At 61.1% G+C, this 55,099-nt stretch carries 55 protein-coding genes and 11 pseudogenes (1 of these 66 cut by a window edge); 43 read left to right on the top strand and 23 right to left on the bottom strand.

Translation table 11 applies throughout. The features are described from left to right. The 5 genes from ku to BSG20_RS25430 form a co-directional block, all read left to right on the top strand. Positions 1 to 760: the 3' portion of a non-homologous end joining protein Ku gene (gene ku / locus BSG20_RS25450; protein ID WP_072379759.1), read on the top strand. 53 nt of this gene lie to the left of the window's left edge; the window shows 760 of its 813 coding nt (coding positions 54-813); its start codon lies off the left edge, out of view; it ends in the stop codon at positions 758 to 760. Continuing rightward, positions 757 to 1,788, top strand: a complete 1,032-nt coding sequence (gene ligD / locus BSG20_RS25445) for a non-homologous end-joining DNA ligase (RefSeq protein WP_072379757.1) — start codon at positions 757 to 759, stop codon at positions 1,786 to 1,788. Before ku ends, ligD (BSG20_RS25445) begins: the two co-directional genes overlap by 4 nt. Before the next feature lie 171 nt (positions 1,789 to 1,959). Next, complete coding sequence (locus BSG20_RS25440) at positions 1,960 to 2,433, top strand: Hsp20 family protein (protein WP_072379755.1); 474 nt, start codon at positions 1,960 to 1,962, stop codon at positions 2,431 to 2,433. A gap of 76 nt (positions 2,434 to 2,509) precedes the next feature. Further along, positions 2,510 to 2,809, top strand: a complete 300-nt coding sequence (locus BSG20_RS25435) for a DUF982 domain-containing protein (RefSeq protein ID WP_072379753.1) — start codon at positions 2,510 to 2,512, stop codon at positions 2,807 to 2,809. Between the two features lie 9 nt (positions 2,810 to 2,818). Next, complete coding sequence (locus tag BSG20_RS25430; protein WP_072379751.1) at positions 2,819 to 3,079, top strand: hypothetical protein; 261 nt, start codon at positions 2,819 to 2,821, stop codon at positions 3,077 to 3,079. Between the two features lie 12 nt (positions 3,080 to 3,091). On the opposite strand, the pseudogene ligD (BSG20_RS25425) reads toward BSG20_RS25430, so the two are convergent. Continuing rightward, a pseudogene (gene ligD / locus BSG20_RS25425) lies at positions 3,092 to 3,591 on the bottom strand (non-homologous end-joining DNA ligase LigD); the annotation flags it as partial. A gap of 98 nt (positions 3,592 to 3,689) precedes the next feature. Between ligD (BSG20_RS25425) and BSG20_RS25420 the strand changes: the two are divergent. Further along, the gene (locus BSG20_RS25420) at positions 3,690 to 4,031 is read left to right on the top strand and encodes a tRNA-binding protein (RefSeq protein WP_072379749.1); all 342 of its coding nucleotides are present in this window, start codon (positions 3,690 to 3,692) and stop codon (positions 4,029 to 4,031) included. 71 nt (positions 4,032 to 4,102) lie between these two features. On the opposite strand, the gene BSG20_RS25415 is transcribed toward BSG20_RS25420, so the two are convergent. Next, positions 4,103 to 5,002 (bottom strand): LysR family transcriptional regulator, encoded by a 900-nt coding sequence (locus tag BSG20_RS25415; RefSeq protein ID WP_072379747.1) that lies wholly within the window; start codon positions 5,000 to 5,002, stop codon positions 4,103 to 4,105. 144 nt (positions 5,003 to 5,146) lie between these two features. On the opposite strand from BSG20_RS25415, the pseudogene BSG20_RS25410 reads away from it, so the two are divergent. Next, a pseudogene (locus BSG20_RS25410) lies at positions 5,147 to 5,341 on the top strand (SDR family oxidoreductase); the annotation flags it as partial. Here the strand turns inward: BSG20_RS25410 and BSG20_RS25405 are convergent. The 3 genes from BSG20_RS25405 to BSG20_RS25395 form a co-directional block, all read right to left on the bottom strand. Beyond that, on the bottom strand, positions 5,263 to 5,865 hold the full coding sequence (locus BSG20_RS25405; RefSeq protein WP_083539993.1) for an NAD(P)H-binding protein: 603 nt from the start codon (positions 5,863 to 5,865) through the stop codon (positions 5,263 to 5,265). The pseudogene BSG20_RS25410 and the gene BSG20_RS25405 sit on opposite strands and share 79 nt — an antisense overlap. A gap of 22 nt (positions 5,866 to 5,887) precedes the next feature. Then, on the bottom strand, positions 5,888 to 6,022 hold the full coding sequence (locus BSG20_RS38475) for a VOC family protein (protein WP_280142212.1): 135 nt from the start codon (positions 6,020 to 6,022) through the stop codon (positions 5,888 to 5,890). A 445-nt stretch (positions 6,023 to 6,467) separates the two neighbouring features. After that, positions 6,468 to 6,794 (bottom strand): winged helix-turn-helix transcriptional regulator, encoded by a 327-nt coding sequence (locus tag BSG20_RS25395; protein ID WP_072379743.1) that lies wholly within the window; start codon positions 6,792 to 6,794, stop codon positions 6,468 to 6,470. Positions 6,795 to 6,920: 126 nt separating this feature from the next. Between BSG20_RS25395 and BSG20_RS25390 the strand changes: the two genes are divergently transcribed. After that, a complete protein-coding gene (locus BSG20_RS25390) occupies positions 6,921 to 7,910 on the top strand; it encodes an NADPH:quinone reductase (RefSeq protein ID WP_072379798.1) in 990 nt (329 codons plus the stop codon). Between the two features lie 152 nt (positions 7,911 to 8,062). Then, positions 8,063 to 9,919, top strand: a pseudogene (locus BSG20_RS25385) (helix-hairpin-helix domain-containing protein); the annotation flags it as partial. 7 nt (positions 9,920 to 9,926) lie between these two features. On the opposite strand, the gene BSG20_RS25380 reads toward BSG20_RS25385, so the two are convergent. Further along, a complete protein-coding gene (locus BSG20_RS25380) occupies positions 9,927 to 10,304 on the bottom strand; it encodes a helix-turn-helix domain-containing protein (RefSeq protein ID WP_244541426.1) in 378 nt (125 codons plus the stop codon). Between the two features lie 196 nt (positions 10,305 to 10,500). Here BSG20_RS25380 and BSG20_RS25375 point away from each other — a divergent pair, with 196 nt between their 5' ends. Next, positions 10,501 to 10,785, top strand: a complete 285-nt coding sequence (locus BSG20_RS25375) for an integration host factor subunit beta (protein WP_072379739.1) — start codon at positions 10,501 to 10,503, stop codon at positions 10,783 to 10,785. A 13-nt stretch (positions 10,786 to 10,798) separates the two neighbouring features. Here BSG20_RS25375 and BSG20_RS25370 read toward each other — a convergent pair whose 3' ends face one another. Next, positions 10,799 to 11,104 (bottom strand): hypothetical protein, encoded by a 306-nt coding sequence (locus tag BSG20_RS25370; protein WP_244541420.1) that lies wholly within the window; start codon positions 11,102 to 11,104, stop codon positions 10,799 to 10,801. Between the two features lie 555 nt (positions 11,105 to 11,659). Between BSG20_RS25370 and BSG20_RS38470 the strand changes: the two genes are divergently transcribed. The 7 genes and pseudogenes from BSG20_RS38470 (at position 11,660) to BSG20_RS37740 (ending at position 18,115) form a co-directional block, all read left to right on the top strand. Further along, positions 11,660 to 11,788: a hypothetical protein gene (locus BSG20_RS38470; RefSeq protein WP_280142211.1), complete on the top strand. Its 129-nt coding sequence runs from the start codon at positions 11,660 to 11,662 to the stop codon at positions 11,786 to 11,788. A 100-nt stretch (positions 11,789 to 11,888) separates the two neighbouring features. Next, positions 11,889 to 14,018 (top strand): annotated as a pseudogene (locus BSG20_RS25365) (ParB/RepB/Spo0J family partition protein). Positions 14,019 to 14,087: 69 nt separating this feature from the next. Next, the gene (locus tag BSG20_RS25360; protein WP_072379736.1) at positions 14,088 to 14,744 is read left to right on the top strand and encodes a hypothetical protein; all 657 of its coding nucleotides are present in this window, start codon (positions 14,088 to 14,090) and stop codon (positions 14,742 to 14,744) included. 201 nt (positions 14,745 to 14,945) lie between these two features. Then, the gene (locus BSG20_RS25355) at positions 14,946 to 15,365 is read left to right on the top strand and encodes an antirestriction protein (protein WP_072379734.1); all 420 of its coding nucleotides are present in this window, start codon (positions 14,946 to 14,948) and stop codon (positions 15,363 to 15,365) included. A 154-nt stretch (positions 15,366 to 15,519) separates the two neighbouring features. Further along, a complete protein-coding gene (locus BSG20_RS25350; RefSeq protein ID WP_072379732.1) occupies positions 15,520 to 16,710 on the top strand; it encodes a DUF932 domain-containing protein in 1,191 nt (396 codons plus the stop codon). An 80-nt stretch (positions 16,711 to 16,790) separates the two neighbouring features. Beyond that, a complete protein-coding gene (locus BSG20_RS25345) occupies positions 16,791 to 17,792 on the top strand; it encodes a hypothetical protein (RefSeq protein ID WP_072379730.1) in 1,002 nt (333 codons plus the stop codon). A gap of 176 nt (positions 17,793 to 17,968) precedes the next feature. After that, positions 17,969 to 18,115 carry a hypothetical protein gene (locus BSG20_RS37740; protein WP_244541419.1) on the top strand — a complete coding sequence of 49 codons (147 nt, stop codon included), beginning with the start codon at positions 17,969 to 17,971 and terminating at the stop codon, positions 18,113 to 18,115. A gap of 251 nt (positions 18,116 to 18,366) precedes the next feature. Here the strand turns inward: BSG20_RS37740 and BSG20_RS25335 are convergent, their stop codons facing one another. After that, positions 18,367 to 19,557, bottom strand: coding sequence for a DUF1173 domain-containing protein (locus tag BSG20_RS25335; protein WP_072379728.1), 1,191 nt, complete (start codon positions 19,555 to 19,557; stop codon positions 18,367 to 18,369). A 242-nt stretch (positions 19,558 to 19,799) separates the two neighbouring features. Here BSG20_RS25335 and BSG20_RS25330 point away from each other — a divergent pair, with 242 nt between their 5' ends. From BSG20_RS25330 to BSG20_RS25300, 6 genes and pseudogenes are all read left to right on the top strand, one after another. Then, positions 19,800 to 20,207 carry a hypothetical protein gene (locus BSG20_RS25330; protein WP_072379726.1) on the top strand — a complete coding sequence of 136 codons (408 nt, stop codon included), beginning with the start codon at positions 19,800 to 19,802 and terminating at the stop codon, positions 20,205 to 20,207. 100 nt (positions 20,208 to 20,307) lie between these two features. Continuing rightward, positions 20,308 to 20,631 carry a hypothetical protein gene (locus BSG20_RS25325; protein WP_072379724.1) on the top strand — a complete coding sequence of 108 codons (324 nt, stop codon included), beginning with the start codon at positions 20,308 to 20,310 and terminating at the stop codon, positions 20,629 to 20,631. Positions 20,632 to 20,752: 121 nt separating this feature from the next. After that, on the top strand, positions 20,753 to 21,133 hold the full coding sequence (locus BSG20_RS25320; RefSeq protein ID WP_072379723.1) for a hypothetical protein: 381 nt from the start codon (positions 20,753 to 20,755) through the stop codon (positions 21,131 to 21,133). Between the two features lie 104 nt (positions 21,134 to 21,237). Further along, positions 21,238 to 23,331: pseudogene (locus BSG20_RS25315) on the top strand (strawberry notch C-terminal domain-containing protein); the annotation flags it as partial. Positions 23,332 to 23,336: 5 nt separating this feature from the next. After that, the gene (locus BSG20_RS25310; RefSeq protein ID WP_072379721.1) at positions 23,337 to 24,389 is read left to right on the top strand and encodes a DUF7146 domain-containing protein; all 1,053 of its coding nucleotides are present in this window, start codon (positions 23,337 to 23,339) and stop codon (positions 24,387 to 24,389) included. Positions 24,390 to 24,705: 316 nt separating this feature from the next. Further along, positions 24,706 to 25,647: a DUF2493 domain-containing protein gene (locus BSG20_RS25300; RefSeq protein WP_072379719.1), complete on the top strand. Its 942-nt coding sequence runs from the start codon at positions 24,706 to 24,708 to the stop codon at positions 25,645 to 25,647. Between the two features lie 36 nt (positions 25,648 to 25,683). Here the strand turns inward: BSG20_RS25300 and BSG20_RS25295 are convergent, their stop codons facing one another. The 3 genes from BSG20_RS25295 to parS all read right to left on the bottom strand — a co-directional run bounded on the left by BSG20_RS25295 (position 25,684) and on the right by parS (position 27,069). After that, on the bottom strand, positions 25,684 to 25,962 hold the full coding sequence (locus BSG20_RS25295; protein WP_072379717.1) for an HU family DNA-binding protein: 279 nt from the start codon (positions 25,960 to 25,962) through the stop codon (positions 25,684 to 25,686). 115 nt (positions 25,963 to 26,077) lie between these two features. Continuing rightward, a complete protein-coding gene (locus tag BSG20_RS25290; RefSeq protein ID WP_072379715.1) occupies positions 26,078 to 26,587 on the bottom strand; it encodes an RES family NAD+ phosphorylase in 510 nt (169 codons plus the stop codon). Then, positions 26,584 to 27,069 (bottom strand): type II RES/Xre toxin-antitoxin system antitoxin, encoded by a 486-nt coding sequence (gene parS / locus BSG20_RS25285; protein ID WP_072379713.1) that lies wholly within the window; start codon positions 27,067 to 27,069, stop codon positions 26,584 to 26,586. The genes BSG20_RS25290 and parS overlap by 4 nt, the downstream gene beginning before the upstream one ends. Before the next feature lie 328 nt (positions 27,070 to 27,397). Here parS and BSG20_RS25280 point away from each other — a divergent pair, with 328 nt between their 5' ends. The 4 genes and pseudogenes from BSG20_RS25280 to BSG20_RS36630 all read left to right on the top strand — a co-directional run bounded on the left by BSG20_RS25280 (position 27,398) and on the right by BSG20_RS36630 (position 29,502). Further along, positions 27,398 to 27,664 carry a type II toxin-antitoxin system Phd/YefM family antitoxin gene (locus BSG20_RS25280; RefSeq protein ID WP_072379711.1) on the top strand — a complete coding sequence of 89 codons (267 nt, stop codon included), beginning with the start codon at positions 27,398 to 27,400 and terminating at the stop codon, positions 27,662 to 27,664. Further along, positions 27,661 to 28,058: pseudogene (locus tag BSG20_RS25275) on the top strand (type II toxin-antitoxin system VapC family toxin). The gene BSG20_RS25280 and the pseudogene BSG20_RS25275 overlap by 4 nt, the downstream one beginning before the upstream one ends. 607 nt (positions 28,059 to 28,665) lie before the next feature. Beyond that, positions 28,666 to 28,989, top strand: a complete 324-nt coding sequence (locus tag BSG20_RS25265) for a DUF736 domain-containing protein (protein WP_072379708.1) — start codon at positions 28,666 to 28,668, stop codon at positions 28,987 to 28,989. A 345-nt stretch (positions 28,990 to 29,334) separates the two neighbouring features. Continuing rightward, positions 29,335 to 29,502: a hypothetical protein gene (locus BSG20_RS36630; protein WP_167371602.1), complete on the top strand. Its 168-nt coding sequence runs from the start codon at positions 29,335 to 29,337 to the stop codon at positions 29,500 to 29,502. A 92-nt stretch (positions 29,503 to 29,594) separates the two neighbouring features. On the opposite strand, the gene BSG20_RS25260 is transcribed toward BSG20_RS36630, so the two are convergent. Beyond that, positions 29,595 to 29,936, bottom strand: a complete 342-nt coding sequence (locus BSG20_RS25260; RefSeq protein WP_072379706.1) for a WGR domain-containing protein — start codon at positions 29,934 to 29,936, stop codon at positions 29,595 to 29,597. A gap of 367 nt (positions 29,937 to 30,303) precedes the next feature. Here BSG20_RS25260 and BSG20_RS25255 point away from each other — a divergent pair, with 367 nt between their 5' ends. Then, a complete protein-coding gene (locus BSG20_RS25255; RefSeq protein WP_093041448.1) occupies positions 30,304 to 30,702 on the top strand; it encodes a hypothetical protein in 399 nt (132 codons plus the stop codon). A gap of 12 nt (positions 30,703 to 30,714) precedes the next feature. Here the strand turns inward: BSG20_RS25255 and traG are convergent, their stop codons facing one another. Genes traG through BSG20_RS25240 form a run of 3 tightly spaced genes read right to left on the bottom strand, consistent with a single transcriptional unit; the run spans position 30,715 to position 33,132 of the window. Further along, positions 30,715 to 32,637, bottom strand: coding sequence for a Ti-type conjugative transfer system protein TraG (gene traG / locus BSG20_RS25250; protein WP_072379704.1), 1,923 nt, complete (start codon positions 32,635 to 32,637; stop codon positions 30,715 to 30,717). Beyond that, entirely contained in the window at positions 32,634 to 32,855 is a 222-nt protein-coding gene (locus BSG20_RS25245; RefSeq protein ID WP_072379702.1) for a conjugal transfer protein TraD, read from the bottom strand. Before BSG20_RS25245 ends, traG begins: the two co-directional genes overlap by 4 nt. Further along, complete coding sequence (locus BSG20_RS25240; protein WP_072379700.1) at positions 32,845 to 33,132, bottom strand: TraC family protein; 288 nt, start codon at positions 33,130 to 33,132, stop codon at positions 32,845 to 32,847. Before BSG20_RS25240 ends, BSG20_RS25245 begins: the two co-directional genes overlap by 11 nt. A gap of 221 nt (positions 33,133 to 33,353) precedes the next feature. On the opposite strand from BSG20_RS25240, the gene traA reads away from it, so the two are divergent. The 3 genes from traA to BSG20_RS25225 are packed head-to-tail and all read left to right on the top strand — an operon-like array spanning position 33,354 to position 40,740. Beyond that, positions 33,354 to 37,973, top strand: a complete 4,620-nt coding sequence (gene traA, locus BSG20_RS25235; protein ID WP_072379699.1) for a Ti-type conjugative transfer relaxase TraA — start codon at positions 33,354 to 33,356, stop codon at positions 37,971 to 37,973. A gap of 26 nt (positions 37,974 to 37,999) precedes the next feature. After that, entirely contained in the window at positions 38,000 to 38,269 is a 270-nt protein-coding gene (locus tag BSG20_RS25230) for a hypothetical protein (protein ID WP_072379697.1), read from the top strand. A gap of 2 nt (positions 38,270 to 38,271) precedes the next feature. Next, complete coding sequence (locus tag BSG20_RS25225) at positions 38,272 to 40,740, top strand: zeta toxin family protein (RefSeq protein ID WP_072379696.1); 2,469 nt, start codon at positions 38,272 to 38,274, stop codon at positions 40,738 to 40,740. Positions 40,741 to 40,778: 38 nt separating this feature from the next. Here the strand turns inward: BSG20_RS25225 and rctB are convergent, their stop codons facing one another. The 6 genes and pseudogenes from rctB to BSG20_RS25195 all read right to left on the bottom strand — a co-directional run. Then, entirely contained in the window at positions 40,779 to 41,126 is a 348-nt protein-coding gene (gene rctB / locus BSG20_RS38920; RefSeq protein ID WP_072379694.1) for an SMa0974 family conjugal transfer regulator, read from the bottom strand. A gap of 21 nt (positions 41,127 to 41,147) precedes the next feature. Further along, positions 41,148 to 41,809 (bottom strand): annotated as a pseudogene (locus BSG20_RS25215) (acyl-homoserine-lactone synthase). 66 nt (positions 41,810 to 41,875) lie between these two features. Further along, positions 41,876 to 42,625 (bottom strand): helix-turn-helix transcriptional regulator, encoded by a 750-nt coding sequence (locus BSG20_RS25210; RefSeq protein ID WP_072379692.1) that lies wholly within the window; start codon positions 42,623 to 42,625, stop codon positions 41,876 to 41,878. A 270-nt stretch (positions 42,626 to 42,895) separates the two neighbouring features. Then, a complete protein-coding gene (locus BSG20_RS25205; RefSeq protein ID WP_072379690.1) occupies positions 42,896 to 44,506 on the bottom strand; it encodes an MFS transporter in 1,611 nt (536 codons plus the stop codon). Positions 44,507 to 44,533: 27 nt separating this feature from the next. Then, positions 44,534 to 45,054: pseudogene (locus BSG20_RS25200) on the bottom strand (UPF0262 family protein). Between the two features lie 378 nt (positions 45,055 to 45,432). Further along, positions 45,433 to 46,092: pseudogene (locus BSG20_RS25195) on the bottom strand (MFS transporter); the annotation flags it as partial. A gap of 215 nt (positions 46,093 to 46,307) precedes the next feature. Here BSG20_RS25195 and BSG20_RS25190 point away from each other — a divergent pair. The 11 genes and pseudogenes from BSG20_RS25190 to repC all read left to right on the top strand — a co-directional run bounded on the left by BSG20_RS25190 (position 46,308) and on the right by repC (position 54,167). Continuing rightward, positions 46,308 to 46,550, top strand: a complete 243-nt coding sequence (locus BSG20_RS25190) for a single-stranded DNA-binding protein (protein ID WP_072379688.1) — start codon at positions 46,308 to 46,310, stop codon at positions 46,548 to 46,550. 516 nt (positions 46,551 to 47,066) lie between these two features. Next, on the top strand, positions 47,067 to 47,285 hold the full coding sequence (locus BSG20_RS25185) for a hypothetical protein (RefSeq protein WP_244541418.1): 219 nt from the start codon (positions 47,067 to 47,069) through the stop codon (positions 47,283 to 47,285). Positions 47,286 to 47,578: 293 nt separating this feature from the next. After that, positions 47,579 to 47,818, top strand: a complete 240-nt coding sequence (locus tag BSG20_RS37735; protein ID WP_072379686.1) for a ParB/Srx family N-terminal domain-containing protein — start codon at positions 47,579 to 47,581, stop codon at positions 47,816 to 47,818. 99 nt (positions 47,819 to 47,917) lie between these two features. Next, entirely contained in the window at positions 47,918 to 49,315 is a 1,398-nt protein-coding gene (locus BSG20_RS25175) for a ParB/RepB/Spo0J family partition protein (RefSeq protein ID WP_072379684.1), read from the top strand. Further along, entirely contained in the window at positions 49,312 to 49,635 is a 324-nt protein-coding gene (locus BSG20_RS25170) for a hypothetical protein (RefSeq protein WP_072379682.1), read from the top strand. Before BSG20_RS25175 ends, BSG20_RS25170 begins: the two co-directional genes overlap by 4 nt. A 142-nt stretch (positions 49,636 to 49,777) precedes the next feature. Further along, entirely contained in the window at positions 49,778 to 49,909 is a 132-nt protein-coding gene (locus tag BSG20_RS38465; RefSeq protein ID WP_280142210.1) for a hypothetical protein, read from the top strand. Next, positions 49,870 to 50,076 (top strand): hypothetical protein, encoded by a 207-nt coding sequence (locus BSG20_RS25165; protein WP_072379680.1) that lies wholly within the window; start codon positions 49,870 to 49,872, stop codon positions 50,074 to 50,076. Before BSG20_RS38465 ends, BSG20_RS25165 begins: the two co-directional genes overlap by 40 nt. Beyond that, complete coding sequence (locus tag BSG20_RS25160) at positions 50,051 to 50,758, top strand: N-6 DNA methylase (protein WP_143147530.1); 708 nt, start codon at positions 50,051 to 50,053, stop codon at positions 50,756 to 50,758. The genes BSG20_RS25165 and BSG20_RS25160 overlap by 26 nt, the downstream gene beginning before the upstream one ends. Before the next feature lie 98 nt (positions 50,759 to 50,856). Continuing rightward, entirely contained in the window at positions 50,857 to 52,071 is a 1,215-nt protein-coding gene (gene repA / locus BSG20_RS25155) for a plasmid partitioning protein RepA (protein ID WP_042778500.1), read from the top strand. After that, a complete protein-coding gene (gene repB, locus BSG20_RS25150; RefSeq protein ID WP_244541416.1) occupies positions 52,053 to 53,075 on the top strand; it encodes a plasmid partitioning protein RepB in 1,023 nt (340 codons plus the stop codon). Before repA ends, repB begins: the two co-directional genes overlap by 19 nt. Before the next feature lie 194 nt (positions 53,076 to 53,269). Continuing rightward, a pseudogene (gene repC, locus BSG20_RS25145) lies at positions 53,270 to 54,167 on the top strand (plasmid replication protein RepC). Positions 54,168 to 54,187: 20 nt separating this feature from the next. Here repC and BSG20_RS25140 read toward each other — a convergent pair. After that, on the bottom strand, positions 54,188 to 54,562 hold the full coding sequence (locus BSG20_RS25140; protein ID WP_072379674.1) for a hypothetical protein: 375 nt from the start codon (positions 54,560 to 54,562) through the stop codon (positions 54,188 to 54,190). Beyond that, positions 54,559 to 54,840, bottom strand: a complete 282-nt coding sequence (locus BSG20_RS25135) for a hypothetical protein (RefSeq protein WP_143147529.1) — start codon at positions 54,838 to 54,840, stop codon at positions 54,559 to 54,561. Before BSG20_RS25135 ends, BSG20_RS25140 begins: the two co-directional genes overlap by 4 nt. A gap of 16 nt (positions 54,841 to 54,856) precedes the next feature. On the opposite strand from BSG20_RS25135, the pseudogene BSG20_RS37045 reads away from it, so the two are divergent. Further along, positions 54,857 to 55,099: pseudogene (locus tag BSG20_RS37045) on the top strand (IS110 family transposase); the annotation flags it as partial.

Genomic DNA, 55,099 nt, shown 5'->3' with positions numbered 1-55,099 from the left:
CCCGGTGCAGATGATGCCCGCGACTTCCGAAAACGAAAAAGTTCGCTTCCACACGCTCAATCGCGAGACCCAGAACCGGGTCGTCAGTCATTATGTGGACTCCGTGACGGGGAAAGAGGTCAGGGAGGAGGACGAGGTCAAAGGCTATCAGCGCGGCGAGGACGAATACATCATCCTGGAAGACGAGGAGCTCGAAAATGTCGCGCTCGACAGCACCAAGACCATCGACATCTCTACCTTTACCCCGCGCGATACGATCGAGTGGATCTGGCTGGATACGCCCTATTATCTGTCGCCGAACGATCCGGTCGGCCAGGAGGCGTTCTCGGTCATACGCGACGCGATGGAATCCCAGGATATGGTCGGTATTTCGCGGCTGGTCATCACGCGGCGCGAGCGCGCCGTCATGTTGGAGCCACGCGGCAAGGGTATCGTTCTCTGGACTTTGCGCTATGGTGACGAGGTGCGTGATGAAGAGACCTATTTCGAGGGCATCGGTGATGAGACAGCGGATTCCGACATGATGCCGCTGATCGGTCAACTGATCAAAAAGCAGACCCAGCACTGGAACCCGAAAATGGTCATCGATCCAGTCCAGGACCGGCTTCTCGATATCATCGCGGAAAAGAAGAAGGCGCTGAAGAAGCCATCGAAGACCAGGGCCAAGGCGCCGGCATCAGCGCCCCTACCGAGCAACGTCATCAACATTATGGACGCTTTGAAGAAGTCCGTCGCGGCAGAAACCCGGACCGGAAAATGAGCAAACGCGTCAAACCTTTGCTGCAAGACGATGCGTTCATCGCCAAATCCAAGCCCAGGCGCAAGCGCGATCCCGCCCAACCCAACCTCCCGTTCGACCCTATGCCCGATCGCGTCGAACCGTGCCTGGCGTTGCTCAAGACCGCACCACCGTCCGGACCAGACTGGGCCTATGAAATCAAATGGGACGGCTACCGCCTCGCCATCCACATCGAGCCGAAGGGCGTGCGGATCATCACCCGTGGCGGCCATGACTGGACACACCGTTTCCCGGCCATTGCCGCGGCGGCCAAGGAACTCGGGGTTGGGACAGCGATTCTCGACGGGGAGGCTGTCGTCCTCAGCGCTGAGGGCCGATCCGACTTCGGAGCGCTGCAGCGGTCGCTCGGCGGACGCGGCGGTAAACGATCCTCGACGGAATCCATTCTGTTTGCCTTCGACCTTCTGTATTTCGATGGGCACGATCTCACGAAGACCGAGCTTTCAGTCCGGCGGCATCTTCTCGAAGATTTGTTGGAAGGCGCCGTGGGCGCCATCCAGCTCTCGGAGGAAGTCCAGGGAGACGGAACAGGGTTGTTGGCCAACGCTTGCTCTCTTGGAATGGAAGGTATTATCGCCAAGCACCGCGACAGCCCTTACCGCTCGGGCCGGAGGGGAGATTGGCTGAAGATCAAATGCGTCCAGAGTGAAAGCTTCATGATTGTCGGTTACGAGCAGTCAGCCGCGGCGCGCGGTGGCATCGGCAGTCTTCTGCTTGCAGGCCGGCGAGGCCATGATTGGGTCTATGTCGGCGCCATGGGCACGGGCTTCAAGGAAAAGGATGCCGCATATCTGAAGAAGACGCTCGACATGCTGAAAACCAGGACGCCGGTCGTCCCGCTGAAAGGTAAGAACTACGTCTTTGCGCAGCCGACGTTGATCGCCGAGATCGAATTCCGCGGCTGGACCGACGACAGCAATCTGCGCCATGCCTCTTACAAAGGCTTGCGCGAAGTTCAGGATAACGCCGCGGTTTACGAGCTCGATTGAGTGGTGCCGGCAGAGGAAAAAGGGCCCGAATTTTTTCGGGCTGCGCTCTTGAATCCGAAATTCTCAAAAACCAAATCGATTGACGTCAGCCGCTGATAACAGGGCTGGCCTTGCTGGAGGCACCGTCTTCGGCGCTTCCGTACCCCATGTTGCTTCAAGGAGGATATGGCTATGGCAACATCTTACGACTACGCACCTCTCTTCCGGTCCAGCGTCGGGTTCGACCGGGTCTTCAATCTTCTCGAGAACGCCCAGCGCGCCCGCTCGATCAGCGACTGGCCGCCCTATGACATCGTCAAGACCGATGATGACAGCTATCGGATTTCGATTGCGGTGGCAGGCTTTGCCCAGGACGATCTCGACATCACGTTCCAATCCAATCTTCTGACCGTGACCGGCAAGAAGCAGGAAGTGGCCGCGGATGGCTACCTGCATCGCGGCATTGCCGGCCGGCCGTTCGAACACCGGTTCGAGCTTGCCGACCATGTCAGGGTGAACGGGGCGGATCTGAGCAACGGTCTCCTGTCGATCGATCTCGTTCGCGAGATCCCCGAGGCACTGAAGCCGCGCAAAATCTCGATCCAGAGCGAGCCCGCTTTGACGTCGGTTGATCGAGTGCAGATCGAGGCGCAGAAGGCGGCCTAATCTACATTGTCCGCTCAACAACAAGGGCGCCGTGGCGACGGCGCCCATCAACATCCGGGTTGGGAAGGAGAGAGCGATGAAACCCGATATGTTCAGACAGCCTGTTTCCATTCTTGTCGGCCTCGGCTTTCCGGCAGAGGTTTGCAGCGTGATGGACGCTTACCGACATCTCGTCGAATGGCCGGCTTCAATGCGAGACACCGCACACACGGTCGCGCTCAAGGCATGCAGTGCGGCGTTGCGCGGTGAGATCGAAGCAGAGACCGCGCGGGGACTGTTTGCCGCCTTCGCCGACAAACATGATCTGCTTGCACCGGACACCAACACCATCGCCGCGTCTCGCCTGCGAAGCGACAGGGATCCGCACGTTCGTTGAGGTAGACCGATGATGGACATCATGCTGCAGCAGGCGGTCGACAATGTGATGCTGGTTCAGGGCATGCAGCTTCGGCGACCAATCGATGTTGTGAGCGCTCCTGCTCTTTCCATCGACGACAAGCGGGCGATCCTCGCGGCCTGGGCGTCGGACTTTTACGCTGTCGATTCAAAACCGGCCCTCCGTCAGGTGCCGGGAACACCAGAGCCAGTTTCTATCGATGAAGTGCAGTCTGCCCTGAAAGAACTCGATCGGCGCTATGGTATCTGACGGATCGTGCGTTCAGGCGGCCTGCTTCATTGCCTTGGCAAGCCGCTTGATCGCCTGTTCGAGCGGTCGCTGCCCGTCGCAATAGTCCTGCCAGGCGCTTGTCTTTTCCAGAAGCGCCGGCACGGTTCGGATCGTAAACCGCTTGGGATCGAGATCCGTCTCACCTGGCTCCAGGTCAGCGGCATCGACACCGTGGCGCCGGGACGGGCGCGCGGCGACAGCGGCGCCACCGCCGTCGCCATTCGGTCATTGCGCAGATAATCGAGGAAGATGCGGCCATTGCGCTGGTTCTTCGCCATCTTGATCAGATAGCGCTCCGGATTCGCGCGCGCCATCTGTAGGCAGACATCATGGGCAAAGCCTTTTGCCTCCGGCCAAGCCAGTTTCTTACCCTTCGCCACCGCAAGCGGCGTGACCACATGCAGCCCTTTGCCGCCGGTCGTCTTGCAGAAGCTGACGAGCCCGAGTTCCTCCAGCCGGTCGCGCATCTCGCGGGCGGCTTCGACGACGCTGGTGGAGGTGAGTGTCCTGTCGTGCATCGCGGCACATCGCAGGCATGCGCCCGCCGTGCACGCCACCTGACCAAATAGCGACTTACGGAGTATCCATTATGGCCGACACGATCACGTTCAACGACTTCACCGCCGTCGACATCCGGGCTGGCACGATCATCGACGTCGCCGAATTCCCCCAAGCGCGCAAGCCGGCCTGGAAACTCACGATCGATCTCGGCCCCGAGCTGGGGACGAAACGATCGAGTGCGCAGGTCACCGAGTTGTATGCGCGCGATGCCCTGATCGGTCGCCAGGTGGCGTGCGTGGTAAATCTGGGGCCGAGGCGGATCGGGCCGTTCCTGTCCGAAGTGCTTACACTTGGATTTCCAGACGAAGCGGGCAACGTGGTGTTGGTTACCCCGGAGAGATCTGTGCCGAATGGCGGGCGCCTGTTCTGATCTCGCCGTCTCGATCGACGTTGGCTCCCCCGAAGGAAGTTACGAGGTGCCCTCGTCAGCCCGACACTTCCCTACAGAATCTCCCGTTTCAGGAGTTGCTCAAGCCAATCCGCAAAAACCTGGAGCCTGCGAGAAAGATGCTGACGATGAGGATAGAGCAGCGTCATCGGCATCGGCGCGGCGCGATGTTCGGGCATCACCTCGACGAGTTCCCCCGCATCTAGGTGGCGCGTAACGTCGTAGGCCGGGATCTGGATGAGGCCGAGGCCGGCTAGGCAGCAGGCAATATAGGCTTCGGCGCTGTTGACGCTGACGCGGCCACGAACCGGCATCATCCGCACCTCGCCATCGTCAACCCACTCCCAATCCTCAACGCGGCCGGTCGACGGCGAGGCATAGTTGACGGCGAGATGCGCGCCGAGATCGTCCGGCGCGCCTGGTGTGCCGTATTGGTCGAGATAGCCCGGGCTGGCGACATTGATCAGCGGGAGGTCGCCGATCTTGCGGGCTATGAGACCGGAATCGCTGAGCGGTCCGACCCGCAGCACGCAATCGACGCTCTCCTCGACGAGGTTGACGGCCCGATCGGTGACGCGCAGCTCAATGTCGAGCTGAGGATGACGGGCGAGGAATTCCGGCAAGGCCGGCGCGATGATGAGACGCCCGATCCGGCCCGGCACGTCGATCCTGAGGCTACCGCTCGGCCCGACCGATGTCTGCCGAAACAACCCCTCGGTCTCCTCGACATCGGCGATCAGCCGCAGACAGCGCTCATAGAAGGCGGCGCCGTCCTGGGTCGGGGAGACCTTTCGTGTGGTGCGGTGAAGTAGGCGGGCGCCGACCCGCGCTTCGAGCTCGATCACCGCAGCCGATACCGATGAGCGAGGCATGCCGAGTGTGTCGGCTGCGCGGGTGAAGCTTGCGCATTCGACGACGCGGGTGAAGGTGCGGAAGAGATCGATACGGTCCAAGGGCACTGGCTCTGTTTGATTGGTCGTCGTTTCTGACAGGTGATGTCAGAATGAGCGGCTTTATGACAAAATTATAGACGATATGGTGCGATGCAGGAAGCGGCCGTTCGGGTGGCCGCCGGCAACCGAAGGAGGCCAACGCCAATGACCGATCACAGCATCAAGGGAAAAACCGTTCTGATTGCCGGTGGCGCGAAGAACCTCGGCGGGCTTATCGCGCGCGATCTCGCCGCGCAGGGCGCCAAGGCAATCGCTGTCCATTACAACACAAGCGCCACCAAGCCGACCGCCGACGACACGGCTGCGGATTCGGCGAAGTCAGCACGGGTGGCGGTCGCGAACCGCCCTTCGCCCGCACTGCCGATCACCGCCCCGTGATGAAGCGCCGGGAGCACCGATGCCATGTGGTTCTCCATGTACCACCCATGTCGCAGCAGCACGACCGGAAGGCCAGACGCTTTCAGGAGAGCCTCTGTCCGCAGATGGTCTTCGCTAAGACCAAGGGGCGAGGTGTCGGCATGAAGCAGGCTCGTATAGGCGAACAAACCGACGCCTGCGGCCTTCGCGGCCTCGATGACATTTTGGTGCTGGGAAACGCGGTCACCCTCCATGCTCGACGAGATCAACAATAGCCTGTCGATGCCGGCGAAAGCCGCCAGGAGGGTGTCGGGCCGCGAATAGTCAGCGATGCGGAGTTCGACGCCATGCGCGGCGATCTGCTTCGCGATGTCGTGGTCAAGCGACCGGACGCCCGCAACGATGCTTCTCGCCGGAACTCTCTTGAGAAGTTCTGCGATCACGAGGCGGCCAAGCTCGCCGGTCGAGCCGGTGACAAAGAGTCGGGGCTGGTTGAAGTTCGTCATGTCGTTTTCCTTGGCCGCCAAATCAGGACTTCACGACAGTATGGGCGGTGATCGAGTAGCCGAACGGATCGCGGAACGCGAAATAGCGGCCGAACGGCCCATCCTTCGGCGCGAATTCGACTTCGACGCTCCGCCAGCCGATAAGGTTCTGGATCAACCTTACTGAAGGCAGCGACGCGGATATGTCCTGCCCACACTACATCTTCACCGGAAGCTACAACCTCAATCTTACCGACAGCGCCCGAATGCGGAAGCGGAAGCGTGCCGCGGCCGGCGATGGTCACGCGTTTTGCACCAAATGGTTCGCCATCCATATCGCTCCTCGGCCCAATTAGAATGTTTTAGCTTAGACGTGATGCTCATCTGCGTCGGGCTGGGCCAGCCAGCCCCGCCGATTGCACGCGGTGGCGCGATACTCTGCGCGATGGTTACGCAAGCGCCGCCGACTGCCGCATGGCGACCAACAGCATTTTCAATAACACGCAGGTCTACCTAAGGGCACGAAGCGTCCATTTGTTGCCGCGAACAGACACAACAGCTTGGCCCGAAAACGGCCATCGGCCGCGAGCTACACCACTCCCGTGGACACGATCGGGCATCGACTACAGCTGTTGCTCCGCGTACATTTCGCCCCATCGTTTCATCGCCTCCAGGACGGGCGTAAGCGTCCTGCCCCGCTCTGTCAGTGAGTATTCGACCCGTGGAGGCACCTCCGCGAACACTTCGCGGCGGATCACGCCATGTTCCTCCAACTGCCGGAGTTGGAGCGTGAGAGAACGTTGCGTCACCCCGCCGATCAGGCGCCGCAATTCACCGAACCGCTTTGTGCCGTCGAGCAGATAGTGAAGGATCAGCGGCTTCCATTTGCCGCCGGCAACTTCGACGGTGATCTCAACGGCACAGCGAAACGGCTTTGAATCTGATGTCATAGGGCCATTAGTATACCTTTTAGCCCTATATATCAAATCGGTGCCTTCTTGCGAAAACACATCCATGTGCGGATTTACTGCTCTGTAACGCCCGCTTTGTGGCGTCCTCGTACAGCAGGAATGATCATGCGTGCCATTCATTATGACCGCCAGGGTGCGGCGGACGATGTCCTGATCCTCGGCGATCTCCCAACGCCCGCGCCTCAGGCGGGAGAAGTTCTCGTTCGCGTACACATGTCGGGCATCAATCCGACCGACGTGAAGGCGCGGACCGGCTTTTCGTCCGCTATGCCCTATGAGCGCGTCATTCCCCACCAGGACGGCGCTGGGGTGATCGAAGCTGTGGGCAGGGGTGTCCCGGCAACGAGGATCGGCGAGCGTGTGTGGATCTTCGAGGCGCAGTCCGGTCGCGCCGCGGGAACCGCGGCCGATTACGTCGTCGTGCCCTGCGCGAATGCGGTGCAGCTGCCCGCCAACACGTCTTATGAGATCGGCGCATCCCTTGGCATCCCGGGGTTGACCGCCCATCGCTGCCTCTTTGCCGACGGAGACCTCAAGGGTCGGTGGGTTCTGGTTCATGGCGGCGCCGGGGTGGTCGGATCGGCCGCGATCCATCTTGCCAAATGGGCGGGAGCGCTGGTTGCGACGACGGTCCTCGAACCGCAGCATGAGGCAATCGCACGCGGAGCCGGAGCCGATTTGGTCCTCAACCTGCGCGGCGACGACGTCGCGGCCAGGATACGGGAAGCGACTGCAGGCAAAGGCGTCGATCGCATCGTCGACGTCAATCTCGTCGCGAACCTCGACCTCGATCTCGCCTGCCTGGCGAACGGCGGGGTCATCAGTTCCTATGCAATGCGTGACGCGACGGATGAAAGGTCGATCCCGCTGCTGCGCGCGATGATCGCCGGTGCCGTCTTCCGGTTCGTCTATATCTACACGGTGCCCTTGTCGGCCAAGCAGGCCGCTATCGTCGACCTCACCGCAAGCCTCGAAGCAGAAGCCTACAAGCCCGCGATCGGTCTGATCGTACCGCTGCACCGCACGGCAGACGCGCATATCGCTCTCGAACAGGGGGCTGTGACCGGGAAAGTGCTTGTTCGGGTAGTCGACTGATCAGGCGGCGAGGCCGCTCCGCCTGATCGCCGAACAGCGGTCAGTCGACTAAACACCAGACCCGGTCGCTCGGGGAACGGGCAAGCGCTGGTAGCCGCGCCGTGCGGCATTAGAGGGCTATAGCGTAGACGTAGTGCTCATCTTCGTCGGGCGTGGCCCAGCAGCTGATCGGTACGCCGCGACATCATTCGCAGCATCCCGGCGGGTTTGTGCTCACCCAGGACAGGTTGGACGAACTGGTGCCGATTGAACCGGCCGCAATGGAAGATCGACAGATCATCGAATGGGACAAAGACGATATCGACATCCTCAAATTCATGAAGATGGACGTCTTGGGTCTGGGCATGCTCTCCTGCATGAAGCGCGGCTTCGATCTTCTCGAAGAGCACAAAGGGATCAAGAAGGACCTCGCAACCATTCCGCCCGAGGATCCGCGCACCTATGCGATGATCAGGCGTGCCGATACGCTCGGGACGTTCCAGATCGAGAGCCGGGCACAGATGTCTATGTTGCCGCGGATCAAGCCGAGGACCTTCTACGATCTGGTCATCGAGGTGGCGATTGTTCGCCCCGGTCCGATCCAGGGTGACATGGTCCATCCTTATCTGAGACGCCGCGAAGGCAAGGAAAAGGTGCACTATCCGAAGCCGGAATTGGAGAAGGTTCTGGGAAAGACCCTTGGCGTGCCCTTGTTTCAGGAACAGGCGATGCGTGTTGCGATCGAATGTGCCGGTTTTACCGCCGGCGAAGCCGATCAGCTCCGTCGAGCCATGGCGACCTTTAAGCACACCGGCGGTGTCTCAAAATTCGGAGAGAAGCTGATCAATGGCATGATCGCCAATGGTTACGAACGCGATTTCGCCGAAAAGACCTTCAGCCAGTTGGAGGGCTTCGGAAGTTACGGTTTCCCGGAAAGTCACGCTGCCTCCTTTGCGCTCATCGCCTATGCCTCCTCCTGGCTGAAATGCTGGCATCCCGACGTGTTCTGCGCAGCGCTGCTCAATGCTCAGCCGATGGGTTTTTACGCGCCCGCCCAGATCGTCCGGGATGCCCGGCAGCATGGCGTCGAGATCCGCCCCGTCTGCATCAACGCCTCGCGCTGGGACTGTACGCTGGAGCCGACCGATGACGGCCGTTTTGCCGTGCGCCTGGGGTTTCGGATGGTCAAGGGGTTGGCCAACAAGCATGGGGCGGCGATTGTCGCGGCTCGCGAAGATCAGCCATTCCAGTCGATCGACGATCTCTGGCGCCGGGCCAGCGTGCCGTCGGCATCGCTGGTCCAATTAGCGGAAGCGGATGCCTTCCAGCCATCATTGAAAATGGCACGACGCGAAGCCCTCTGGGCGATCGAAGGCCTGCGCGACGAACCGTTACCCCTGTTTGCCGCTGCCGCCGCCCGCGAGCAGACTGTCATTCCCGAGGCGCTCGAGCCCGTGGTCGCGCTGAAGCCAATGACATCAGGTGGTGAAGTCGTCGAGGACTATAGCCATGTTGGCCTGACCTTGCGCGCTCATCCGCTGAGCTTTCTGCGCGACGATCTCAAAAAGAGGCGCATCGTCACCTGCGAGGATGCCATGAACGCCCGCGATGGCAAATGGCTGGAGGCCGCCGGTCTCGTTCTGGTCCGTCAGCGGCCAGGCTCGGCTAAGGGCGTCATGTTCATCACCATCGAGGACGAAACCGGCCATGCCAATCTCGTCGTCTGGGTGAAGATCTTCGAGAAATACCGGCGTGTCGTGCTTGGCGCCGGGATGATCGGCGTCTATGGCAAGATCCAGCGCGAAGGCGAGGTGGTGCATCTCGTTGCCCACCGGCTGACCGACCTTTCCGGCGAGCTCGCCAGCGTCGGATCGCGGGAAGGGGCCTTTCCGCTGCCGCACGGGCGCGGTGACGAGTTTCACCATGGTTCGCCGACGCTCGATCCGCGTGGGCTTCCGAAAGTCCGCGATATCGTTGATCCCTATGGCCACATTGATCATATCAAGGTCAAGACGCGGGATTTCAGATGAGTTCGACTTATGTTGGTGCAGTCGCTGGACCCTCAAAGGCGTCCTGATCGGCTGCGGTGCTCCCTAGGACTTTGACCAGACCCACGATCTTTCGCCTGACATCCGGATCTTGAATGCGCACGAAAGATCTGTTGAGAGAAAGACCTTCTGCAGTGGAAATGAAATCGGTGATTTCTCGGCCATGCATATTCTCTGTATCGGTGCCGATCGTCTCTTGACCCTCAAAGAAAAACGAAACCGACGTCTGGAGGAACTCTGCAATCGCCTGGAGACGGCTTGCTCCGACCCGGTTGGTGCCTTTCTCGTATTTCTGCACCTGCTGAAACGTAATGCCCAAGGAGTCGGCCAGTGTCGTCTGACTAAGGCCGAGCAGCCCTCGACGCATGCGGATGCGTCTACCAACTTCGACATCGATGGGATTTGGTTTCTTGGAAGGGATCTCCAATGAGGCGCTCCTTTGTGTGGTTGCCGAGCGGGGCACGTTATCGACCTATGTTCATGATGCAAGCGCCGATAGGATCACAAGACCGCCTGTTCGCCGCGGGTCTTCCCAATGACCTAGAATTCGGTAAGAGGACCCGATGATCAGATCAGAACTTATTCATATCGTCACGCTTCGAAACCCGCACCTCTATCAGCAGGACGTCGAGAAGATCGTGGGAGCTATTCTCGATGATATCGCCAATGCTTTAGCAGAGGGCGATCGCGTCGAACTGCGGGGTTTTGGAGTATTTTCGGTCAGACACAGACAGTCGCGTTCCGGTCGAAATCCGAGCAATGGAGCAGCAGTCTTCGTTGAGGAAAAGTGGGCGCCGTTCTTTCGTGCCAGCAAAGAGATGCATGAGCGTCTGAACCCGAAAAAATGACGGCGCGGCTCATCTACGTCTTCGAGCCAAATGTCTCGACGATTTCACAGCGTGCGACAACGCGTCCGGGACCATGATTTAGCAATGCAATGACGGCGGCCTGATCCAATGGGATCGTCTCCATCTTCTCGATCACCGTCGTCGCCCATCCCATCTCAGGGTCAGCCGCAACGTCGTCGCGCATGGCAATCACCGCGCTGCGAGCCTCCTCAAGACTTTCAAAGAAAATATCCGAAATGCCCGTTGGCTTCCACCTTTCCTCCTGTGGGATGCCGGCAACCGAGTAGGTGTAGAAAGTATAATAGGGTGGGTTTTTCAACGATTTCTCCTCAAGCATTGCTGGCGGTCCGCCCCCGCCGTTCAATACTCATTGACCCCCGGCCGCGGGGAGTTCGAAACCGTGTATCCACAGCCCTGTAGCCTTTAGTTCGCGAGAACCTGGACATACGCCACAGGCTCCCCGACGCTGAAGGTCAAGGAGGGAGCCTTTTAGGTAGGCCCAACCATTAGATACAGGGGTTTCGACGCCCCAGAGCAGCGCGTACCGCTCCAAGGACAGGTTACGACATCCCATTGAAATTGTCCTCAATTTTCTGCTGCGCATCGTGTCAACGGAAGCATTGGCCCTAAGCGGGACGGGTGGCGGCATAGGAAGAGGAGGGAGGGCCGACGGCGGCGAGTTAAGAGGCTGGAGGGAGTTTTCGGTCGGCTGGCCGAGGAGAAGGCTTTGCACCCCGGCGGACATGCCGTCGAGCAAATAGCCTTAACGGCGAAATATGGCCGCGAGCCGTTCGCCGATGTCTGAGTCGTCGGAGGAGCCGTCTACCTCGACGCGATGAGCCATCTCGTGGAGCCGTTCCGTGAGGAGGGCGTTGTGACGGGAAGCGCGCCTGCAACGGAGATCTGCGGGCCGTTCGGCATCATGCGAAAGCAGATGGCCCCGTGGCTGAACGGGCCTCTCTCTGCGGCCGGCGATGAGGCGGATGCCGGCGGGAAGCGGTGATGGCGGCGGATGAGGTTGGAGGGAGAGGGGGGAAGGGGTGTTCGTGGCGGGTTGAGGTTGTCGGAGAGAGGCTCCGGCCAGCCCGCTACGGAGAAACGACATGGCACAGGCCATTCAGAAAATCACGCTCAATGCGGGACGTGACATCCCCTTTAACAAGCTCGTTCTCAGCCAGCAGAACGTCCGCAAGACGAAAGCGGGCGTGTCGATCGAGGAACTTGCTCAGGATATCGCGCATCGTGGATTGCTGACCAGCCTCAATGTCCGCGCCGAAGTCGATGGCGACGGTAACGAGACGGGCATCTATCGGATCCCGGCGGGTGGACGTCGTTACCGCGCGCTAGAGCTGCTGGTCAACCAGAAGAAGCTGTGTAAGACGGCAGCCATTCCCTGCATCGTCAGCAAGGGTGACACCCTCGAAGTCGAGGATTCTCTCGCCGAAAACGTCAAGCGCCTCGATCTCCATCCACTGGACGAGTTCCGGGCCATCATGACGCTGCGCGAGCAGGGGCTCGACGAGGAGGACATCGCCGCCCGCTTCCATATGTCGGTCGCAACGGTGAAGCAGCGCCTGCGGCTGGCGTCGGTCTCGCCCCGGCTGCTCGAACTCTATTCCAATGACGAGATGAAACTCGGCCAGGTGATGGCGTTCTCGATCACCAACGATCATGTCCGTCAGGAACAGGTGTGGGACACGATCTCGCGGTCGCATAATCAGGACGCCTACTACATCCGCCGGATGCTGACCGAAACCGCGGTCCGGGCCTCCGATCGTCGCGCCGTCTATGTCGGCATCGAGGTCTATGAAGCAGCCGGCGGTGTCGTGATGCGTGACCTGTTCGAGCAGGACAACGGCGGATGGCTGCAGGATCCGGCGCTCCTGGAGCAACTGGTGCTGGAGAGGCTGACTGCGGACACGGAAGTCCTCAGGGATCAGGAAGGCTGGAAGTGGGTCGAGGCCGCATTTGACTTCCCTTACGGCCACACGTCCGGTCTTCGCCGCTTCTACGGCGACCGGGCCGAATTCACCGATGAGGAACTTGCGCGGCATGATGCGCTGAAGACCGAATACGACAAGCTCGACGCGGAATACGCTGAGGCGGACGAGCAGTCCGACGAGATCGAAGCGCGCCTCGATGAGCTGGGCAACGAGCTGGATGCCCTCAACGACCGACCCTACGTCTTTGACCCGGAAGAGGTCGCTCGCGGCGGCGCCTTCGTCTCGCTTGCCGCCAATGGCGAACTGAAAATCGAACGCGGTTTCGTGCGGCCCGAGGACGAGCTGGTCGCCGAGCCGGAAGGTGGTGACGTCCAAGGTAGCCACGGCGATAGTGACGACGCCGACTTCGCCACTTCTTCGAATGGCGGCATCTCGGTCAACGGGAAACCTGTCGGTGTCGAAGAACCGGAGGAAGACGACGGCAAGGTTCGTCCGCTTTCCGATCGAGTCATCGAGGATCTGACGGCGGCCCGCACCGTTGCACTCCGCAATGCGCTGGCGAACGATCCGGTGATGGCCTTCATCGCCGCCTTGCATGTCGTGGTCCTGAAGATCTTCTATCGATATGGCAGCGACTCATGCCTGGAGATCACCCTCCAGCACACCGCCTTCAGCCAGACGCAGGGGCTCGGCGACACGGTCTGGGCAAAGGAGATCGAGGAGCGGCAGGAATCCTGGGGCTATGATCTCCCCGGCAATGCCGACGAGGTCTGGGACTACCTGATCGCGCTCGACCAGGATAGCCGCATGGCTCTCTTTGCCCATTGCGTCTCGCTGTCGGTGAACGCAACCGTGCAGGCATGGAACAGGCGGGCCAAGGAAAACGCCCACGCCACGCAGCTCGCTCGGCTTCGGCATGGTCGCAGCCGGCTGGGCGCCGACGGTCGATAATTATCTCGGCCGCGTGACCAAGGCGCATATCCTGCAGGCGGTCCGCGAGGCGAGGGCGAGCAGTCCGCGCAACTGATCGATCACCTGAAAAAGCCCGATATGGCGCGCGAAGCCGCCCGGTTGCTGGAAGGCAGCGGATGGCTTCCCGAAGTGCTGCGGCTCCCGCTCGATCAGATCCCGACGGAGGCCGAGGTCAGTGCCGTCGTATCGGATGCTGTCGTCGAGGACGATGCCGCCGACATCGATCTGCCATCCTTCCTGACGGAAGATCAGGAAGCCCCAGACGCGGCCACCGGCTCGATCGATGGCGACGGCGAACATCTCGAAGCCGCCGAATAACCACTCCAATACGCACACTCACGAAAGCCCGGCCACCGCGCCGGGCTTCTCTGTTTTCAGGAGAGCGTCATGCCTGCCTATACGATTGAAACGACCTACACACTGCCGGTATTCCGGCATGGGACCTATGTTGCCGACACGCCAGAAGATGCCTGCAAGGCGGCGCTGGGCGACGACAACTGGGAATCCCTGAAGAAGGACTACGATTCCTCGGGCGAAATCCATGTGACGGGCATCTGGGAAGGTGAGAACACCGCCCATGCAGGATCGCCAATCACGATACCTTCGCAGTTTGATGAATCCGTTCAGCGCCGCGCCCACCACTTCGAAATTCTGCTCGGCTTGCTGAAGATCCTGTTCCACGAGGTCCAGGCGGCGCGACCTCCATCAGTCGGTTGGTTGGCCAAATCGGCCTGGGCGATAGCGCGGGGCGAGGCCATTCTCGCTTATGCGCCCGACCCCGCCGAGCCGGCCGACGCGCCGAAGCCGGGCCATGTCCTCGTACGTCTGCAGGAGGAGCGGGTCCGCGGCGCGATAGCTGCGGTCCTCGATGTTGATCCGAGTTTCAAGGGGCTGTCGCCGGATGCGGTAAGCGACGAGGAGATCCGATCGGCTTGTGAATCCATAGTAGCAACGATCGATCTCTCCGATGCTGTGAGCAATGCCGAGTTTCGCGCGGCAATGGCTGCCGTCCGAGCGACCCAACTTCGCCTCCATCCAGATTAGGCGTTGCTGGACCGCTTCGCCTCTTCAATGCGGTCCATCCACGCACTCTGGCGCCGCTCTTTCTTACGACCAAGACCGACCGTTGCGGTCGGTTTTGCGGCGACCGTGAGAGAGGAGAGTGGGGCCGGGAAGAGGGGCGAGGCCGGACCGTGGAGAGAGGGCGTCCGGCTGGAACCCTGTTGCCTCTCTGGAGAAAGATCGATGCCGATATCTGAAGTCACACCCCAAACTGCTTCCATCGTCCCCGACGAGCGCCGCCTGGATTTCCTTCCAATCCTCTTTGGGCGCCCGCTCCTGATCATTGGCGAGAACGCGGTCTACGGCCTCATGGAGCGGCTCAGCCCCCTCGACGGCGGCGGATTCTGGGATTTCTACGAGCACGAGGGCAAACCTCTGTTTCTTGCTCCGACGTCCAAATCGCGTTTCAGGATCACCGGCGAGATCACCGGCTTTCAGGGGGAAGTCTCGGCGGAAGCTGCCGGGATTATCGCCACGCTGTTTGCCTTCTCGCATCTCTCCTTCCTGCATCAATCCGAGCGTCTCTCCGAAGGCTACGGCCGCCTCTACGCCTATTCTGCTGACCACCCCGAAGCCGCGGAGATCTTTCAGGCGATTGATTGACCAGTCGCCGTGCGTTGCCCTCGGGCGGCGCGCTTGTCTGTCTTGACCGTATGCCTCTCAGCCAGGTCTTGCGGCCGCAATTCATCGTTCATCTCACCAGCCCGGTTGTCGCAGGAGCGGTCAGCCGGGCTCTTTCGTTTCAGGAGACTTCATCATGAACACCATGATTTCCAATCCGCGACCGACATCGTCTGGATTCAAGGTCGATATATCCCGCGGCGAACGCATCGGCCGCGTTTCGTCAGAATGGTTTTCGCGTCCCGACGACGAGCGCTATCTGTCGCTTTCCGATCTGCATCGCGCCGTCAGCGCCAGGACGGAACGCGCTCGCGTCCGCACAGTCGAGACCGCCGAGATCCGCGTCGAGGCCACCCGTGACAATGCCGACCGATTGTCCCTGATCGTTCCCGGCGGGCGCGAGCCCTTGGCCCCGACGCACTGGAGCTATGGCCAGCTCTGCAGCCTGGTCGGTGCACCTGCGAGTTATATGCGCCAGCTGCCCGCGCCGTTGGCGGCGATCAACCTCCAGCACGGACTCCTCAATCATAATGCCGAAATGGTCAAAACGCTGGAGATGGACGACGGTCGCCTTGAACTGCGGGCGGTGACCGGTCCCGAATACGGCCGGATCTGGGATAAGGATTTGATCGCCGCGATCATGAACATTGCTGGCAATGGCACAGGCGACACGATCTGGAAAGTTCCCGGTCTGCTCGACTGGTCGACCATGACCCACAATCCCTTTGTCGACATCACGAAGGATACGACGACGCTGTACGCCAGCGATCGCGACGTCTTCGTCTTTCTTTGCGATGACACTCACCCGATCGAAGCCGGACGACTGCCGAATGGCGAACCCGATTTGTATTTCCGCGGGTTCTACGCCTGGAACTCAGAAGTGGGTTCAAAAACGCTAGGGATTGCAAGTTTTTACCTGAGGGCTGTTTGTGCCAATCGCAACCTCTGGGGCACCGAGAATTTCGAGGAGATTACTATCCGCCACTCGAAATTCGCAGCGCAACGTTTCACTCACGAAGCAGCCCCGGCATTGACGAGCTTCGCCAATTCCTCACCTGCGCCGTTCATTGCCGGCATCCGCGCCGCGCGTGAGCGCACCGTCGCCCGCACCGACGACGATCGCTCAGAGTTCCTGCGCAAACGCGGCTTCTCAAAGGCCGAAACCGGCAAGATTATCGAGACCGTTCTCAGCGAGGAGGGAAGACCACCCGAGTCGATTTTCGATTTTGTGCAGGGGATCACCGCGCTCGCGCGAGGAAAGTCGCATCAGGACACCAGGCTTGAGCTTGAAAGCAAGGCGAAGAAGCTGCTTGAAAGCGCCGCCTGATCCCATCAATCCCCCCTCATCCCTCTCTTTTGTCGCCCGGCCGTCGTGCCGGGCTTTTCCGTTCCCCGGAAGGAAACGTCATGACTGCGCTTGAAACCAGAATCTATAGCCATCCGCCCATTCCGGTAGCCGACATCAGCAAGCTCGAAATGCTGCTTCTCACCAATGTGCTCGAATGCAGCGAAACTGAAGAGGGTCTTGTCCTGTTCACGGATGTCGGACCGACCAACCCGGTCCGCGTGCCGCGCAGCGAGCTGATCGCCGCGTTTCACGCCTCGGTGCAATATGCCGAGGATCCGCTTACCATCTTCATCGCCGGCCGCGTCCTTGCCCTTCTGCCGGCAGGCAGCAACACTGCCGAGGACGATGCGATGATCGACATCGACCTCAGCCAGTTTCCGTGGCCGTTCGTGGTTCAGGGCATCGTCGCGCGGTCAGCGGATCTGCGCGAGGTCACGATCATCCAATGGATGAATCACCCCTCTCAACGTCCGGAGAGCTTCGGCGCCAGCGTTTCGCTGATCACCGACAAGGCGATCCACCATGCTACAAGCGAGGATCTTCTCGCCCGGTTCAGGCTTCAGGATAACGCCCTCCCGCCTGCGGCATCGTCGGCTGCTTTGCCAGAAGACGATAGCGCTATGGCTGGTGGCGCAGCTCTCGACCCATTTACGGTGAAAGAGCTTGAGACGGCTCTATGCATCTGGGAGGCGATGCTTTATTTCCGCGGGCTGCATCAGGATGGGCGACCGGTGCCGGACAATATCGCCGGCATGTCCGAAGTCTGGGATGCGGTCGGATGGCAGGCGATGCGTTCTCATGTTCGCGAGATCGTGCCCTTCGCACTTGATGTCCATGCCGCCGTTTTCGAGGACCTTGAGGATGAAGGTTTCACCTTCGATTTCGATTTCGCCCCGGCGTTCGTCGAGACCCTGCTCTGGTCCGAGGATGGCGCCTTCCGAGAAGGCGAACCGGAGGAGTTCCTTGAAGACGTGATGGTGGCCGTCAGGCGCCATCGCCAGGACGTCGTCGCGCGAAACAAATCGAGCTTCAATCCGGCTTCACGCCAAGTCGACTCATGAGGAAAGGCGTTACCCATGTCCCTGTTCAAGACAGATTCACTCTCACCAATGCAATCGGGCCGACTGCAGACCGCACTCGACCGGCAATACCGCTTCGACGCGTCGTCAAAACGCTCCGGTCCCACATCGAGGAGCTGGCTGCAGCAGGCAAGCTCGAACTCAGCGAAGGGGACGGAATGATCGATTATTCCCGGACCCACTTCAACCGGCTTGGCTCATACGCAGAGCAGGACGCCTATATCGCCCGCCTCAAGGCCAAGCGACACTTCTACCTGAATGGATGGGTGGTTCCGAAGCTGGTGTACGATGCGATCAAGCGCTAATGTCGCCGGCGTTCTTCTCCGACACCGCTTCAGCGCGGCAGAGGTGCTGCGTCATCACCCTCTTCGGCCATCTCTTCGCCGGTGACCTGCTCTCCCGCTGCCACGGGACAGGCGACGCGGGTTCTTGATCTCCACAACGAACGGTTTTTTCGCAGGTTTCATGGATTCCGTCGGGCGGGTAAAGCTTCGACACCGTCGAGCTATTTATTCGCTGCGGACTGTTAACGCCCTCCGGATATAAGGATTGTGGATCAAGGCAGGCGTGGGATTTCACCCTCCGCCACCCGCCAGACCCAGGACGTGATCTCCGACCTCGCCTCGATCATGTCAGCTAGCGCCCGCTCAAATTCCTCTCCGGCGCTTGCCGGCACGATGAACATGGCGACGGGAGCCGGCTTCTGTTCGGGCAATGTCACGGACACGATCGGTGCATCCCGTGGCAGATTGAAACGCAACCCTTTGACGCTCTTTCGCTTGAGGTGGCCGAGCTTCTCCAGAAGCCGAAGCTCGTGGATGTCCTCGAACGGCAGCCAGTTCTCGTTGACCACCATCAGGGCGACCTCTTCGACCGCCGCAATGCCGGCGGCCGAAACGCCGAAGGTGGCGATGACGATCAGATGGAACGTCTCATTCGAGCGCCACAGTTCGAGTTCGAGCTCATAGCGTGCCGCGAGCCGCCGCCAAGCTCCCTCCTCGATCATCAGCGGAAAAGGCATATGCCGCACCACGATCTTTTGCCCCTCGCGTGCGGCGGAAAACTCCTTCACTTCTGCCACGATCATCATCAGCTTGCGCGGACCCGAGCCGGTCGCCTGCACGCCCTTGAGTGCAACTACACGGCGGGCGGCGATACCATCCTTGTCTTCGGGATGAAACACTTCCGGCACGAAGAGCATTTCGCCCAAGATGGCACCTCTTGCCGTCATCTGCGCCGCAGCATTGAGAAGGCTTGCTCGCACCCGGCCCCAGCCGCGCCGGCCGGCCCAGGTCGAACGCCATTCCGTCAGTTCGCCCGCCTCCCAGAGATAATGCAGCATCGCCCGCAACGACAATTTCCTGGGCTCGCTACGGATCCCATGTTCGGACGTCTCAGCCGGCGCGCTGGGCGCGGCGCGAGGCCCGCGTTTCGTCAGGGAAAATTCCAGCTTCAGGTCGGCCCTGCCACTGGCATCGATCTGGATTGCATTGCCGATCAACGGGCCGAGGCCGGAAAGCTCGTAGGGAGGCTCGTAGGAAGAGCAGGCCGGATCGTGATCGCGTCCCGACAGCGGCATCCGCTTGATGAGATACTGGTCTTCGACCCGTGCGATGTACATCGGCGCCGGTGGCGCCTTGCACATGCACATCGGGCGAAGCCGCTGCTCGTAGGCCTGCGGTAGAAATTCCTGCAATTCGGGCGATGATTCCCCGATCACCCGGTCACCGATCGAGAACTTTCGCACCTTTGTCTTCTCCGTCTTTGTTGTCAAAGCTACATGTCGATCATGCATTATACTATTAAAAAAATTGACAGTAAAACGGCGCGACGCGATGCAACCAGCGTGTCTAGAAGCGAAGCCGACGGCGCCGGACGATCGAGGGGGAGAGTGCGGCTGGCAGAAGCGGCGGCTTCGGGTGGGTAGACAGGCTTCCAGCGGCCCGCCGCGCCGTTCGTGCCATACAAAAATATCGAAGGAGGCTGGCAATGCAGATCAGACGTAAACCGCGGCCCGGCGAACAGCTGCAATATCTCGCTCACTCCCTCTGCGCGGCCGAGCTCGGGGCGCCCGACCCCGGCCATTATCGTTCGACGCCGGCCGGCGCGCCGGATGTTGCGGCACTCGTTCACCCCGGCATGGTGATCCGCACGTCGTACGGCACGGGCGGAACGGTGATCGACGTCGAAGGTCCCCATGTCCATGTCGCGCCGGATGGCACGGACTATCCGCATTTCACGATCGTCTATGTGCCCTCAGAGCGGTTCGGCCGGCACGGCAAGCTCGATCGCAACTGGATCAACGAATGCGTCGCCGTCAACGACCGCATCCTGAAGCTTCTCGAAGCCAACCTCGACGAGGTCTTTGTCGAAGGTGCGGTCTCCGGCTGGCGCTGACGCTCCGGGGAGACCCCCACCAATCTTCCTTCCAACCTTTTCCAGCCAGGCCCGGTGCTCCCAGGAGCGCCGGGCCTTTCCGTGTTTTCAGGAGAGCATCATGACCATGCCTGCACTCGACTACCCGCGCCTGGCTTCTGCGCCGATCGCACCAGTGTTCCTCAATTTCCGTTCGCAGATCGTTCGGCCCGTCTGCTTCGCCGTCGTCTATTGGGACGGTCCGGGCGACACGCTCTACGCCTTTGAGGACCGTGATGTCTTCGAGCGCCAGCGCGGCGCGGCCGATCGACAGGGCGTCCATGTCCATGAGCTGTCGGCCGAGGAGGCAGTCGATTGGATCGCCGCCGGCGGCAACGCCGTCCTGCATGAGGTATGGGTCGGGGGCGTTGCGGCGTTTAGAAACCTGAAGCTCGCGCCCGGCTGAAGGCCGGGCGCCCGCCGCCTAGATCGCCCAGAGGGAGAGAGGGGCCGGAAAAGGGCGGTCTGCCGAGGCTTGGAGAGCGTCCGGGCGGGCCTGTCCTTTCCCGCTCTCGACAGGGTTTCCTATGAACATCGTTCCTTCCCGCGTCGCAAACGCCACCACCGCCTCGCTCGCGCCGGCGGATAGCACCAGCCGAGCGGGCAAACTCGTCCGCTCAGGCCATGCGCTTTTGCCGTCTCTCGAACGTGGCCAGCCCATCGGCGCAGCCGATCTCCGCACCGTTCTGATGAACATCTTCGGCGGCTCGGACGCCGAAGGCTTCTGGTCCTGGAAAGACGCCTACGAGGCGGCCGAAGTGGCGCAGGTCCTGTTTCTTCGCAAGTTCGGCGCGGCGATCACCGCCCGCGCAAACGCGCCGCAGGCGACGCTGGCGATGCTGACCAAGGTGGCGGGCTTGATCCCCACCCACACACGGCGCTCGCCTGATCGAGGTGATTGTGGATGACCTGATAGGCTTCGGCGTAGGAATCGTAGATGCGAACCTGCTCCTCGCTCAGTTCGTGTTCGAGGATGTCGTATTCGACCCCCTCGAAGGACAGCGAGCGGGAGGCGCTGGAGGCGTCCGGAATCACGTCCAGCGGCGGCACACTCAACAGACAAGCCAAAGCGGCTGCGCGCTCTGCCTTCGAAAGCACCAAGCAGCGCTTCTTCAACCACCTCCTGACGTCGATGAAGACGCCGGCGCTGATGAGCGCGATCAAATCGGACGTGGAGGAAGGCCATGCCGCGATCGTCCAGATCATCTCGACCGGCCAGTCCATAACCGAGCGCCGGCTGGCGGAAATCCCGACCGAGGAATGGAGCGACATCCAGGTGGACGTCACGCCGCGTGAGATCGTCGCGGAATACCTCAACCACTCGTTCCCGACACAGCTCTTCGAGGAATATTCCGACGCCGAAGGCAATCTCCTGTCACGGCCGGTCTATGACGCCGACGGCAATCCGGTGCTGTGCCGGGAAGCTGTCGCGCGCCGTGACGCATTGCTCGAGCGGCTCGGCAGCCTGCCGGCGATCCCGACCGCGCTTGATCAGATCGTCCAGACATTCGGAACTGCCCAGGTTGCGGAGATCACCGGCCGCACGCGCCGCATCGTCCGCCACGACGAAGGTGGCACGATCGACCGCTTCGCCGTCGAAAGCCGACCGGGCAGCGCCAATCTCGACGAGACCCGTGCCTTCATGGACGACGAGAAGGCGATCCTGATTTTCTCGGAAGCGGGCGGCACGGGACGCTCCTACCATGCCGACCTTGGTGCGAAGAACCAGCGCCTGCGCTTGCACAACCTCCTCGAAGCCGGCTGGCGCGCTGACGTCGCCATCCAGGGTCTCGGCCGCAGCCATCGCACCCACCAGGCGCAGCCTCCGCGCTTCCGGATGATCGCCACCAACGTCAAGGCTGAACGGCGCTTCCTGTCGACGATCGCCCGCCGCCTCGACACGCTCGGCGCCATTACCCGCGGGCAACGCCAGACGGGCGGGCAGGGGATGTTCAGGAGCGAGGACAACCTCGAATCCCAATATGCCCGCGACGCCTTGCGGCAGTTCTATAAACTGATCCATAGCGGCGGCGTCGCCGGCTGCTCGCTGCAGACGTTCGAGGCGATCACCGGCCTGTCGCTGACATCAGAGGAAGGCGGGCTCAAGGACGAGCTGCCGCCGATCCATACCTTCCTGAACCGCATGCTGGCGCTGACCATCGCCATGCAGAACCTGCTGTTCGACGCCTTCGAACAACTCCTGGCGGCCCGCATCGAAGGGGCGATTGCTGCCGGCGTCTATGACAGCGGCCTGGAGACGCTAACGGCGGATCGCATGTCGGTGAAGGACCGAAGGCTGATCTACACCCATCCCGTCACCCGCGCGCAGTCGCACCTCCTGACTATCGAACGCATGGATCGCAACAAGCCGATGCTGCTCGCTGACGTCCTGGGATTGGTTGAGCGCGATCCGCGGGCAAGGCTGATGGTCAACGCCAAGTCCGGTCGGCCGGCCGTGCAGATCCCGACGCGGTCGATCATGCTCGACGACGGTTCTGTCCAGCCACGCGCCGCGCTCGTCCGGCCGATGGACGAAATCCGCTTCGAACTGCGCCAGCTCGAAGAGACCAACTGGGAGGAAACGGACGAGCAGCGCTTTTCCGCTGCCTGGGATGCGGAGGTCGCCGGTCTTCCGGAATTCTCCCTGTCGACCATGCATGTGGTCTCCGGCCTGCTCTTGCCGATCTGGAAACTGCTGCCGCAGGACTATTGCCGGGTCTATCGTCTTGAGACCGACAAGGGGGAGAGGATCGTCGGCCGACTGGTCTCGTCCGAAGGGCTGTCCCGGCTGTGCCGCAACTTCGGGCTCGACCAGACCGAGGTCGTCAGCGCCGCCGAGGTTTGGCAATCGCTGCTCGTCGGCTCGTCGGTGGTGGCGCTCGCCGGCAATATGACACTGCGGCGTGTGCGGGTGATGAACGACTATCGCGTCGAGCTCACAGGCTTTACCGATGGCATGCGCGACAGGCTGAAATCGATAGGTCTCTTCTCCGAAATGATCGCCTGGAAGGTCCGGTTCTTCATCCCGGCCTCGGATGACGGGCAGGCGGTGCTGTCGCGCCTCATCGAACGGCATCGCGTCGTCGATGTCGCGGGCCGGAGCTGACCGTCATGTTGTCCGCTTCGCAGCTGGCGGATCGTCTGGCACGCGATGCCGAGGCGGTCTGCCGTCACTACCTCTCCGCCGGCCGCCGGGCCGGCAATTACTGGATCGTTGGCGACGTTGCCAACAGCAAGGGCAAGTCGCTCTACGTCCATCTCGCTGGGCCTCGCAAGGGCAGATGGACGGACGCGGCGACCAGCCAGTATGGCGACCTCCTCGATCTCGTGCGGGAAACCTGTGGACTGGTCGATTTCCGTGACGTCGCCGATGAGGCACGGCGTTTCCTGAACGAACCCCAGCCCAACTCAACCCAACCCAGACCGGTGTCGTCCCGCCGGGACGATACCCTCGACAGCCAGCCAGCCGAAAGACCGGCTGCGGAACGTGCAAGACGCCTGTTCCGTATGACAGAGCCGCTCTCCGGCACGCTGGCCGACAGCTATCTGCGTCAGCGCGGCATCCTGCGCGCATCGTCGCATCCCGCGCTCCGCTTCCATCCGTCCTGCTACTTTCGTGACCTCGTCAGCGGCAGAATGAGCAGCTATCCGGCGCTGATCGCAGCGGTGACCGATCAGACCGGCGCGATCACCGGCGTGCATCGCACCTGGCTCGACCCGGATGGCGAGGGCAAGGCAAGGGTCGACGATCCCCGCCGTGCGCTGGGCGGGCTACTCGGCAACGCCGTGCGCTTCCGCTTTCCTGTCGATGGTCTCGTGCCTGTCATGGTCGCGGGCGAGGGCCTCGAAAGCATCTTGTCGCTCTCGCACGTGATGCCCGGTATGCCCATGGTCTCGGCGCTGACGGCCAATCATCTTGCCGCCTTCCGGCCACCAGCCGGATGCTTGCGCCTCTACGTTGCCGCCGACGCCGATGCCGCCGGCCGGCATGGCATCGAGGGACTGAGCCGCTGGGCGCAGGCGCTCGGCATCCTGCCGCTTGTGCTCACCCCGGAACTCGGCGACTTCAACGAGGATCTGCGCCGACTTGGACCTGACCGGTTCATCGCAAATCTCCGGAGCCAGCTCGCACCGGAAGACGCCTCGGCCCTTCTTCTCGTGTGATGCGGCCGCGAAGGAGGCGGTGAGGGCGCGGCTTGGCTGGCGGGCCGGTCCCTGCCGGTCTCCTCCTGGTGAGGCGCGCCTGCGGGCCTGCCGAGAGGCGACCCTTACCAGGCGGCTGTCGGGCCTTCAGCGGATCGGTCTGGTTTCTTCCCCGCGCCGGCAAGCCGGCGCTCCTCGCGGGCCAAGAAACCCTCCCTCAACCGCCCGGCGCTGCGCTGGGCCGCTTTGCTGCGCTCGCGGTTCCGGCTCGCCCGCTGCCTGGACAGGGATCGCCGTCAGGCCGCGAGAGGCGCGGCCAAAACCGACGGAGACCATCATGAACCTGCCCCTTCCCATCGACGACGCCTTCGAGCCCCATCACGCATCTTCCCCGACCGACCGCTTCATCTACGAGATGCAAGTCTTTGGCTACCGCCCCTTCCAGGACGAGCCGGACCCGCGCCCGCTGCCCGAGGAGCCGGTCGTCCGGTCGGCGCTGACCGCGATGTTCTCTGCGATGTTCGAAATGCTCGGTGACACGCGGCTGGAGCCCGATCTCGAAGACCTGCTCTGGTCGACGGTCAATCTCTTCCACCGCGCCGGCGAGCGCATCCAGCGCGAGCTTCAGCGTAATGAGGACGCGCAGCGCACCGGCCAGCGCGAGCAGGACGGCTCGGAAGTCAAAAGCGTCGAGCTTGAGCGCCATGTCGTCGAGGGCATCACGCTCCTCGAACGCCGCAACGCCTTCGAGTTCATGCGCGACTATGCCGCCGACCTCTTCGAGGCGCAGAGCGGATCGGCATGGCGACCGCGCACCGGCTCCAAGGTCAGCCACGCCAACATGACGGCGGCGATGATCGATAGCAGAGATTTCCTGTCCGCCCGCCGGCGCGCCGAGACCGAGGTGCTGATCCCGGCCGGCACGAAGATCGCCTTCGGCGGCGGCATGGACTACAACGATCACGACCGGATCTGGGCCGCGCTCGACAAGGCCCATGCCAAGCACGCGGACATGATCCTGCTGCACGGCGGCTCGCCGAAAGGTGCCGAACGCATCGCCGCCTGCTGGGCCGAGGCGCGCAAGGTTACCCAGATCGCCTTTAAGCCCGACTGGAACAAGCACGCCAAGGCCGCCCCGTTTCGCCGCAACGACGACATGCTTTCGGTCATGCCATCGGGCGTGATCGTCTTCCCCGGTTCCGGCATCACCGACAACCTTCGCGACAAGGCCCGTCGGCTCGGCATCAATGTCTGGGAACTGAAGGGAGATGGTGCGTAAGCGCCATCTCCTTCGCGAAACACTCTTTGCCCGAGATTACTTGTTCAGCGCATCCTTGAGCGCCTTCGCCGGAGTGAAGGCCACCTTTTTCTGTGCGGCGACCTTGATCGTCGCCCCGGTTGCGGGATTGCGCGCTTCGCGTTCCGGCGTGTCCTTGACTTTGAATTTCCCGAATCCGGGGATCGATGTTTCGGCGCCTGATGTCGCGGCTGTCGTGATCGCCGAGAATACCGCTTCGACAACAGCCTTGCCCTGCGCCTTGGTCAGGTTATGCTCGGCGGCGATTTTGTCCGCAATTTCGTTCGTGGTGGTCATGGCATTACCTCTTGTTTAGAACCCTTCGATCCTTTTCACCCGGATCGGCTGATGTCACGTGGTTCCGGCATTGGTTGGCGCCGCATCGCCCCCCTTTCCACAAATTCAGGGGCGATCAGGCCGGTTGCGGCGGATGCAGGCGCGTATCAAGGGCAAACGCCTCCTGGAACTTCAAAGAGTAGCTGCCGGCCGCAAGGCTCCCAACGAAGATGAGATTCCAGCTTTGTGTCGATACCGCGCTCGGGATCGCCACGAAACGATGCTGTCTCAAAAGCTCGTCTCCATATGACTGCTGTCCTGCGCTCGGAATCCCCGGCCGCAGCCAGTTCCGATTTGGGATGCTGGCGGGATCAACGACATAGACCGAGGAGGGATCGGTGATGACCGCTGCGGTCAGGACATGGGGAACCGTGTCGAGCGCACGAAACCCTTTATGAACCGCAACTTCGAGGATCGCCGTCGATGGGTCGAGCGAGCAATAGACCGCGCGGACGCCCTTGCTGTTCCAACGGCCGCCGACGCGATAGGCGCCTTCGCCGCTGTCCCATGTCGGGGCAAAGCCGCTTTGGTCTAGTCGCCAGGCGACCAGTTCGGTACCGCCGAGCGCAATCGGCAGAAGCGTCATGCATAGACGCCGTATTCGAGCCGCTCCAGGTAATCCTCGACGAGTTCGACGCCGGCAGGCGTCCCGAGCAGATCGATCGGACGGCGCTGGTCAAGTCCGATCGCCGGACGCTCCAGCCACTGTTCCGCCTCCGCCTGAGTGCCCAGGACGTCCGTCGCCTTGGACAGGATCTCGGCAAACTTCCACGCCCGCCCGCTCTGTTCCTGGCTCAACGGCTTGGTCGGTGCGTCCCTTCGGCGCTGCCACGTCCTGAGACTCATGCCGACTGCCTTTTCGAGGGATTCGGTCTTCCCGATGAACACAAGGCTTCCGACGAGGTGATCGACCGCGGAGGCCGGCAGGCCGTGGAGAAGCAGTTCGTGCGCGTCGAGCGCGCTTGTCAGCCGGCGCGACAGAACGCGCGTGCCGCCGAGGAGGGCTGCCACCTTCTGCAATTCTCCCACGTGTCCTTCAGGACGAGCCACTTCGGCCGCAACAGCCATCTTCACATCTCCTGCGTCACTTGACGCTCCATATATGACAGTTGACGCGGCTTATTTCAATAGGCGCGCTCACCTCAGGATTAGGCGGGTGCGGAATATAGGCAATCCCGTCGGACACAGTAGACCCGCCGCGGCAGCCGAGGCGGGGCGTCGTTGATCCCAAAGATCGAAGGAGGACGTTGGGATCCTCATCAACGGTGTGAACCAGTCTTCGTTCAAGGAATTGCCGTGACGAAGTGCCGATCCAAGCCATTCTCACCACGACGAGGAACCGCTTGCATTTTGGAGGAATTGTGTACACATTTCCTGCTCAACAGGAGCCTCGCCAATGCCTCAGTCCCGGCCACAGACACCATCTCCCCGCCGCGTGGGCGTGCGCGAGTTCCGAGGCAACTTGACGTCCTTCCTCAAGCAGGTCGAGGATGGGCAGCGGTTTGTCCTCACCTCCCATCACAAGGTGGTCGCGGAAATCGGACCGCCATCAAAGGACATTGTCCCTCGCAAGCCCGGCGCGTTGCGCGGGAAGATCAAAGTTGCCGATGACTTCGACAGCCTGCCGGAAGATGTTCTGTCGTCAATGGAAGACGAGGCGTGAGGTTACTCCTCGATTCGCATGCCTTGTTGTGGTGGCTGAACGACGACGGAAAGTGGGGAAGCATGCGCGTGGCCTTATCGGCGATCCCGAGAACGACGTTCTGGTCAGCATCCTCTCCCTGTGGGAAATCACCGTGAAGCTGCGGATCGGCAAGCTTGATGCCGATCTGGACGAGATTCTTGCGATCTTGCCGGAGCAAGGTTTCGATCGGCTGGACATTACGGATGCTCATCTTGTTGCTCTTGCTGCTCTTCCGCTTCATCACCGCGATCCCTTCGATCATCTGCTCATGGCCCAGGCGGTGGCGGAGGGAGCGCATTTCGTTTCGCAAGATCAGCATGTCGGGCTCTACGGCGTTCCGTTCGTGACGTGCTCTGATCCTGTCGCCTTGTGATCCTCGAGGGTTTGGTTTAGCCGACGAAGCCGGCCCCGATCGCTCGGAGGGCCTGCTTGCCGAGCGGTGTACCTGCGAATGCCGACCGCTCAGACGGCCGGACGCTGGGACGCGAGTTGCTGAAGGCCGTATCCGATCCTCCATGCGAACGGCGTCATCCGATATTGCCGCACGGTCCGCAGGCGGCGATGCGGTCACTGTGCCGACCTCGCCGACGCGCAAAGGTGTGACCTCGGCGGAGGCGTGCTCATCGCGCGAAGCTGCTGCGACAGGGCGAGCGCAGTAAGTTGATCCGGATGGCGGTGAGGCGCTCAGGAGACGCGCGGCTATATCCTTCAGGCCGGACCGGGCGGCATGATGGTTTCGCGCCCTTCAGTTGCCCCGAACCATTCCCGTTTTATGTCGCTCGTATAGACGACTGCCTGCTTTTGCGGCCAACCCCTGAAGGGGTAAGACTCGGTCAAAATTTCGCGAAATTCGATTTCAGTTGTTTGCTCCTGGTGGAAAATAGAATTTCGCAAAATTTTTGCGCGAGCTGACCGCAGCAGTCGGCCGTCTCTTCGTGCGCCATCGGGAATGGTCCCGAGCAACCGAAGGAGCAAGTACCATGGCCACCACGATCGCAACCCTGACGCAGAAGACCGACGGCATCCTCGAAGGCGTCTTCGCCACCATCCGGGTCAACGCCCCGATCGCCATCGTCCCGAACGCCAACAAGGCAAGCGAAGAAGCCCCCGACTACCGGGTCATCCACCGCAAGACCGGCTTCGAGATCGGCGCAGGCTGGAACCGCATCGCCCGCCAGACGGGCGAGGAATATCTCTCGGTCAAGCTGGAGGCCCCCGAGATCGGCGTGATCTTCGGCAATCTCGCTCAGGCGCCAGGCGGCGACCCGAACAAGAAGGTGATCCTCTGGAACAACCCGGACTGAACGGCAAGCGAGCGGCCCCGAGCAATCGGGGCCGGCTCTAGCGTGTGAGACCAGGCGGCGGGAACGATTGGCGGGAATGATTGCGGGCATCGAGCCCGCGATCATTCCTTTTGGTGCCAAACGAGACCAAACCCTGTCTGCTCAGAATGCCAAGTCTGCCGTGAGGACCGCGCCGCCTCAAGGACTTCGCGGCCCCTCCAATTTTCAGCCGACACCCTGAAGGGTGCCGTCAGAAAATCGGTTCCTCCGCTCGCCGCCTCCGGCGGTCGCTGCGCGATCCTTGACCCAGCCCGATCCTCACGACCCCCCGGCGTCATCTTTCACACTATCAAGGAGATGACGACGATGACCTACGACCTCGAAATCCACATTGAAGAACTGCGTGCCGAGGCAAACCATTGCGACCTGACCGAGCGCGCCCAGATCATCGCGGAGCTAGAAGCGGCCCGCGCCGCACTGGCAGCGGCGATCGCCGCTCAAGACGTCGAGCGCGTCGGCGAGCCTCCCCACTGACGGTGGCTTTTGCCTTGCCATCCGGGTCAGTCGTGCCGGATCGACCGGCACGACTGACCAAAGCTTTGCTCCCCCATCAGAATTTTCGCGGACTAATAATCGCCCAGTGTTTTCTGGATCGGTTTTGGCCTGTATCCGCGCGCTCGCTTTATGCGCAGCAATTCGAGAAATAGAGAAACAGCCTCCTCTTCGCGACCGAAGTGATGCACCTTTTCCTGACCGGTTGTCCCGATCCGTCCCCAACGGCGCACCAATCGGGGTGTGCCGAACAGCGTCGGCTCGATCGTCAGCAGATAGAAGCGTGCCATGTTCCGTTCGGGGTCCACGCGTTCGATATAGAGGTTGTAGGGCTGTGCGAGCATGACCGAAGAATCGCCTGTCTCGCTTTCAGCGTCCAACGACACTTTTGAATCCGGCGGCGTGGTTCGATTCATCTTGGTGATGGATGGGCAGGTGGGATAAACGGTGCCTGGGCGAGCCGGCCTATGGCCGACCGCTCCCTACTCGCGCCGTTCCGCCGCTCCCCGAGCCGGCGCTGCCGTCTCGGCCTTCGGTGACGATCACTCTCGCGGGGACGATACGGCCGGATCGACCGGCCGCCTCGTCGCAAGGGGATACCCTTCCGCACCCAGCCGGCCGATCGGCTTGATTTGGTCGATCCACGCTCTCACGGATGGCTCGTGTGCTTCGCCGATCCGTCCTTGCTCCTATCCCCGCTGCGGACTAGACTCACTAAAATCCGATAGTGTGATGCTGCCAACCGATCGCGTGGGCACACCCCAGCTGCCACGGAGATCGGCAATGATCGAAAATCAATCCATCATCGGCGCGGACCTGCGACCCGACACGCACAACCCGTTTGCCCGCATGCTCCGTTACGTCGCCCGCGTGGTCATGACGCTCGCCATCGGGGTCGTGCTCGGCGTTTTCTACTGCGCCTGGCATCTCGCCTTCTTTCTCCTGTGCATGTTCCGCCCCGTCGTCAACGTGCTGATGCTCGGTGGGGTCATCATGCTGCCGATCTCATTTGCTGCCTTCGTCAAGCCTGAGGCCGCCAACGGAATGCCATTCTGGGTGTTTCTCCTGATGGCGGTGGGCTTCATTGGGTTTGCCCTCGGCTATTCGAAATTCATCGACCGGATCACGCCGCCGGGCGAGACCGACCCGTTCGAGCGCTACCGCCGCCGTGACTGGAAATGACACGCCCGGTCCTCATGGCCTTCCCGGTTTGACAAACCGGTTGAGCTCAGCGGCCTCGTCCATGTCCTTCCGCCGGAAGTAGATCGCTCGCCCGCAGCGGATCGGACTGTGGCCCTGGACGATGATGATCTGCTCGTCCTTTCGCATCGATTGCGTGATCTCGTGCGGCATGATCAGCGGCCGGCGCTGGAAGTTGATATTTTCGGATTTTCGTGAGGCGCTGTTTTTTGTATCCCAGCCGAGATTGCGGGAGCTGCCCTTGACCTCGACGGTCATTTCTCCGCATTGCGCCGAAACGTTGCGCGCTGTGTCCAGCGCCTTGATCGCGGCGTAACTTGCGAAAGCGCACCCGTCGATCCATGACACAGCACCGTCTTTTCCAAAGTGGCGCTCCAACTGGCCGACGGATTGGTACAGCAACATCATACTGACCCCGTACTTGCGGCCACGATCGCGGGCCTCCTCGAGCACACGCATGTAGCCGAGCAGATCGACCTCGTCCAACATGAACAGTGCCCTGCGCTCGAATGCGCCATCGGCTTCGATCATCGCATTGATCAGCGAACCTATGATCACCCGGCCGATCCCGGGATAGGATCGCAGGATCGACGCGGGAATATTGAGGAACACATCTTTCCTTCCAGAAGCGATCTCGCTCGATTTAAAGGTGTTGCCGCAGACGAGCGCCGCATAGTTGTCAAGCGACAGCCATTGGGTATCCTTCGAGGCCGTCGAATAGACGCCCGAGAATGTCTGTTCGGTCATGTTGACGAACACGCCGAGCGTTTCGCGGATGAAGGCGGAGCCCGAATTTTCCTGCACATCGCGGAGCATGGCAAGCACAGACGTCTCAGGCTCGGAAACGATCTGGCGCAGACTGTGCAGGTTTCGCCGGCCGGCATATTCCGGAGACAGCATCACATGGGCGAGCAGACCGGTCAGCAGGTTGTGCGCCTGGCTTTGGAAATAGGAGCCGGTCGAACTCTCGAAGCGCATACTCTCCGAGAGCAGCATGTGGGCTATGCCGACAATGTCCTCCTCCTTTTTCTTCGACGTCTCGATCCCGTCGAGAACGTTGAAGCCCATAATCGGATTGGCCGGGTCGAGCACCACGACCTCGCGCCGAAGTTTCCTGCGCCTGTGATCGACGACCATAGGAGCGACCTCGGTCGACGGGTCGAGGCAAATGATTGGCCCGGTGTAGCGCAGCGCCGTCGGGATGACGGTGCTCGTCGTCTTGTATCCGCCGGACCCGGCGAAGAAGAGCATATGGGTCGAATCGAAATCGAGCTTGTAGGTGAGGAGCGGTGCTGTTCCACCGCGCCCCCACGTGGCCCGGTCGTTCGGATCGAACGGCAGCTCATGGACGAGTTCCTTGTCGACCCGGTAACGTTCGCCGATGATGATTTCGCCGCCATCGGGAAACAGCCGTCCTGCCGCCGACATCGGCAGCCAGTCCACGTCTCCAAATGTTCCGCGTTTGGCCCGCTTCACCGGTTCGGGCACGACGCTAGAGATACGAGCCGAGACGGCCGCCGCCATGAAGCCGGCCACCGCGCTGGTGACCGCGACCATATCGAGAAAGGACAGAGCCTGATCCCAGGTCAGCACGCCGCGCTCGACGGACGGCTCAAGCCGCACGAACTCGCGCAGCCCATAGAAGCCCGCCATCAAAAGAAAGCAGAGGAAGCTCACCATGGCCACCGGTCTTCGTCGATGCAGGGGCAACGCCCAAACCGCCAAGAGCCCAGCCAGTGGCCCGAACAACAGCACCGGCAATGGCGAGGCGCGCAAGAACCAGTATTGCGTTTTCCCTGTCATGCCGGCGGCCAGTTCCGGCCAACGCCAGTTGGCGACATAAAAGGCAAAGCCAGTGACGGCGATCGGCACGAGCATGAGCAACAGGCTGGGATGCGGTCTGGCCTTCACCGTCATTCCGCAGCCTCCGCGAAGCTTTCGGATGCCTGCGCCCTGAAGGCCACCTTGCCGATATCGCACAGCCGCCGATGCTCAGCCGTCCCGGGAACGACCCGCGTCAATTCGAGAAGCCCGCCGAGCAGGAAAGCCCGGTCGGCCTTTGAGAGGCCCGCCCTGACCACGATGCCGCCAAGCACGAATTTCTCACGCGCCTCCTTCTTTCGTTCAGCTGTCATGAGGAACCTCCGTCGCCGCTCCAGTCCCGCCATTTGCCTGTCCACGTGGCGAAGCAGGTGCGCCACCAGATCCTTTCTTCTCGCCTTTGCGAAATCGCGCCGCGATCTCTTCGAAGATGCGATCGACCTCCTCATCAGTGATCTCCATTTCCGCCAGCCCGGACTTCGTCGCGGCACGCGCGAAGCGATCCGCGGATTTGACTATCAAAGTTTTCTTGCGCTCACGCAGCTTCTCGATCTGAGCGTCAATATCCAGAATTGCCGACTTGGTGACCATTACAGGCTCCTGATGATGGATTGCGAATTGCACATTTGCCATTTAACTGACTAGAAAATAGTAGTCAAATATGTCACCATGTACAAGTCCCCAAAACGTCGATGCCGGAATCCGGCTCGGGCCGTCTTCCGGAAAAGCGGCATCGGCCTTGTCAGGCCGATCGATTTAAGGGCGCAATATACGTCGCTGGCGCGACGTGCTTGAAAGGTCAGGAGACGTCAGTGGCGATCATGTTCGTCAGAGCGCAGGTGATCAGCAGGGGAGCGGGACGCAGCATCGTTTCGGCCGCCGCCTATCGTCACCGTGCCCGAATGATGGATGAGCAGGCCGGAACGTCCTTCAGCTATCGCGGCGGCGAAGCCGAACTAAAGCATGAGGAGTTGGCGCTGCCAGACCAGGTCCCGGCATGGCTGCGCGCGGCAATCGACGGCAAGACGGTAGCAGGGGCCAGCGAGGCGCTCTGGAATGCCGTGGATGCCTTCGAGACGAGGGCGGACGCGCAGCTTGCCCGCGAACTGATCGTCGCTCTGCCGGAAGAACTGACGCGGTCCGAGAATATTGCTCTGGTGCGGGAGTTCGTGCGGGACAATCTAACCTCGAAAGGGATGATCGCCGACTGGGTCTATCACGATAAGGACGGCAACCCGCACATCCATCTGATGACAACGCTGCGGCCGCTGACGGAGGAGGGGTTCGGGCAGAAGAAGGTACCTGTGCTCGGCGCGGACGGCGAGCCGCTCCGCGTCGTGACCCCGGATCGGCCGAACGGCAAGATCGTCTACAAGGTCTGGGCCGGCGACAAGGAGACGATGAAAAGCTGGAAGATCGAGTGGGCGGAAACGGCCAACCGGCATTTGGCGCTCGCCGGTCATGATATCCGCCTCGACGGACGCTCCTATGCCGAACAAGGGCTCGACGGCATCGCGCAGAAACATCTCGGGCCGGAGAAGGCAGCGCTCGCCCGGAAGGGCGTCGAGATGTATTTCGCGCCGGCCGATCTCGCGCGGCGGCAGGACATGGCTGACCGGTTGCTCGCCGAGCCCGACCTTCTGCTGAAACAGCTCGGCAACGAACGGTCCACCTTCGATGAGCGTGATATCGCCAAGGCGCTGCATCGCGCTGTCGACGATCCCACAGATTTCGCAAACATCCGCGCGCGGCTGATGGCGTCCGACGATCTTGTTCTGCTGAAGCCGCAGCAGGTCGACCGGCAGACCGGCAAGGTGAGCGAGCCAGCTGTTTTCACCACCCGCGATATCCTGCGCATCGAATTTGACATGGCGCAGTCCGCAGAGGCCTTGTCGAAACGGACCGGCTTCGGCGTTGCCGATACTAAGACTGCCGCCGCCGTGCGAAAGGTGGAAACGGCCGATCCAGAGAAGCTTTTCAAGCTCGATGCGGAACAGGTCGATGCCGTGCGCCACGTGACCGGCGATAGCGCGATTGCGGCCGTCGTCGGCCTCGCTGGCGCGGGGAAGTCGACGCTGCTCGCCGCCGCGCGTGTCGCTTGGGAAGGCGACAATCGACGGGTTATCGGTGCGGCGCTTGCCGGCAAAGCAGCCGAAGGGCTGGAAGACAGTTCCGGCATCAGATCTCGGACACTCGCCTCCTGGGAACTAGCATGGGCCGGCGGTCGCGAGTTGCTCAAACGCGGCAATGTGCTTGTCATCGACGAGGCCGGCATGGTGTCGTCGCAACAGATGGGCCGCGTCCTCAAGATCGCCGAAGACGCGGGAGCGAAAGTGGTTCTGGTTGGCGACGCCATGCAGCTTCAGCCGATCCAGGCGGGTGCGGCGTTCCGAGTTATTGCCGAACGGATCGGTTCTGCCGAACTGGCCGGTGTGCGTCGCCAGCGCGAAGAGTGGGCGCGTGAGGCGTCTCGTCTTTTCGCCCGTGGCAAGGTCGAAGAAGCACTGGATGCCTATGCACGTGAGGGACGTATTTTTGCGGCGGAGAGCCGGGTAGACGTCGTCGAACGCATCGTCGCCGATTGGACGGATGCACGCCGTGGCCTCGTCCGCAACACCGCCGATAGCGAGCAACCCGTTCGGTTACGCGGTGACGAGTTGCTTGTCCTCGCCCATACCAATGACGACGTGAAGCGGCTTAACGCGGCGCTGCGTCAGGTCATGAGAGATGACGGCGCACTGACGGCCGCCCGCGAATTTCAGACGGAGCGTGGCGTGCGAGAGATCGCTGCCGGCGACAGGATCATCTTCCTCGAAAACGCCCGCTTCATCGAACCGCGCGCAAGGCGTCTCGGTCCTCAATATGTAAAGAACGGCATGCTCGGAACGGTCGTTTCCACTGGCGACAAACGCGGCGATCCTCTGCTGTCGGTCCGTCTCGACAATGGCCGAGACGTCGTCATCAGCGAGGACAGCTATCGCAACATCGATCACGGCTATGCCGCGACCATCCATAAATCTCAAGGCGCAACCGTCGACCGGACCTTCGTTCTTGCCACCGGCATGATGGACCAGCACCTGACCTATGTGTCGATGACCCGTCATCGGGATCGCGCCGATCTCTATGCAGCCCGTGAGGACTTCGAGCCGAAACCGGAATGGGGTGGGAAATCCCGGGTCGATCATGCGGCCGGCGTCGTCGGCGAGCTGGTGGAGACCGGGATGGCAAAGTTCCGGCCCAATGACGAGGATGCCGACGAAAGTCCCTATGCCGATTTGAAGACCGATGACGGAACGGTGCATCGGCTCTGGGGCGTCAGCCTGCCCAAGGCTCTGGAAGAGGGCGGCGTCTCGGAAGGCGATACGGTGGCGCTCCGCAAGGACGGCGTCGAACGGGTCACGGTCACCGTGCCTGTCATCGACGAGAAAACGGGGGAAAAGAGTTTCGAGGAACGGACGGTCGATCGGAATGTCTGGACTGCGGAACTGAAGGAAGCAGCCGACGCCCGTCAGGAGCGGATCGAGCGCGAGAGCCACCGGCCGGAATTGTTCAAACAGCTTGTCGAGCGTCTGGGTCGCTCCGGCGCCAAGACGACGACGCTCGATTTCGAGAGCGAGGAAGGCTACCGGGCAAATGCACAGGATTTTGCCCGTCGCCGTGGCATCGACACACTCTCCGGGGTCGCGGCCGGGATGGAGGAGGGCGCGGGCCGGCGGCTGGCGTGGCTTGTTGAGAAGCGGGAGCAAGTGGCGAAGCTGTGGGAGCGGGCGAGCGTTGCGCTTGGCTTCGCGATCGACCGCGAACGGCGCGTCTCCTACAACGACACACAGAACGAAAGCCTCAGAGCGGAAGTCCCGACTGGCGGAAAATATCTCATCCCGCCCAACACCATGTTCGCTCGTAGCGTTGAAGAAGATGCACGTCGCGCGCAACTGGCCTCGGAGCGGTGGAAGGAGCGGGATGCAATCCTTCGGGCGGCCCTGCAAAAGATTTATCTCAATCCCGATAGCGCGCTTGCCAGACTGAATGTGTTAGCCTCCGATGTCCGGATAGAGCCGCGCTCGCTCGCCGCCGATCTAGCGGCCACGCCGCGGCGTCTCGGTCGTCTGCGTGGATCGGATCTTTTGGTCGATGGCCGTGCCGCCCGCGCCGAGCGCGACGCAGCGGTATCGGCGTTAGCGGAATTGCTGCCGCTGGCGCGTGCCCATGCGACAGAGTTCCGCCGCCAGGCCGAACGATTTGGAATTCGTGAGGAACAACGCCGCGCGCACATGTCCTTGTCGGTTCCCGCGCTCTCGAAACCGGCCATGGCGCGCCTTGTCGAAATCGAAGCCGTGCGGGAGCGCGGCGGGCAGGACGCTTACAAGACGGCCTTCGCCTATGCCGTCGCAGATCGCCTGCTGGTTCAGGAGGTCAAGGCGGTCAACGACGCGCTGACCGGCCGCTTCGGATGGTCGGCCTTCACGCAGAAGGCAGATACCATAGCAGAGCGAAACATGGTCGAGCGCATGCCGGAGGATCTTGCTCCGGAGCGTCGCGAGAAACTGGCGCGCCTGTTCGCCGTCGTGCGCCGTTTTGCCGAGGAACAGCATCTTGCCGAGAGGAAGGATCGCTCGAAGATCGTGGCCGGCGCCAGCGTCGAGCCGGGGAGGGAGACGATGCCGGTGTTGCCGATGCTCGCCGCCGTGACGGAGTTCAAAACGCCTGTCGAGGACGAGGCGCGGGAGCGGGCGCGCGCTGTCGCCCATTACGGCCTTAATCGGGCGGCTCTTGTCGAAACGGCGGCGCGCCTCTGGCGCGATCCCGCCGGCGCCGTCGCCAAGATCGAGGCCCTCGTCGTGAAGGGCCTCCCGGGCGATCGGATCGCAGCGGCTGTCGCCAACGATCCTTCAGCTTATGGTGCGTTGCGCGGCTCCGATCGCATCATGGACAAATTGCTGGCCGTCGGGCGCGAGCGAAAGGATGCACTTCAGGCCGTTCCGGAAGCCGAGAGCCGCGTTCGGTCGCTGGGTGCCTCCTATGCCACTGCTCTCGATACCGAGACGCGGACGATTACCGAGGAGCGCCGTCGCATGAGCGTCTCCATTCCGGGACTGTCAGCTTCTGCCGAAGAGGCATTGCGGCAACTCTCGGCGGCGATGAAGAAAAAGGATGCCAAACTCGAAGTGGCTGCCGGCTCGTTGGATTCTGCGATCCGCCGGGAATTCGTTGCGGTCAGTCGGGCGCTCGACGATCGCTTCGGTCGTAACGCCATTTTGCGCGGCGAGAAGGACGTCATCCATCGCGTGGCGCCAGCGCAACGCCGTGCGTTCGAGGCGATGCAGGAACGGCTGAACGTCCTGCAGCAGACTGTGCGCATGCAGGCAAGCCAGGAAATCGTGACGGAGCGGCAGCGGCGGGTCCTCGACCGCGCTCGCGGCGTCATCCGATAGAACTTTAGACCTGAATGGAGATGAACATGGCTGAGCAGGAAATTTCTTACGACGCGATCCTCCGCACCGAGATCGCCATCGAAATCCTCAACCAGGCGCGCGCCATCGTCACGGCCCGCGTCTATGAGCTCGAAGGCACCGATCCCGAGGGGGCGGATGCGCTACGTCGGCGTCGTCGCGATCTTATCGCCGTTCAGCACAGCGTTGCTGTCGCCGATCGCGAAACCGCCGAAAACCTGATCGCGCTCTGGGGACCGCGCGTGAAGGACGAAGCCCGGTTCTGGGCCGAGTTCTGATCATGGCGGACGATCACGAATCCGGTCCGCTCTCGCTGGAGAGAAACGAGAGCATTTTCCGCAGCGACATTCTGGCAGACTATCTTCCGGATGGGATTGGCCGGGCAGGGCGCGCCCGCCTTATCTTGCTCGGCGGCCAGCCGGGCGCCGGCAAGACCGCGGTGCTCATTGCCAGCCACGCCGAGCTCGATCGATCCGGTCCAACAATCCGCATCGTTGGCGATGATCTGCGCTCCTATCATCCCAACTTCCTGGCGTTCCAAAAACAGGATCCAGAAACAGCGTCGCAGTTCACCCAAGTTGACGCCGGCCGCTGGACCGAAAAGCTCTTGGCCGCCGCCACGGAGCGCAACGTCAACATCGTCTTCGAGACGACGATGCGCACGCCGGAAAATGTCGCCCGCATTGTCGGCATTGCCCGCGCCGCCGGCTATGATGTCGAGGCCCGCGCCGTCGCAGTCAATCCACGGCTCAGCTGGCAGGGGAACCATTATCGCTTCGAAGAGATGCTGCGCGCAGGCGATACGGCACGCATTCCGCCGCAGCATGTTCACGACGCTGCTGTCACCGGGTTACGCGTCAGCCTCGAGAAGATCGAGAGCGAAAGCCTGGTCGACCGAGTTCAGCTTAGAACGCGGGGCGGGACGATCCTTTACGACAACGAGCGACGCCAGGGCGGGTGGTCGCAGCCGCCCCAGGCTCGGGTCGCACTCGAACGCGAGCAATCGCGGCCGATGACACGCAGTGAACTTCAGCGTTTCTCCGACGACTGGAACCACGTTCTCGGCCGCATGGAGGACCGGCGGGCGCCGGACGATCGCATCGCCGCAGTCAGGGCCCGCGCCATTGAAGATGTGAACCAACTGCTCGCCCAGCGTCGCGATGCTGACGGCGAGAATGGGCATCGGCGCGGCCGGTCGATCTTTCAGAACCGCGCCGATGCGCTCGGCCTGTTCGTCGAGTTGTATGACAACGCGCTGCGGGATGCCGAACGTCGGCCGATCGGCAATATCGAAGCCCATGCGGTCGGTCGACTATCGCAGAGCTACATGGCGCTGAAACTGGTTGAAGCCGCCCGGAACCTCGGTCTCTTTCCGGAGAACGGGACCATCGTGTCGACGCGGGCAATGGTCCAGGACAAGCGCGGCGCCCGAGAGTTTCCAGCTGCGCATCGACTGCCTGCCGATCTCGCGGTCGAAACGCCGGATGGATCCCGCCGCCGGCTGACGGAAAGTTTTGATGTCGCGCTGAACCATGCCGCCATCGATCGCGATATCTTTGGCAGAACCGATCGTCTGTCGCGCCTGGCCAATGTCGTCGACTCCTGGCTCGAGGTGGCCGGGATGCGCAAGACGCTCGCTCGCGCCGCCAACGCTGTCGCAGTCGGCATGTCAGCAGACGCCGCGATGTCTGATGTCGTCGAGCCGGGGTACGCGGCGGCAATTGCCCAGGCGCGCGGGCGACTCGAGCGCAACATGGCGATCGCTGAGCGTGCCGCGATGTCCACGATGACCGTGAATGAAAGGGGAGAGCCGGTCCGCGCGCTGCGGGACGAACTTCGGCTACGAACAGCCGATCTGGAAAACCGGGCACGAGCCAAAACCATGATGGAAGCTATCCTGAGCGAAACGGCGCAGCATACTCGCCTCGACGCCGAAGGGCGCCGTGCAGCCGGCGAGCTTGTTCGTGGTATTGCCGATAACGAGCGTAATCTTGGAGGGGGCCACGCCCGGGAGCGCAGTACGGCTCGATCTGATGTCCTAGTTCCAGCACGGGATTTGCCGGATCTCTCCGAGAGCGAGATCACGGATCGGCTACGCGGGTCTGCCCGCCTTGCGGACAAGCGCGCGGAGATCGACAATCTGTCGAGGCTGGTGTTCGGCAACAGCCAGGCGGTTTCGGGCTCTGTCGACCGGATCACGGGTGCGCAGAGCGGCGCGGCCGCCGGCGATGACGTACGCGAGGGCCGCCTTGGTGAGATGGCTGGCGAGGGGCGGACATGGCTAAAGCGACCGAACCCCGCTCGCCAATCTGCCGAGGCTCATGCACCGCGGCTTGCGGCGGCGCTCGTGGATTATGGGATAGCGGTCGATTTCGAGCGGCATCAGATCAACCTGGGCCACCGGGAGGAGCAGGCGCGACATAGGCTCGAGGTCCCCAGGCCGTCGAAAGAACTCTCCGCCTTGATGTCGGGGACCGACCAGGACCAGGTACGCCGTTTGAATACCGATCCAGCCCTCCGTCGCGAGTTCGAGAAGCTCACTCTGGCGATGGTCAAACGGCTTTCCTCGGCTGATCGAGCTGATCTGAAAGAGGGAAAGGTCACGAAGCCAGGGTCTTCCCTCGGGATAACGCCAGAGCAGGCTTCCTCACTCAAGCTCGTTCAGGATCGCGCTGGCGCACTGCAGGACCGGTCCCTTCGACAGGCGCGCCACATTGTGAGCACACCCCAGCTAGGGATGCGCCGCTGACCTGGCCGAGCGATAGTGCCGGCCAGGTCCGCACCCGTTTAGCATCCGCCGGTGCGGCCCGCCCGCCAACGGGGCACATCGAACAGCTCGTTGCTAGCTGGATGCCATTCGAGGTGGCCGGATTGATCGTTCGAAGCCCGAGATAGGGCTACCTGCAGCAAGGACCGGATCCCGAAGAATGTTAGGAGATTCTCCGCCTCCACCCGAAGGTGGAGGCCGCAAATGTTCGGCCTGATGATCGCCCTGCCGTCGCCAAAGTTCAGAACTTTGTCGGTGCAATTGGTTTCGATCGAAAGGGCGCAATCGCGGAGCGATCCGCATAGCGTCTCAGCGATTCGGTCGGCATCTGCGACCCAGACAACCGTTTCGGAGATGTGTTTGGCCATTAGCACTTCCAGGTCATTCGGTTAGGCGAATTCCAGCACCGGAGCAGAGGCAACGCGCGGTGGGAACGCTGGCAGGCGATAAAGTGGCCCCTCCACCTGGAGTTTGGTGCGCATGGCACCGAGAACGCGGTGCGAAACCTCAAAGGCGCCGCAGCAGACCGGGTAACGGCCATAGCCATCGGAACGCCCGAGTTCATCGAGTTCGGCGCCGGCTTTTTGATAAACACGCCGCATCCGCGGCTCGTAGTTCGAGATCATTGTGTGGATGCCATTGGCAAGCGCCGCCTCGCACAAGGCAAGAAGCAGCATGCAGAAGGCTCTGTCCGGACGCATGTCAGGGAAATCCCGATCGATCGCATCCTCATCGATGCACATCCGCGTGCCTCCCAGATGCCTGGCGCGATCAGGTCGCACACATCGGGAAATGTTTCCCGGAAGACGTCATAAAGAAGCGTCGGACCCGTCGTCGGCATGAGCCGTACAGAGCGGTAAAGCTGCCGTTGATCTTCATCGCACCACAGCAGATAAGCAGGGTGAAGATCGTCATAGCGATCCCGCTCGCGATGGCCGGATACGGACACGTCCCAGCCGAGCCGATCTGCGAATACTCTTTTCCTCAGTCGGAACGACTGATCGAGCAGTTTCGTATGTTTATATTCGTGTGCTTGGATAAGGAGATACATGCTTGCCTCCGCATATTGATCGAGGCCAGCGTGCAACAGGATGCGCGCGCGCGATATATTCGGAGATTAGCTCCCCGAATCCTGGGTATTGCCATACGGGTTTATCAGGCGCAGCTGAATCGCAAGAGCGGTTGCCAATGTGGTCGAAGCAGCCCCGAGCTTGTGGCGTGCAGACATCAGATATCGTTGCGTCGTATGTATCGAAAGGCCGAGAATTTCGGCTATTTCATCGTTTGTTTTTCCCAGAGCCGACCAGTAAAGGCACTCCTTCTCGCGCGGACCGAGCTGTGGAATTGGATCATGCTCGCCGTGGAGTTCGAACACCGCTTTTCGGTGGATCAGAAACGCAAGGTCGAGCCACTCGTGGCAATACGTCTCGACCAGATTGCTCCACTCGCTGGCCGGCTTTCTGGAGTTCAACGAGAAGAGAGCACGGCGTTTCTTGTCGACAATGGGAATGGAATATCCATTGGCTCCAACACCATGTTCCTGGGCGTCGAGCAGAAAGTCATGGGCCGCCTGTGGGACCTCGACCTCGCGCCAGTCAAACGCCATTTGCCGGATGAGACCTTCGCGCACGATCGGATCAACTTTTACGTATCCCCGCAGCAGGTAGCGAGCAACCCAGGCATCACGATAAGTCGTGCGAACATACGGTGTGTCGACGACGTCTGCTACGGTCAGGGCCAGATGGTAGGTGGAAAAGTCGATCCTGTATGCCGCTTCCAGAATGCGCAGCGCATCATCGACAGTTGGGGCATTCTGTATTTCAAGAGAGACAACTTGAAAACCATTTCGTATCCGTAAATTCTCCATTCAACACTCCGACAAAACACGCTCTTTGACGACATCGACAATGCGGCCAAGCATCTGCGGCCGCTAATAGTACGTTATGTTATGACATATCGCATAGCGCTTTATGGAGCTAGTCCTTACATTTCTTGTCTCAAGCTCTTGTCTCAAGCCGAGCGATATCGTTGACAGTGCGTGCTTTGAGCAGCGATCACAGGCATAACCTTTCAAGCGGTGAAAGCATCCGTATTCCTTTCTTCGCGCACGAGATCATTTGATGGGCGGTGAATGCGGCTACTTTTGCGAAACATAAGGTACCGGCGGTGATGATTTGCCTGCAGTGGTTCGCTCGACCAGAATGCTCGTTCGCGGAGGGCAACTGCTCAGATCGAAAACTTGATGATCCAGTTCCTTATCCGCCTGTGTCAGGCGATGGTGCAGTCTATGATAATCCGTCCAGGTTGGTGTTCGAAATGTTTCCAACCAGCGTGAAGGCTCCTGAACATCGCGGGCAAGCATCCATTGCCGTGCACCCACGCGGCTTTGGGCGTATCGCCGCTTCTGCATGATCTCCAGGAACCGGTCCACGTTCTCGTCAGGGATCGCATACTCCGTCGTGACGAGGATGGGGCCGCTTCTTGGTTTCAGATCAAGCGCGACCGCAGGAGCGCTGAAGCCGCCTGAGGGTTCCAGTTCCGATTCGGAGCGATTGCTGATCGGCAGTTTGAGCCCAAGCGCCGCGACAACGATGGTCGCAACACCGGACCAACCGAGCGCCAAGGGGAGCGAGTAGTTTTGGACGATGATGCCCCAAAACCAACTTCCCGCAGCGATGCCGCCATAGGTAAAGGCGCTGTAGATCGAAATCGTACGCCCGCCGATCCAGCGCGGACTTGCCAGTTGCACGTTCACGCCAAGCCCGGACCATGCCGTTACCCAGCCGGCGCCGCCAAGGGCGAGGCAGATCGTTGCGACGACAAGCGAAGAGGTAAGAGCAAGAGAAATTTCACATATGGCGCAGGCAATGCAGGCAAACACCACCAGCCACTCCTGCGTAAGCAGTCTGCGGAGTTTGGGATTCATCAGCCCGGCTAAAAGTGCACCGGCGCCAAAGCCGCCCATCATGATGCCGTAGCCGATCGGCCCGCCCTTCACGACATCTCGTGCAAGTAGCGGCAGCAGTGCCAAGGTGGAGGTGGCTGCAAACCCGAACAACGTCCCGCGAACGATCGTTGACTTGATTTCCGAGGATATCGCCGTGAAGCGCAGACCATCGTAAATGGCGGTCATCAGTGCCTCCCGCGGCAGCGACGACGTTTGAACCTTCCACTTATTACGCCACAAAACGGTGAGGGGAGCGATAAAGCCGAGGGTGGTGAGCGCGAATGTGACGAGCGGCCCAAAAGCGGCAATGGGACCGACACTGCGGACCGTGTTGAACCCGACGTTCAGGAGTGTGACGGCAGCCGGCAGATGGCGGCGCTCCAATATGTCGCCGAGCGAGACTCGCCAGGCGGGATCGCTGAGCGCGATGCCGCAGCCGTCCAAAAAGCTGAATGCGAGGATCAGCCAAGGATCGGTAATGCCGAACGCCATGAGGATCGTCAGCATCGCGGCCGCCGCCATCATCAGGCTCCTGCCGACGATCATGACCATACGACGGCTGTAATTGTCGGCAATTGCCCCGACGAAGACGGCCAGAAAGAAAGCCGGCAAGGTCGATGAGGCCTGGACGAGGGCAACCATCACGTCCGAGGTTGAAACCGTGGCCATCAGCCAGCTGAGCGCCACCGTCTGCATCAGCCAGCCGAGACTCGAAAGCTGAGACGCGAGGAAAATCGATCGAAAAGTTCGATTCTCCAAGGGCGCCAATAGGCTCGTGTGTTCTGTTGCAGCGCTGGTCATCTACTGGTCATCACATGCTTTATTCGTTCAGCTTCCGGCACTGCAATAAGGCTTCGTTTCATGTTCAATGCGCCGATACGGAGTGTCCTGCTTCAACAGGATATGGAGAAGGGTAAACAGCCGACGGGCCGTCTCCAGATCGATGTCAACTTTCGATCTGAGGCGTTCTCTGAGCAGTTCGGATGCTTCGTTGTGGATGGCGCGGCGTCCCATGTTGATTGCCTCGAGCCTCTGGGCCCCCGAGCGGGCCATTGCATCCGAGTAGCTGTCGCACACAAGGCTGTAATCCTTGAGAAGCCGGCGGAACGCAAATGATGACAAAGGATTGGCGCCCCCTTCTCAGTGGTGACGGTTATGACCAGCCGCCTGTAGGCCAATGTAAGGCACAGCCGGTAGGGTCCGCCGCCATGGCCAACGGGCGCAAAGCTGTTGTTGTCCAGGAGGTCAAAAATCGCGACAGCCTGTTCGCGTTTTTGTTCTTTGTCCGTCTGCCTTCCGGAAGACCCGTCGAGCGATACCGCACAAAGCCGAAAGCTGGACCAAGTCATGGTCGCGGTCGTCATCGCACGCTCCGTTTTGGCGCATCGGTTGCCTTCGCCACTTCGCCAAGCCGACTGGCAAAGAGGTAAGACGTGGCTGCCGTCGACGCAGGTCCGGCGACAGCCACCTTGCCTTGGGAGGCGGACGGGAAAGAGGGTCTGGTCGAGCTCAGCACTCTCTGAGCGCACCGAGAAAAAGCGGCTGCCGCTGGGAGAGGGTCAACGGCAGCCGAGTGGTCCTGCGCGGCCTGGGGTATTGCCATTCGCAGGTCAGGAGCTGAAGCAGGCGAAGTTTGATCGGTCTTGGTTAGGGTGATGTTCGCCAGACTTCTGAGACTGGAAGCCCGGGGCATGCCTTGTTCGTTCTGTGATGGGATCATGCGGACATCACCTCAGGGGCCGCGAAACGACTTCGATGGGCCGGGTCCGGGCTGCGTCCGTCGTGCGCTCGATCCAAAGCTCCGTCTGCGGCGGACGCTCGCCATCATTCAGGTCCCGGAGCCGCTCGCCGAGGTCCTTATCCGCGGCCGTGAGTCGGTGGTTAAGGCGAAGAAAATCCATCCAGGTTGGCGTGCGGAACGGTTCCGTCCAAACCGACGGCGTTTGCAGGTTGCGCTGCAGCGTCCAGTTTCGGGCACCGGCACGGCTTTGAACATGCCGTCTTGCGCGCATGCAACGCACAAACGCCTCGATGTTCTCTTCGGCTATGGAATATTCGATTCTGACGCCGATCGGACCACTTCTGGGCTTCAGATCGAGCGCCAGGTTCGGCGGATGGAAATCCGAACTCTCCTGGTCGGACTCTTCCCACGGACGCACTGGGAACACTAGTCCCGCTGCCGCGACCAGCAGCAGAGCCCCTGCGGCGCCCTCCAGAGCCCACGTGAGGGAGTAATTCTGGGCGACGGTTCCCCAGACCCAGCTGCCCGCAGCCATGCCGCCAGCGCTCAAAGCGTAGTAGATCGAGAGCGTGCGGCCAACAACCCATCTTGGGCTGGCCAACTGCACCGAGACGTCGATGCCCGTCCAAGTGATGAGCCAGCCGGCGCGTAAAGACAGTGAATGTTTGCCAGGGCAAGACGCAAGGACTTTACAACTGTGATCGGCAGCTGGGCTGCATACAAACTATCTCCATATCCCGGCCGCTCAGGCCAGAACCCTATTTCTTCGACATCAAGAATGACACCTCTGGTCAAACCGAGCGGCATTGGTTCGGGTTGCACAAATAAACGGTTTTGATCGGTTAAGGAAGGTTTAAATCGATGCGATCAGTCAATCGCCACGCCCTGCTCGGCTACGTCGGAAACCTCGTGGAGCTCAAAAATGTGCTGAAAGTGAACATCGCGGCGAACCGCGAGTGGCAGGCTGAAGGAACAAAGAGATCCGCCACCGATTGGGTGCAGGTCACCATTCTCGACAAGAAGCAGGCCGAATGGATCGAGGAGAACGTCGGGCCGGGCGATCTCGTCTATGTCGAATCCCGGATATCCAATTCCAGCTATTAACGAGACGGCGAACAGGTCTATACCACTGATATCATCGCTCGGCTTTCAATCTAGTTGCGAAGAAGGGCGCCTGAGCGCCGGCGGCGCGCACATTTCGGGCCACCGCCCATTTCGGTCGGCCGCGCTCTATGCCGATGGCACGAAGCCAGCCTGCGGCCGTCTCCGCCGATCCCGGTTACGATCGCTTGTCCGGGTGGATGCAGTCGCATCCGTCATTCGAGGCCCACGACGGGCCACATTGTTTGTTTCCGCCCCATGACATCGTCCCCCAGGCCGGTCAAGCGGCCCGTGAAGTCAGTTCATCTTCCGCGCCAGTCCGGCGGTTCGGCCGGACCCGTGAAGAATGCCCCGCCTTCCGCGCCACGCCACTTGACAGTCCCATTTGCCGCCGTGGGGCGGGCTTTCGCCCGCCCCCCTCTGTCCGGGGGAATGTCAGAGGCCATTCCCCCGGAAAGACCGGGGAGGCTTCGCCCGACAGGGCTCCCCTGCGGGAAACGGGAAATCAGGAGACAGACCATGAGCATCTACACCCAGACCGCCCGCTTCGATACCGGCCGCGGCGCCACCGAGACCGAAATGCGCCAGTTTGCGCCGTCCATCTTCGCCGTGACCGCCCATGAGAGCCGGTCCGAGCGCTTTAAACCCATTCCGACCATCGAGGTTTTGGCGTCACGACACGAAAGTGGTGAATCTGTCCGACTTTTGAGAACGTATCCGGAACTCAGGTCGGTTTAACCTTAGATGTCGTTGCTTTTTCGGCCCTGAGAGCTTCGTAGAGGGCGGTTTTCCCGATTTTCACGCGGGCCGCGGCCTCCCGGACGGCCGGTCAAGCGGCCCGTGAAGCCGGTTCATCTTCCGCGCCAGTCCGGCTTTTGGCCGGACCCGTGAAGATGCCCCGCCTTCCGCGCCACGCCACTTGACAGTCCCGTCCACCGCCATGGGGCGGGCTTTCGCCCTCCCCCCTCTGTCCGGGGAGGCTTCGCCCGACAGGACTCCCCTTCGGGAAACGGGAAATCAGGAGACAGACAATGACCGATACCAATCCAGTGATCGAAACCTTTTTCGTTGTGCTGAACAAGCTCGACGCCGATCCCAAGAACGTCCGCAAGACCTACAGCAAGGAGGGCATCAAGGAACTGGCCGCAACCATCCGCGCCGATGGCTACCGGCTGTTGCAGAACATCTTCGTGCGCAACGGCGAAAAGCGTGGCCGGTTCTTTGTGACCGCAGGCGGTCGTCGTCTTGCCGCCCTCATTCATCTGGCCTAGGCAGGCGAAATCGCCCGAGATTACGCTGTCGAATGCAAGGAGCGCAGCGGCGACGACGCAACCGAAATCAGCCTGATCGAGAACAGCGCGCGCGAAGCCATGTTGCACGTTGAGGAGTACGAAGCTTACCGCGCCATGGCGGAGGCCGGAAAGTCCGGAGACGACATCGCCGTCCGTTTCGGCACGACCGAAACGTATGTGCGCAGGCGTCTGGCGCTGGCGCGTGTGGCACCTTGCCTGCTCGAGCTTTTCCGCAACGAGGAAATGATCTTCCAGCAGCTGAGCACGTTTACGGTGTCCGACGACCACGAGCGACAGGTGGAGGTCTGGAACAGCCTGCCGACATGGAACCGCGATAGCGGGTCGATCAAGGCGGCGCTGCAAGCAGAGGCGGTCAAGGCAAGCGACAAGCGTATAAGGTTCATCGGCGGGATCGAGGTCTACGAAGCCGCAAGCGGAACCGTCAAGCGTGACCTGTTCGATGAGCAAAACAGCGGCTACGCCCTTGATGTCGCCCTTGTCGAAAAGCTGGTGGCGGCGCGGCTGGAAGCCGAGGCGGCAAACCTTCGCACGGAGGGCTGGAACTGGGTCGAATGCGTTTCCGCCTTTCCGGCCGAGGCTCATTTCATGCCGCGCATCTATCCGCAGACTGTGGCGCTCTCCGACGAGCGGCAGGCCGAGGTGGAACGGTCGGAAGTTGAATATGCCGAGCTTGCCGAACTGATCGAGGAGGTGTTGCCGACGATGACGCCGAACCGCGCGCCGAGGCGTCGAGGAGGTGTTGCCGACGATGACGCCGAACCGCGCGCCGAGGCCATTCAGGCGAAGCTGGCCGCACTGGCCGACGTGGAAGAAGCCTGTGACCCCGCCGATATCGCCAAGGCCGGATGCTATGTTCTCATCGACTACTACGGCAATCTTTCGGTTGAACGCGGCTTCGTTCGTCCGGAACCTGTGACCGAAGGACAAGACGAGGCCGTCGGTGGCGAGAGTGGAGAAGGCGGCAAGGGCGATGGGCGGACGTCCCCACAGGACGAGAAACAGCCCGCACCCTCGTTCACGCTGTCAGCCGCGCTCACGCAGGAATTGACGGCGCAGAAGACCGCCGCAATCCGGGCGGCACTTGCCCACGACCACGACGTTGCCCTTGCCGCCGTTGTCCATGCGATGCTGGCGAGCCTGTTCAATTCCTACGGCAGCACCGAGGAAACGTGCCTAGAGGTGAAGGTGACAAGCGAGAACCTTGAGACCAGCATCAAGAACCCTGCAAGGGCATCGCGACTCTGGACGACCTCAAGGAGAACTACGGTCACACCTTGCCTGGCAATCCTTTCGATCTCTGGGATTGGTGCCTTGAGCAGCCGACCGCAACGCTTCTCGACCTGCTCGCCTATGCCGCCGCAAGATCGGTCAACGCGCTGCAACTTGGTCACTACGAGCGGAAAAAGCAGCGAGCCCACGCCGACCGGCTGGCGCGAGCGCTCAAGCTCGACATGACCGCGTGGTTTGAGCCGACGGCCGATAATTATTTCGGTCGGATCAGCAAGACCGGGATCGAGCAGGCCATAGCCGAAGCCAAAGGCGCGGATTTCGCCGCACGCGTATCCCGCATGAAGAAAGCGGACGCAGCCGCTTATGCCGAGCGCCAGATTGCCGGCACCGGATGGCTGCCGGCGGTTTTCCGCATCGCCCCGGCTGCAGAAGAGGCGGGCGAACAGGTCGAGGACGCAAGCGGCTTTGATACCAACGATTGCCCGTTCGATGTCGACGACCGGTTGGAGGTCGAAAGCGACGCGTTCCCCGAAGCAGCCGAGTAATCGGCTGCGGCAGGTCGCGCCAGTCTCCGGCGCGGCCTGTTCCCTTCACTGATTTCCCAGAACCAGCCGCGATTAGACGCCGGGCATCGCCCCGGCGCTCGGCGAAACGCGCCCTGCGGCCCTGCCAGTCATAGGTGATCCCATGAGCTCCCCCCGAATCAAGTCCATCGTCAAGCTGTTCGAGACCTGCCGTTACAAGCGCGATCTCTACACGCTCTTTGGTGATTGGTGCGAATGCGCCGCGATATCGATGAGCACGCCGTCGATATCGTGAACTTCGAGAAACGCGAGGCGCGCTATCTCGAAATCGCCCGGAAATACGGTCGAGAAACCATGGCCTCGTTCTCGCATATCATGGGCGAGGTGGTCATGGCGCTGGATGAAAAGCCACAGGACATTTTGGGCATGACGTTCCATGCGCTCGAATTGCACAACAGGTGAGGGGCAATTCTTCACGCCTTATCCCATTTGCCAAATGATGGCGCGCATGGTGGCCGGAAGTTCGGAAGACATGCAGAAGGCGATTATGGAGCGTGGCTTTTTGGTCGCCCAAGAGCCCGCCGTGGGAAGCGGGGCGATGATCGTCGCACTTGCCGAAGCCATCCTTGAGGCTGGATTCAATTATCAGCAGCTTCTCCATGTGACCGCCGTGGACATTGATGCGCGCGCCGTCCCCATGGCCTATGTTCAGTTTTCGCTGCTCCACATCCCGGCGACCGTCATCGTTGGCGACAGCCTGGCGATGCGCTTTCGCGAGAACTGGCACACGATGGCGCATGTCACGGGTGGATGGGCGGGGAAGCTCGCGAGGGCAGGGGAGAACGTCGGTGGGCAGGAAGCATCTGCTGCCGCGACAATAAACGAGAGTTTGGTCGCAGACACAGCGCGTTCTATCTCGCCGATGCAGGAGCGATTTCCGCTGACAAGGCTAGAACGGACAACTGCGCTTGTTTTAGAGGCGCAGCCCTTGTCTGCCCTTTGCCGCATCGAGCGGCAAAGGGCAGGAAGCGGGGGGAGCCCCAAAGCCCCACCCCTCGCGCACCCCGCCCACCGCGAATGGCTTCTCGCATGTGCCGAACTTTACAGTTGTAAAGTCCCTTGCGTCCGCGCAAGCTGTCGTTAACTTTTGATTAACGAAAAAACCCTTGAAGAATCAGAGTCTCTCTGGCACCCCTGACGGAAATGATCGCTTAACGTGGCGATAACCGTCAAGAGGATTGAATGCTTCACCCGGCTTCTCAGAACGTCAGCGATACCGCATCGAAGATCGAAGCCTATACGTCGAAGCTTTCGGCGGAGCTTCAGGATATGCGGGAAGCAGTCTATCCGCCAGCTGCAAGGAAGACATTCTCGAGAACATTCTCGACGCTCGATCTCGTGCGATTGCTGAAGGTTCCCGAAAGTACTCTTCGGCAACTAACGATCGAAGGGAAGGGGCCTTTGCCGGAGCGGGCCGAAAACAATCGGCGGACCTATACTGTGGAGCAGGTAAAGGAACTGCGATCCTTTCTCGCGGCCCTTCGGCCCGACGCAGCTGGAGAGCTGTTGCCCCATCGCAGGAAGGGGGAAAAGCTTCAGGTCATCGCTACCGCGAATTTCAAAGGCGGCAGTTCGAAGACGACGACCTCGATACATCTGGCGCATTTCCTCGGCCTGCAGGGTTACCGGGTTTTGTGCATCGATCTAGATCCACAGGCGTCGATGACCGCACTTTTCGGCATTCAGCCGGAGTTCGATTTAGGCGAAAATGAAACCGCCTATGCGGCCATCCGCTATGACAACGAGCGCCGATCCTTAGCGGATGTCATTCGCCCTACCTATTTCCCAGGCGTCGATTTGGTGCCGGGAAACCTCGAGCTCATGGATTTCGAGTTTGACACCCCTTCCTACCTCACACAGAGAAATCGGGACGACCTTGGCATCTTCTTCGAACGCCTAAGCAATGCGCTGGCACGGGTGGAGGATCGCTACGACATTGTGATTCTCGATACGCCGCCATCGCTCGGCTACTCGACGCTCGCTGCCCTCTACGCGGCCACGTCGTTGATCGTGACGGTCCATCCCGCCATGCTCGATGTAGCCTCATGCAATCAGTTTCTCATCATGATTTCCGATCTTTCCGAAACGCTGGGACAGTTTGGCGCGCGTTTTGAGCATGATTTTTTCCGGTTCCTTCTGACACGTGTAAATCCGAACGACGGCCCGCAGAAATACATGTCCGGCGTCATGCGCCGACTTTTTGGTGATGACGTACTCGTGGCGGAAGCTCTGGAATCGACGGCTATTGCAGGCGCAGCCGTGGCAAAGAAAACCCTTTACGAACTCGAAGTCGGCGAGGTTGGCCGGGAAGCGCTGAAGCGCGCCATCGAAAGCGCCGATCGCGTTAACTTCGAGATTCTTCAGCTGATTCATAAGGTTTGGGGGCGTCGCACATGAAAAAGAGCATACTTCAAAGAATGGCGGCGGATGCTGAAAACCGCGGTGATACGGCCCAGGACAGCGAGGCGCTGGAAAAAGTCTTACCTTCTCGGCGCCACTCTTCGCCGGTCATTTCTAACGTGGGACGAGTCCTCACGCAGTTGACCGAGGACAGCATCATTTCACTCGATCCCGCCAAGGTCGAGCGCTCCCCTTACAAGGATCGCTTCGAGAATGACGAGGAGGCCGAGAAAGAACTTGAGGCGCTGAAAATATCGATTGCAAGCGAAGGGCAGAAAATACCCGTTCTCGTCCGACCGCATCCCACGAAGAACGATCATTATCAGCTTGCCTACGGGTACCGTCGCTGGGCGGCCATCAAGGCTATCATGGTGGACGCTGAACGGCCAGAGAACGTTAAAATCAAGGCATATGTCCGCGATTTGACGGATCGCCAGCTGATCGAGGAACAGTCACTTGAAAATGGCGTGAGGGAAAACCTCACCTGGATTGAGCAGGCAATGTGGGCCGTGCAGCTGAAAAGCGCGGGCCTCTCTCATCGTGCGATATGCCCTATCCTTGGTTTGTCCGAGGCGGCTGTGTCGCACTTGTTCCGGGTCACCGACGTCATACCAGAAGACATAGTCTGTGCCGTCGGCCGCGCAAAAGGCATCGGCCGCCCGAAATGGACCGCATTTGCAGAACTGCTGAAAGACTTGAACAAGGTCGCTGCAGTGCGGCGGATCGTTCAGACGCCGGAGTTTCCAAAGGCGGATGGGGCCGAGCGGATTGCGCAGGCGATGAGAGCTGCGAGCGATATGTCTGCAAAGGCAGAAGGGAAGGGGGCGGACGAAGTCCGCGACTTCGCTCTTGGCGCGAGGATTTTCGGCCGCATGAAAGCCACGTCGTCCGGGACGACCGTCACCATTCCCAAGAAAGAGACAGCATTTGCGCACTGGCTGGCAGATCGGATGCCGGACCTGATGCGCGAATACGATCAATCGGCCGATCCCGCGCAGTAGGGCGGGGCCATAGCAAGAGGTAAGCAGGTCGAGAAGGAGACACCACCGCAAAAGAAAAAGGCCCCAAAACGTTTCCGTCGTGGAAGCCTCTCTCAATTCCTAAACGAGAATCGCATTTTCACGAATCACAGTCAAGAGTCTTTGGCACCGTTTTGGTGAGCGGATTTCTTTTGCCTTTTGAAAGGTGAAGGAACATGCAGAGTGGAAATGTGACGACGCCCTTTGGGCGGCGGCCGATGACGCTTGCCTTCGTCAAAGGCCAGCTTGAGACGGCCGAGCGCAACGCCAGTAAATCCGTGGACAAGTGGAAAGTCTTCCGCGACGTCTGCGAGGCAAAGGATATCTTTGGTTTGCAGAACCGATCGCTGGCGGTGCTGCATGCATTGCTGAGCTTCTATCCGGACACTGATCTTTCCGACGAAAACGGGCTGGTCGTGTTCCCGTCGAATGCGCAGTTGTCGATCCGTGCGCACGGCATCGCCGGCACGACGCTGCGCCGGCATCTTGCCGCGCTCGTCGACGCCGGTCTGATCCAGCGCCGCGATAGCCCGAATGGTAAGCGATATGCGCTGCGCGAGGAGATCGTCAACCTTTTGGAAATTCAGCTAAAAGCAGAAAAAATGGACGGCAATGCTGTCCATGACATACAGAATTCAAAACCCGATTCCATCCATGAACTTGAACCTAGCTCTGAACAAGAGCAGGGCGAGAAGCCGAGGCCAGAACCGAGACGTATTGCCGAGCCGCTGAAGGCATTCCCATTGAGCATGGTGCTGAGGGCGTGCTCGCAGATGGCGGATTTCGCCCCGGGCGGCCGAATAGACCATTGGCGTGAGCTGATGTCGGCCGCGGTGGTGGTCCGGTCAATGCTCGGCGTCAGCCCGTCGGCCTATCAGGAGGCGTGCGAGGTCATGGGGCCTGACAATGCGGGTTGCGATTGCCTGCATCCTTGAGCGGGCGGGACACATCAACTCGGCGGGCGGCTATTTGCGCGACTTGACGCGCAAGGCGGCACGCGGCGAGTTCGGTCTGGGGCCGATGCTGATGGCGGCGATCAGGGCCAATACCGGCGGTGAGAAGCGGAGCGCATGATGGTCTCCGCGTCCACCTGGTCAGGAAATGTCGGGGATCCCGTCGGCGATCTTTTCGAGATAGTCGTCGATGGCTTCCTCGATGTAGGCGTTGAACTTGCGGCGCTCGATTGCGGCGAGGATTTTCAGGGTCTTGTGAACGTCGGCGCGGATATGAATGCCGGTGGTGACCTTCTCGGTGTCTCGGAAGCGCTTGCCGGCGATCGGATCGCGGCTTTCGCCCTTGGCGACCATGCCGCGAAGCTGGTTGCGGGCAACCGGCGGCTTGGAGGCCTGATGTTCGTCGGCGGTTTGCGGAGGAGGGGAAGCGGCTTGCTTTTCGCGCACCGACGGCTTTTGGCGGTTCGTCGAGATCAGCCCGAGGATGAGGTTCTTGTTGTCTGATGCGTCGCTCATGCCGAAACGGCCTCCGCGGTCGATCTGTAGAGGGCGAGGATCTCGCCGAGCAGCGTTTCCATCTCGGCAATCGCCTTCGGGTCGGTTTTCGCGACTGTCTGGAGTGTACCAGCGGCGCCGATCGACTGATAGGAGGCGCGCCGGGCGATGGGTTGTGAGGCAAGGGCGACGCCGCTTTCCGCCAAGATTTCGCGCAGCGGCGCATGCGCCTTTGCGCGATGGGGTGGACGCTCCCACTCAACGGCATCTTTGTGCCAGAATGGTTGTGTTGGAACCATAAAAGAGAGAGCGTCCATGGAAAAGGTTAGCATAATCGGCCTGGATTTGGCCAAGAGCATAATTCAAGTTCACGCGGCCAGCGTTGATGGCTCGGTGCTTTCTCGGCGGAAGATTTCGAGCAAGAAGTTGCTTGCGTTCCTATCGGGGTTTGATCCTTGTATTGTAGCGATGGAAGCGTGTGCCGGGAGCCACCATTGGGGCCGCGAGATTGTCAAGCTCGGGCATCGAGTGAAGTTGATCGCGCCAGTTTACGTCAAG

This window comes from Rhizobium tibeticum, assembly GCF_900110205.1.
Lineage (GTDB): Bacteria > Pseudomonadota > Alphaproteobacteria > Rhizobiales > Rhizobiaceae > Rhizobium > Rhizobium tibeticum.
Note: the sequence above shows the minus strand (reverse complement) of the source record. Positions and strands in the feature narration are given on the sequence as shown.

Bases quoted from the DNA above. Each gene is read 5' to 3' on its own strand.
- BSG20_RS25380 (WP_244541426.1), bottom strand. From the start codon at position 10,304: ATGCGTCGAGGGCTGCTCGGCCTTAGTCAGACGACACTGGCCGACTCC.
- BSG20_RS25330 (WP_072379726.1), top strand. From the start codon at position 19,800: ATGCAGATCAGACGTAAACCGCGGCCCGGCGAACAGCTGCAATATCTC.
- BSG20_RS25360 (WP_072379736.1), top strand. From the start codon at position 14,088: ATGCCTGCCTATACGATTGAAACGACCTACACACTGCCGGTATTCCGG.
- rctB (WP_072379694.1), bottom strand. From the start codon at position 41,126: ATGGCCAAACACATCTCCGAAACGGTTGTCTGGGTCGCAGATGCCGAC.
- BSG20_RS25345 (WP_072379730.1), top strand. From the start codon at position 16,791: ATGACTGCGCTTGAAACCAGAATCTATAGCCATCCGCCCATTCCGGTA.
- BSG20_RS25230 (WP_072379697.1), top strand. From the start codon at position 38,000: ATGGCTGAGCAGGAAATTTCTTACGACGCGATCCTCCGCACCGAGATC.
- BSG20_RS25375 (WP_072379739.1), top strand. From the start codon at position 10,501: ATGATCAGATCAGAACTTATTCATATCGTCACGCTTCGAAACCCGCAC.
- repA (WP_042778500.1), top strand. From the start codon at position 50,857: ATGCTTCACCCGGCTTCTCAGAACGTCAGCGATACCGCATCGAAGATC.
- BSG20_RS25165 (WP_072379680.1), top strand. From the start codon at position 49,870: ATGCGCCGCGATATCGATGAGCACGCCGTCGATATCGTGAACTTCGAG.
- BSG20_RS25205 (WP_072379690.1), bottom strand. From the start codon at position 44,506: ATGACCAGCGCTGCAACAGAACACACGAGCCTATTGGCGCCCTTGGAG.
- BSG20_RS25350 (WP_072379732.1), top strand. From the start codon at position 15,520: ATGAACACCATGATTTCCAATCCGCGACCGACATCGTCTGGATTCAAG.
- BSG20_RS25435 (WP_072379753.1), top strand. From the start codon at position 2,510: ATGAAACCCGATATGTTCAGACAGCCTGTTTCCATTCTTGTCGGCCTC.
- BSG20_RS25290 (WP_072379715.1), bottom strand. From the start codon at position 26,587: ATGACGCTTCTGCCGATTGCGCTCGGCGGTACCGAACTGGTCGCCTGG.
- BSG20_RS37740 (WP_244541419.1), top strand. From the start codon at position 17,969: ATGATCGATTATTCCCGGACCCACTTCAACCGGCTTGGCTCATACGCA.
- ligD (WP_072379757.1), top strand. From the start codon at position 757: ATGAGCAAACGCGTCAAACCTTTGCTGCAAGACGATGCGTTCATCGCC.
- BSG20_RS38465 (WP_280142210.1), top strand. From the start codon at position 49,778: ATGAGCTCCCCCCGAATCAAGTCCATCGTCAAGCTGTTCGAGACCTGC.
- BSG20_RS25405 (WP_083539993.1), bottom strand. From the start codon at position 5,865: ATGACGAACTTCAACCAGCCCCGACTCTTTGTCACCGGCTCGACCGGC.
- BSG20_RS25430 (WP_072379751.1), top strand. From the start codon at position 2,819: ATGATGGACATCATGCTGCAGCAGGCGGTCGACAATGTGATGCTGGTT.
- BSG20_RS25265 (WP_072379708.1), top strand. From the start codon at position 28,666: ATGGCCACCACGATCGCAACCCTGACGCAGAAGACCGACGGCATCCTC.
- BSG20_RS25280 (WP_072379711.1), top strand. From the start codon at position 27,398: ATGCCTCAGTCCCGGCCACAGACACCATCTCCCCGCCGCGTGGGCGTG.
- BSG20_RS25160 (WP_143147530.1), top strand. From the start codon at position 50,051: ATGCGCTCGAATTGCACAACAGGTGAGGGGCAATTCTTCACGCCTTAT.
- BSG20_RS25225 (WP_072379696.1), top strand. From the start codon at position 38,272: ATGGCGGACGATCACGAATCCGGTCCGCTCTCGCTGGAGAGAAACGAG.
- BSG20_RS25310 (WP_072379721.1), top strand. From the start codon at position 23,337: ATGTTGTCCGCTTCGCAGCTGGCGGATCGTCTGGCACGCGATGCCGAG.
- BSG20_RS25260 (WP_072379706.1), bottom strand. From the start codon at position 29,936: ATGAATCGAACCACGCCGCCGGATTCAAAAGTGTCGTTGGACGCTGAA.
- BSG20_RS25440 (WP_072379755.1), top strand. From the start codon at position 1,960: ATGGCAACATCTTACGACTACGCACCTCTCTTCCGGTCCAGCGTCGGG.
- BSG20_RS37735 (WP_072379686.1), top strand. From the start codon at position 47,579: ATGACCGATACCAATCCAGTGATCGAAACCTTTTTCGTTGTGCTGAAC.
- BSG20_RS25170 (WP_072379682.1), top strand. From the start codon at position 49,312: ATGACCGCGTGGTTTGAGCCGACGGCCGATAATTATTTCGGTCGGATC.
- BSG20_RS25320 (WP_072379723.1), top strand. From the start codon at position 20,753: ATGAACATCGTTCCTTCCCGCGTCGCAAACGCCACCACCGCCTCGCTC.
- BSG20_RS25255 (WP_093041448.1), top strand. From the start codon at position 30,304: ATGATCGAAAATCAATCCATCATCGGCGCGGACCTGCGACCCGACACG.
- BSG20_RS25240 (WP_072379700.1), bottom strand. From the start codon at position 33,132: ATGGTCACCAAGTCGGCAATTCTGGATATTGACGCTCAGATCGAGAAG.
- BSG20_RS25175 (WP_072379684.1), top strand. From the start codon at position 47,918: ATGTTGCACGTTGAGGAGTACGAAGCTTACCGCGCCATGGCGGAGGCC.
- BSG20_RS25390 (WP_072379798.1), top strand. From the start codon at position 6,921: ATGCGTGCCATTCATTATGACCGCCAGGGTGCGGCGGACGATGTCCTG.
- traG (WP_072379704.1), bottom strand. From the start codon at position 32,637: ATGACGGTGAAGGCCAGACCGCATCCCAGCCTGTTGCTCATGCTCGTG.
- BSG20_RS25420 (WP_072379749.1), top strand. From the start codon at position 3,690: ATGGCCGACACGATCACGTTCAACGACTTCACCGCCGTCGACATCCGG.
- BSG20_RS25295 (WP_072379717.1), bottom strand. From the start codon at position 25,962: ATGACCACCACGAACGAAATTGCGGACAAAATCGCCGCCGAGCATAAC.
- BSG20_RS25140 (WP_072379674.1), bottom strand. From the start codon at position 54,562: ATGAGCGACGCATCAGACAACAAGAACCTCATCCTCGGGCTGATCTCG.
- BSG20_RS25135 (WP_143147529.1), bottom strand. From the start codon at position 54,840: ATGGTTCCAACACAACCATTCTGGCACAAAGATGCCGTTGAGTGGGAG.
- BSG20_RS25355 (WP_072379734.1), top strand. From the start codon at position 14,946: ATGCCGATATCTGAAGTCACACCCCAAACTGCTTCCATCGTCCCCGAC.
- BSG20_RS25190 (WP_072379688.1), top strand. From the start codon at position 46,308: ATGCGATCAGTCAATCGCCACGCCCTGCTCGGCTACGTCGGAAACCTC.
- BSG20_RS25245 (WP_072379702.1), bottom strand. From the start codon at position 32,855: ATGACAGCTGAACGAAAGAAGGAGGCGCGTGAGAAATTCGTGCTTGGC.
- parS (WP_072379713.1), bottom strand. From the start codon at position 27,069: ATGGCTGTTGCGGCCGAAGTGGCTCGTCCTGAAGGACACGTGGGAGAA.
- BSG20_RS25185 (WP_244541418.1), top strand. From the start codon at position 47,067: ATGAGCATCTACACCCAGACCGCCCGCTTCGATACCGGCCGCGGCGCC.
- BSG20_RS36630 (WP_167371602.1), top strand. From the start codon at position 29,335: ATGACCTACGACCTCGAAATCCACATTGAAGAACTGCGTGCCGAGGCA.
- BSG20_RS25210 (WP_072379692.1), bottom strand. From the start codon at position 42,625: ATGGAGAATTTACGGATACGAAATGGTTTTCAAGTTGTCTCTCTTGAA.
- BSG20_RS25300 (WP_072379719.1), top strand. From the start codon at position 24,706: ATGAACCTGCCCCTTCCCATCGACGACGCCTTCGAGCCCCATCACGCA.
- BSG20_RS25395 (WP_072379743.1), bottom strand. From the start codon at position 6,794: ATGACATCAGATTCAAAGCCGTTTCGCTGTGCCGTTGAGATCACCGTC.
- BSG20_RS25325 (WP_072379724.1), top strand. From the start codon at position 20,308: ATGACCATGCCTGCACTCGACTACCCGCGCCTGGCTTCTGCGCCGATC.